The 57,671-nt window shown below is 52.4% G+C and carries 51 protein-coding genes and 1 pseudogene (1 of these 52 running past the window's edge); 5 read left to right on the top strand and 47 right to left on the bottom strand.

All coding sequences use genetic code 11. The annotated features are described in order from the left end of the window. From rlmD to surE, 5 genes are all read right to left on the bottom strand, one after another. Nucleotides 1-1,084, bottom strand: partial view of a 23S rRNA (uracil(1939)-C(5))-methyltransferase RlmD gene (gene rlmD / locus HAV38_RS02465; RefSeq protein ID WP_168052113.1) — the 5' portion only. 281 nt of this gene lie to the left of the window's left edge; 1,084 of the gene's 1,365 nt are visible here — the first part of the coding sequence; it begins with the start codon at nt 1,082-1,084; the stop codon falls past the left edge of the window. A gap of 248 nt (nt 1,085-1,332) precedes the next feature. Beyond that, nucleotides 1,333-2,403, bottom strand: a complete 1,071-nt coding sequence (gene rpoS / locus HAV38_RS02460) for an RNA polymerase sigma factor RpoS (protein ID WP_375791647.1) — start codon at nt 2,401-2,403, stop codon at nt 1,333-1,335. Between the two features lie 150 nt (nt 2,404-2,553). Continuing rightward, nucleotides 2,554-3,636, bottom strand: coding sequence for a peptidoglycan DD-metalloendopeptidase family protein (locus tag HAV38_RS02455; RefSeq protein ID WP_168052111.1), 1,083 nt, complete (start codon nt 3,634-3,636; stop codon nt 2,554-2,556). 155 nt (nt 3,637-3,791) lie between these two features. Further along, nucleotides 3,792-4,733: a protein-L-isoaspartate(D-aspartate) O-methyltransferase gene (locus tag HAV38_RS02450; RefSeq protein ID WP_168052109.1), complete on the bottom strand. Its 942-nt coding sequence runs from the start codon at nt 4,731-4,733 to the stop codon at nt 3,792-3,794. Beyond that, entirely contained in the window at nt 4,730-5,467 is a 738-nt protein-coding gene (gene surE / locus HAV38_RS02445; RefSeq protein WP_168052107.1) for a 5'/3'-nucleotidase SurE, read from the bottom strand. Before surE ends, HAV38_RS02450 begins: the two co-directional genes overlap by 4 nt. Nucleotides 5,468-5,771: 304 nt before the next feature. Here surE and HAV38_RS02440 point away from each other — a divergent pair, with 304 nt between their 5' ends. Beyond that, complete coding sequence (locus tag HAV38_RS02440) at nt 5,772-6,296, top strand: polyhydroxyalkanoate granule-associated phasin (protein WP_168052105.1); 525 nt, start codon at nt 5,772-5,774, stop codon at nt 6,294-6,296. Here HAV38_RS02440 and HAV38_RS02435 read toward each other — a convergent pair. From HAV38_RS02435 to HAV38_RS02230, 41 genes and pseudogenes are all read right to left on the bottom strand, one after another. Beyond that, on the bottom strand, nt 6,293-7,105 hold the full coding sequence (locus HAV38_RS02435; RefSeq protein WP_168052103.1) for a 4'-phosphopantetheinyl transferase family protein: 813 nt from the start codon (nt 7,103-7,105) through the stop codon (nt 6,293-6,295). The genes HAV38_RS02440 and HAV38_RS02435 overlap by 4 nt on opposite strands. Before the next feature lie 119 nt (nt 7,106-7,224). Then, nucleotides 7,225-8,454: a beta-ketoacyl-ACP synthase gene (locus HAV38_RS02430; protein WP_168052101.1), complete on the bottom strand. Its 1,230-nt coding sequence runs from the start codon at nt 8,452-8,454 to the stop codon at nt 7,225-7,227. Further along, complete coding sequence (fabG, locus tag HAV38_RS02425) at nt 8,451-9,236, bottom strand: 3-oxoacyl-ACP reductase FabG (protein WP_184013360.1); 786 nt, start codon at nt 9,234-9,236, stop codon at nt 8,451-8,453. The genes HAV38_RS02430 and fabG overlap by 4 nt, the downstream gene beginning before the upstream one ends. Continuing rightward, nucleotides 9,233-9,856, bottom strand: a complete 624-nt coding sequence (locus tag HAV38_RS21585) for a hotdog family protein (protein ID WP_184013359.1) — start codon at nt 9,854-9,856, stop codon at nt 9,233-9,235. The genes fabG and HAV38_RS21585 overlap by 4 nt, the downstream gene beginning before the upstream one ends. After that, nucleotides 9,856-11,157, bottom strand: a complete 1,302-nt coding sequence (locus HAV38_RS02415; protein WP_245182156.1) for a beta-ketoacyl synthase N-terminal-like domain-containing protein — start codon at nt 11,155-11,157, stop codon at nt 9,856-9,858. The genes HAV38_RS21585 and HAV38_RS02415 overlap by 1 nt, the downstream gene beginning before the upstream one ends. A 14-nt stretch (nt 11,158-11,171) precedes the next feature. Continuing rightward, nucleotides 11,172-11,798, bottom strand: a complete 627-nt coding sequence (locus HAV38_RS02410; RefSeq protein WP_168052099.1) for a DUF3261 domain-containing protein — start codon at nt 11,796-11,798, stop codon at nt 11,172-11,174. After that, nucleotides 11,780-13,021 carry an NAD(P)/FAD-dependent oxidoreductase gene (locus HAV38_RS02405; protein WP_168052097.1) on the bottom strand — a complete coding sequence of 414 codons (1,242 nt, stop codon included), beginning with the start codon at nt 13,019-13,021 and terminating at the stop codon, nt 11,780-11,782. Before HAV38_RS02405 ends, HAV38_RS02410 begins: the two co-directional genes overlap by 19 nt. Next, nucleotides 13,022-15,448 carry an MMPL family transporter gene (locus HAV38_RS02400; protein ID WP_168052095.1) on the bottom strand — a complete coding sequence of 809 codons (2,427 nt, stop codon included), beginning with the start codon at nt 15,446-15,448 and terminating at the stop codon, nt 13,022-13,024. Continuing rightward, the gene (locus HAV38_RS02395) at nt 15,441-16,094 is read right to left on the bottom strand and encodes an outer membrane lipoprotein carrier protein LolA (protein ID WP_168052093.1); all 654 of its coding nucleotides are present in this window, start codon (nt 16,092-16,094) and stop codon (nt 15,441-15,443) included. Before HAV38_RS02395 ends, HAV38_RS02400 begins: the two co-directional genes overlap by 8 nt. Continuing rightward, nucleotides 16,091-16,519, bottom strand: coding sequence for an acyl-CoA thioesterase (locus HAV38_RS02390; RefSeq protein ID WP_168052091.1), 429 nt, complete (start codon nt 16,517-16,519; stop codon nt 16,091-16,093). The genes HAV38_RS02395 and HAV38_RS02390 overlap by 4 nt, the downstream gene beginning before the upstream one ends. Then, nucleotides 16,512-18,092, bottom strand: coding sequence for an HAL/PAL/TAL family ammonia-lyase (locus HAV38_RS02385; protein ID WP_168053462.1), 1,581 nt, complete (start codon nt 18,090-18,092; stop codon nt 16,512-16,514). Before HAV38_RS02385 ends, HAV38_RS02390 begins: the two co-directional genes overlap by 8 nt. Beyond that, complete coding sequence (locus HAV38_RS02380) at nt 18,079-19,050, bottom strand: lysophospholipid acyltransferase family protein (RefSeq protein ID WP_168052089.1); 972 nt, start codon at nt 19,048-19,050, stop codon at nt 18,079-18,081. The genes HAV38_RS02385 and HAV38_RS02380 overlap by 14 nt, the downstream gene beginning before the upstream one ends. Beyond that, nucleotides 19,047-21,956, bottom strand: coding sequence for an ApeI family dehydratase (locus HAV38_RS22165; protein ID WP_311734775.1), 2,910 nt, complete (start codon nt 21,954-21,956; stop codon nt 19,047-19,049). The genes HAV38_RS02380 and HAV38_RS22165 overlap by 4 nt, the downstream gene beginning before the upstream one ends. Continuing rightward, on the bottom strand, nt 21,949-22,512 hold the full coding sequence (locus tag HAV38_RS02365) for a COG4648 family protein (protein ID WP_168052087.1): 564 nt from the start codon (nt 22,510-22,512) through the stop codon (nt 21,949-21,951). The genes HAV38_RS22165 and HAV38_RS02365 overlap by 8 nt, the downstream gene beginning before the upstream one ends. Nucleotides 22,513-22,580: 68 nt before the next feature. Continuing rightward, on the bottom strand, nt 22,581-22,865 hold the full coding sequence (locus HAV38_RS02360; RefSeq protein WP_209216594.1) for an acyl carrier protein: 285 nt from the start codon (nt 22,863-22,865) through the stop codon (nt 22,581-22,583). Between the two features lie 9 nt (nt 22,866-22,874). Then, nucleotides 22,875-23,135, bottom strand: a complete 261-nt coding sequence (locus tag HAV38_RS02355) for a phosphopantetheine-binding protein (protein WP_168052085.1) — start codon at nt 23,133-23,135, stop codon at nt 22,875-22,877. Next, nucleotides 23,122-23,916, bottom strand: coding sequence for a lysophospholipid acyltransferase family protein (locus HAV38_RS02350; protein ID WP_168052083.1), 795 nt, complete (start codon nt 23,914-23,916; stop codon nt 23,122-23,124). The genes HAV38_RS02355 and HAV38_RS02350 overlap by 14 nt, the downstream gene beginning before the upstream one ends. Continuing rightward, nucleotides 23,906-24,745, bottom strand: a complete 840-nt coding sequence (locus HAV38_RS02345; RefSeq protein ID WP_245182155.1) for a beta-ketoacyl synthase chain length factor — start codon at nt 24,743-24,745, stop codon at nt 23,906-23,908. Before HAV38_RS02345 ends, HAV38_RS02350 begins: the two co-directional genes overlap by 11 nt. 266 nt (nt 24,746-25,011) lie before the next feature. Continuing rightward, nucleotides 25,012-25,203: a DUF1289 domain-containing protein gene (locus HAV38_RS02340; RefSeq protein WP_168052081.1), complete on the bottom strand. Its 192-nt coding sequence runs from the start codon at nt 25,201-25,203 to the stop codon at nt 25,012-25,014. 301 nt (nt 25,204-25,504) lie between these two features. Beyond that, complete coding sequence (locus tag HAV38_RS02335) at nt 25,505-26,206, bottom strand: DUF2968 domain-containing protein (RefSeq protein ID WP_168052079.1); 702 nt, start codon at nt 26,204-26,206, stop codon at nt 25,505-25,507. A 378-nt stretch (nt 26,207-26,584) separates the two neighbouring features. After that, nucleotides 26,585-27,952, bottom strand: coding sequence for a sigma 54-interacting transcriptional regulator (locus HAV38_RS02330; protein ID WP_375791652.1), 1,368 nt, complete (start codon nt 27,950-27,952; stop codon nt 26,585-26,587). Nucleotides 27,953-27,973: 21 nt separating this feature from the next. Further along, nucleotides 27,974-28,300: a DUF4282 domain-containing protein gene (locus HAV38_RS02325; protein WP_168052075.1), complete on the bottom strand. Its 327-nt coding sequence runs from the start codon at nt 28,298-28,300 to the stop codon at nt 27,974-27,976. Nucleotides 28,301-28,327: 27 nt separating this feature from the next. After that, a complete protein-coding gene (locus HAV38_RS02320) occupies nt 28,328-30,058 on the bottom strand; it encodes a pilus assembly protein TadG-related protein (protein WP_168052073.1) in 1,731 nt (576 codons plus the stop codon). A 43-nt stretch (nt 30,059-30,101) separates the two neighbouring features. After that, complete coding sequence (locus HAV38_RS02315) at nt 30,102-30,566, bottom strand: DUF3613 domain-containing protein (RefSeq protein ID WP_168052071.1); 465 nt, start codon at nt 30,564-30,566, stop codon at nt 30,102-30,104. 86 nt (nt 30,567-30,652) lie between these two features. After that, nucleotides 30,653-31,759: a tetratricopeptide repeat protein gene (locus HAV38_RS21580; protein ID WP_184013358.1), complete on the bottom strand. Its 1,107-nt coding sequence runs from the start codon at nt 31,757-31,759 to the stop codon at nt 30,653-30,655. Then, entirely contained in the window at nt 31,756-32,712 is a 957-nt protein-coding gene (locus HAV38_RS02305; RefSeq protein ID WP_168052069.1) for a type II secretion system F family protein, read from the bottom strand. Before HAV38_RS02305 ends, HAV38_RS21580 begins: the two co-directional genes overlap by 4 nt. Before the next feature lie 19 nt (nt 32,713-32,731). Beyond that, entirely contained in the window at nt 32,732-33,658 is a 927-nt protein-coding gene (locus tag HAV38_RS02300; protein ID WP_168052067.1) for a type II secretion system F family protein, read from the bottom strand. Between the two features lie 2 nt (nt 33,659-33,660). After that, entirely contained in the window at nt 33,661-35,010 is a 1,350-nt protein-coding gene (locus HAV38_RS02295; protein ID WP_168052065.1) for a TadA family conjugal transfer-associated ATPase, read from the bottom strand. Between the two features lie 105 nt (nt 35,011-35,115). Beyond that, a complete protein-coding gene (locus HAV38_RS02290) occupies nt 35,116-36,417 on the bottom strand; it encodes a CpaE/TadZ family protein (RefSeq protein WP_168052063.1) in 1,302 nt (433 codons plus the stop codon). Nucleotides 36,418-36,445: 28 nt separating this feature from the next. Continuing rightward, complete coding sequence (locus tag HAV38_RS02285; protein ID WP_168052061.1) at nt 36,446-37,753, bottom strand: type II and III secretion system protein family protein; 1,308 nt, start codon at nt 37,751-37,753, stop codon at nt 36,446-36,448. A gap of 53 nt (nt 37,754-37,806) precedes the next feature. Further along, nucleotides 37,807-38,859, bottom strand: coding sequence for a Flp pilus assembly protein CpaB (cpaB, locus tag HAV38_RS02280; RefSeq protein WP_168052059.1), 1,053 nt, complete (start codon nt 38,857-38,859; stop codon nt 37,807-37,809). A 229-nt stretch (nt 38,860-39,088) separates the two neighbouring features. Then, nucleotides 39,089-39,586: a TadE/TadG family type IV pilus assembly protein gene (locus HAV38_RS02275; protein ID WP_168053454.1), complete on the bottom strand. Its 498-nt coding sequence runs from the start codon at nt 39,584-39,586 to the stop codon at nt 39,089-39,091. 108 nt (nt 39,587-39,694) lie between these two features. After that, nucleotides 39,695-40,225, bottom strand: a complete 531-nt coding sequence (locus HAV38_RS02270) for an A24 family peptidase (RefSeq protein ID WP_168052057.1) — start codon at nt 40,223-40,225, stop codon at nt 39,695-39,697. Between the two features lie 85 nt (nt 40,226-40,310). Continuing rightward, nucleotides 40,311-40,490, bottom strand: a complete 180-nt coding sequence (locus HAV38_RS02265; RefSeq protein WP_168052055.1) for a Flp family type IVb pilin — start codon at nt 40,488-40,490, stop codon at nt 40,311-40,313. A 313-nt stretch (nt 40,491-40,803) separates the two neighbouring features. Then, nucleotides 40,804-42,504, bottom strand: coding sequence for a ShlB/FhaC/HecB family hemolysin secretion/activation protein (locus HAV38_RS02260; protein ID WP_245182153.1), 1,701 nt, complete (start codon nt 42,502-42,504; stop codon nt 40,804-40,806). A 180-nt stretch (nt 42,505-42,684) separates the two neighbouring features. Continuing rightward, a complete protein-coding gene (locus HAV38_RS02255) occupies nt 42,685-43,986 on the bottom strand; it encodes a collagen-like triple helix repeat-containing protein (protein ID WP_168052053.1) in 1,302 nt (433 codons plus the stop codon). Between the two features lie 600 nt (nt 43,987-44,586). After that, the gene (locus tag HAV38_RS02250; protein ID WP_168052051.1) at nt 44,587-45,945 is read right to left on the bottom strand and encodes an MFS transporter; all 1,359 of its coding nucleotides are present in this window, start codon (nt 45,943-45,945) and stop codon (nt 44,587-44,589) included. 187 nt (nt 45,946-46,132) lie between these two features. After that, nucleotides 46,133-47,305: a 4-hydroxybenzoate 3-monooxygenase gene (locus HAV38_RS02245; RefSeq protein ID WP_168052049.1), complete on the bottom strand. Its 1,173-nt coding sequence runs from the start codon at nt 47,303-47,305 to the stop codon at nt 46,133-46,135. 364 nt (nt 47,306-47,669) lie between these two features. Further along, nucleotides 47,670-47,924: pseudogene (locus HAV38_RS02240) on the bottom strand (IS110 family transposase); the annotation flags it as partial. Nucleotides 47,925-48,003: 79 nt separating this feature from the next. Further along, nucleotides 48,004-49,584 (bottom strand): acyl-CoA synthetase, encoded by a 1,581-nt coding sequence (locus tag HAV38_RS02235; RefSeq protein WP_168052047.1) that lies wholly within the window; start codon nt 49,582-49,584, stop codon nt 48,004-48,006. Nucleotides 49,585-49,619: 35 nt separating this feature from the next. Continuing rightward, nucleotides 49,620-50,789, bottom strand: coding sequence for an acetyl-CoA acetyltransferase (locus HAV38_RS02230; protein WP_168052045.1), 1,170 nt, complete (start codon nt 50,787-50,789; stop codon nt 49,620-49,622). 423 nt (nt 50,790-51,212) lie between these two features. On the opposite strand from HAV38_RS02230, the gene HAV38_RS02225 reads away from it, so the two are divergent. Together HAV38_RS02225 and HAV38_RS02220 are read left to right on the top strand one after the other, a co-directional pair. Continuing rightward, nucleotides 51,213-52,235 carry a TRAP transporter substrate-binding protein gene (locus tag HAV38_RS02225; protein ID WP_168052043.1) on the top strand — a complete coding sequence of 341 codons (1,023 nt, stop codon included), beginning with the start codon at nt 51,213-51,215 and terminating at the stop codon, nt 52,233-52,235. A 3-nt stretch (nt 52,236-52,238) separates the two neighbouring features. Next, a complete protein-coding gene (locus HAV38_RS02220) occupies nt 52,239-54,122 on the top strand; it encodes a TRAP transporter large permease (RefSeq protein WP_168052041.1) in 1,884 nt (627 codons plus the stop codon). A gap of 132 nt (nt 54,123-54,254) precedes the next feature. Here the strand turns inward: HAV38_RS02220 and HAV38_RS02215 are convergent, their stop codons facing one another. Further along, nucleotides 54,255-55,094 carry an IclR family transcriptional regulator gene (locus tag HAV38_RS02215; protein WP_168052039.1) on the bottom strand — a complete coding sequence of 280 codons (840 nt, stop codon included), beginning with the start codon at nt 55,092-55,094 and terminating at the stop codon, nt 54,255-54,257. Nucleotides 55,095-55,525: 431 nt separating this feature from the next. Between HAV38_RS02215 and HAV38_RS02210 the strand changes: the two genes are divergently transcribed. Both HAV38_RS02210 and ilvC read left to right on the top strand, forming a co-directional pair. Beyond that, nucleotides 55,526-56,575, top strand: a complete 1,050-nt coding sequence (locus tag HAV38_RS02210; protein WP_375791651.1) for a sigma-54-dependent Fis family transcriptional regulator — start codon at nt 55,526-55,528, stop codon at nt 56,573-56,575. A 34-nt stretch (nt 56,576-56,609) separates the two neighbouring features. Continuing rightward, the gene (ilvC, locus tag HAV38_RS02205; protein WP_168052035.1) at nt 56,610-57,626 is read left to right on the top strand and encodes a ketol-acid reductoisomerase; all 1,017 of its coding nucleotides are present in this window, start codon (nt 56,610-56,612) and stop codon (nt 57,624-57,626) included. Nucleotides 57,627-57,671: the final 45 nt, after the last annotated feature.

Raw genomic sequence — 57,671 nt, 5'->3', positions numbered from 1 at the left:
AATCTGCAGTAGTCACCTCAAACAGATTGCGACTATAAAAAGTCGTTTTACCCTCTAACTGGTTGATGACGGCATTCTCTCTGGAGCGCACGACAAGCGCATCGCTACCCTCAATGCCCACGACTTCCCGCGCCAAGGTAGCGAGCGGTAACGTAAAATTACCTAACCCACAGAACAAATCGGCCACCCGGTCTTCGGATTGCACGCCAAGCAAACGTAACGCTTTAGCTACCAATACCCGATTAATTTGGTGATTTACCTGAGTGAAATCGGTTGGTTTAAATGGCATCCGGACATTGAATTCGGGCAATGTGTAATACAATTCGCTTTGAGCCGGATAATACGGTATGGCGGTTTCGGGCGGGCCGGTTTGCAACCACCATTGAACCTCATACGCGTCAGCGAAAGCCTTCAGCTTTACTTCATCCTCGGCGCTTAATGCTGCCATGATGCGCAACACCATTACCGTGACTTGGCCCTGCGCACTCTCGCCGACGGCCAGCTCAATCTGGGGTAAATGTTCAATAATCGTGAGCGAACCGATCAGCCCACGTAACGGCACAAGCATGGCCGATACCTTTGCAGGCAAAATGTCACAGCTAGTCATATCGGTGACATAGGGTGATTTTCGCTCGTGAAACCCAACCAGTACACCACCTTTCTTGGGCACATTGCGTACCGAAATACGGGCCCGATAGCGATACTCCCAAGTCGGGCCATAAATCGGCCGCAACACTAGGTCGGCTTTAATCTTGCTAATATGCCAAAGATTGTCTTCCAGCACCCGTTGCTTTACCGCAACTTGCGCGTTAGGCTCAAGATGTTGCATTGCGCAGCCCCCACACACTCCGTAAAACTGACATCGCGGTTTAATCCGCGACACCGACTCTCGGTGCAAGTCGGTCATGGTAGCAAATTCCCATTTCTTTTTCTTCCGAAACGAATGAAAACTTACATTTTCTCCGGGCAAAGCACCCTCGACAAAAATGACTTTTCCTTGACTTCCATCGTCATTTTGCAGATGGCCAATACCGCGCGCATCCATGTCGAGTGATTTGATATCAATGGTGTTATCTTGGTGCATAGGGTGAGGAGTACATTGCGCAATTTACCCGTCGCATCGTCTGTGCCGCGTCGCCCGATAAACCAAAGGCGTCCAATTAAATGGAAGACATTATTCGAACCTTGGAAGGCGGGAATATGTTGCGCTGTTGCAATACAAAGAAACGATTTGAAAGTGCAATGAAGAAGGTTAGGAAAGGACGGAATTATAACGACTATCTGTCCACTAGCCGCCACCTTTTATCCGTCCGTTGTCAATAAAGTTAAGGACTATAAAAAGGCATCCTTATCAACACCTTTTGCACCCAGCAAGCGTTTCAGCTTTACCAGCGCCTCTTGCTGAATCTGCCTCACCCGCTCGCGGGTAACGCCGATTTCGAGCGCCAACTCTTCCAGCGTTGAAGGATCGTCATTATCGAGACCAAAACGCCGCATGATCACGTTGCGTTGCTTATCGGTAAGTCGTTCCAGCCAGAACCGCACTAAAATTGAGGTTTCTTTTTGCTCGGCGCAAGAGTCGGGATTATCTTCGGTGGCACTCGGAAGTAAGTCCATCAGACTGGCCATTGGATCTTGGTCCAGAGGTGCGTCCAGCGAGGTTGCGTGCTCGGAAAGCGCTAACACCGTCTGGACCTCATCAACCGGGCGACCAACCAGATGGGCGATATCCTCGGCATTGGCGTCTTTACCGTCGTGATGCTGGGCCTCAAGATGATATTTTGCGCGCAGGATTTGATTTAGTTCGCGCACCATATGGACCGGTAAACGCACAGTGCGGGCCTGATTCATGATGGCGCGTTCGATACTTTGGCGTATCCACCAGGTGGCGTAGGTGGAAAAGCGAAAACCGCGTTCTGGCTCAAACTTATCGATGGCCCGCATCAGGCCCAGGTTTCCCTCCTCAATCAAATCAAGTAGGGTCACCCCGCGATTAATGTAATGTTTTGCGATCGAGACCACCAGACGCAAATTGTGCTCGATCATTTTTTGGCGTGCCGGAAAATCCCCCAGCTTGGCCAACGTCGCGAAATGTACTTCCTCGGGAACAGTCAGTAACGGGCGGGTACCAATCTGATTCAGGTAATGCTGGGTGGTATCGGTCGACAACTCCGCTGCCAGGACTTTTTTAAGTTCATCCACCCCGTCAACTACCACTACGACACCCTCAACACCCTCCGCTACATCGATGCCATCCTCAATATCACTGACCTCGGCATCATCGCCACACTCAATGGCATCTTTTTCAGCAGTTATATCGTGATCATTGAGAATGTCATCCGGCAAGTCTTCCGATGACATTTTTTCTTGATTGCTTAGTCGAGCAGGGAGGCGCTTGTTCATTAGTCGTTCGCTTGGTTGCGCTTGGTTAATTAGCCGTTGAAACCCTCATTGAACACATTCCGTTACCCTGCTCTGCTTCGTTCTGGTGCACTGTTCTACTTTCTGCCAGCTACCACTTATTCGCATCTATTCTATCGCGCCGCGCGAACATTAGCGACTAGGTAGAAATTTTGTTGGATCCACTGGCTTACCCTGTTGACGGATTTCAAAATGCAGTTTAGTGGATTCACTGTCCGAATTCCCCATCTCTGCGATCTTTTGCCCTTTGGTGACAGCTTGACCCTCTTTTACAAGAATAACCTTGTTATGCGCATAGGCGGACAATAAATTATTGGTATGTTTAACGATGACAAGATTGCCATAGCCCCGGATACCACTCCCTGCATACATGACTTTACCTGACGCTGCTGCCATTACCGGCTGACCGGATTTTCCGGCAATATCGATGCCCTTCTTGCCTTGATCGAAACCGCCTGACAATTTACCTTCTGAGGGCCACATCCAGTCAACGCGATCATCGCCGCCGCTGGCAACGCTTGGTGCAGGCACTGCCTTCTCGTTGTTCTTTGACGCTTCCGGCTTCGTATCCGTGCGTGATTCTGATCGTGATTCTGACCGTGATTCGGGCCGTGCATCCGGCCTCACCTCAGATCGCATTTCGTTGGTCGAAGGCGCATCCGGTCTTTGCAATTCGGCCAACGCGCTATCCGAATACGCACGCTTATCGCCACGGGGCATTGTCTTGTTACCGCCAGTGATTGCACCATTCGCACCATTCGCACCATTTGCACCATTTGCACCCGCAACCGCAGATGGCGAAGCATTCGAAGGGGTTGAACCCAGTTGCCTGACTTCAACGCCGGATTCGCTCGAAACGTTGCCCATCTGGGGAGCGCCTGCAAGCCCCCCGCCTGCCTCTGGAGGTTGCACCCGCAATACCTGATCAACCTTGATATCATTAGCGTTGTTGAGATTATTCCAGGTAACAATATCGCGATAACTTTGACCAAATTCCAGTGCAATCCGGTAAAGGGTATCGCCTTTTTTCACGGTGTAATAGCCAGGACCGCTAGCCTTAAGTGCGCCAGAAACGGCATTGGTGCTATTGGAGACGGAATTTACTGTCGGACCGCCGACTCTTCGTTCCACGACCGGCGCGGGGGTCCGGGTGGTCGTACATGCGGCGACTAAGCCGACTAATATTCCTAGCAATACAAGGCGTGTTTTCTTCATTCTCATTACAATTTTATTTGCGACGGGTCGCGGTTAAATTCAATTCTGTTCGACTACGACAGGTACGTAGGTCGGCCCACGTTGGTCGGGCCGAGTAAGTGGCCAGCAGACCCGGGCGCCGCTCGGATGACTTCGAAAGCCCTCGGTCACTGTAGTCATACAGTACCAGCCCGCAGCGGCACAAAATGACAATCTTCTAAGGTAGTACTGGTCCATTCGAATTTACTTATACGCTGGATCAACTGCAATACTTGCTGGCGCGAACCCACCGGTGCCACCAGACGACCGCCTATCGCCATCTGATCCAGCAATGCTTGGGGTACTTCCAGCCCGGCTGCAGCAAGAATAATTCCGTCAAAAGGCGCCGCTTGCGGCAGCCCAAGCATACCATCTCCGTAATGCAGGCGGATATTTGCTACGCGCAAGGGGCGCAAATTGGTCCTCGCCAATTCATGCAGTGGTTTGATACGCTCGATCGAATACACCTCCTTTGCCACCAACGACAACACCGCCGCCTGATAGCCACAACCGGTACCAATTTCTAACACACGGTTGAGCACCCCGCCGTGCTGGTTGTCACGCATTACCTCTATCATACGAGCGACAATATACGGTTGAGAGATCGTCTGGTGTTGGCCAATCGGTAACGAGGCATCAATATAAGCCTGACTAGCCAGACCCGGCTCCACAAACATATGGCGCGGCACCGCCTCCATCGCGGCCAGCACACTGACATCCCTGACGCCTTGTTTTGCTATCCGGGCGACCATAGCTTTGCGCACGCCTTCGGAAACCAGCGGTGTCGGTCGGTCCTCAGTCAGGTGCCGGGAACCAAGGTTTGTAACAGGTAGTGATTTTGCTGGCGATGACTTGCCAGCACTTACGGCAGAGGGAGCAGGATTAAAACCTTGTGGCTTTTTGGGCGCGGGAATATAAGGATTATTAGTTGAAGGCGATTTAGCGCTATCGGAAGCTGCGTTTCTGGTAGCGGTCTGCGGCGTTGCAACAATACGGGTGGTTCGTAGGCCCGAAGTCTTCGATTTGGCATCAACGAGGGCCGCCAGCGTCAAAGGGAAACGTTTGGGCGCTTCCGTCATAACAAATCCTTTGATAATGCAAGGAGTTGCGCGGCATGCGTGAGATCGATCTGCAATGGTGTGACAGAAACGTGGCCTTGGGCGATTGCACAAAAATCGGTCCCTTCGCTAGCATCTTTAGCTGCGCCAGCCGGACCGATCCAATAAATTTCACGACCGTGCGGATCTTTGGTCTTTATAACAGGTTCGGAAACGTGGCGCTTGCCCAAGCGCGTTGCGATGGGGGGTTTAATCTGATCGTAGGGTAGATTGGGGATGTTCACGTTCAAGAGAAACGGCTGCGGCAACGTGGCAAACTGGCGCTCGACGATCTCGCGGGCTACCTTTGCGGCGGCGTCCAGTTCCTCCCAACCTTTGCTTACCTGTGAAAACGCGATGGAAGGAATCCCGAACAGGAAACCCTCGGTAGCGGCCGCTACGGTTCCCGAATACAAGGTATCGTCACCCATATTCTGCCCCTGATTTATTCCGGACACGATCAAGTCGGGCCGAAAATTGAGCATGCCAGTCAGTGCGACATGGACGCAATCGGACGGCGTACCGTTAATAAAATAGAATCCATTCTCCGCCCGTTGCACCGTTAACGGTCGATCCAATGTCAGGGAATTAGACGATCCGGACCGATTACTGTCGGGCGCGACCACCACAATCTCTGCGATTGGCGCGAGCGCGTTTGCAAGGGCGATAATGCCGGGCGCGAGATAACCATCGTCGTTGCTGATGAGAATTTTCATAGCAGAATTTTACCTGAAGCCTGCAATGGGACTACGTACAAATTTGCGTATTTCAGGATTGATTGATCAATCCCCGCTAAATAAGGCATTTTTTGTATTATTCAAGCGTTTACGATAATGTCATCCGCGAATATTGCACCGCAACAAATATTCAACAAAAATTTATAAAAAAGAGTATTGTTAGCGTTAACAGCGCATGTTTTTCATATTTTTTCACCAACAGAGGACTTCTGAAGTTTGAATCCGCCAAGGTTTTTTCTGCGTCCTCGCGGTATTCACTTATCCCCCAAAAAAAGGAACCACAATGAAAACCAAGCCTATGCCTTTAACGAAAGCAAGCATGGTAGATGCTCAAGAAAACCCATACGCTGTCTGGAACGACGTTGCGGCCCAAACTTCTGAAATGATGACTGCCTCGGCGCAGGTCATCAGTCACCGCACAACGCGCATGGCACTCGCCGGACCTATGCCTAACCAAAGGGATAAGGACGAATTTAGCTTGATGGGTCAGGAAAAAATCGACGCACTGACCGAATCGACGTATGCCATAACCATGCGCCTGATGGGGCTGCAGCAGCAGGTCGCGAAACTTGCATTACAAGAACTTTTAAACGGCACCAAAGGCCTCCTGGCATTGGCAGCAGGAACATTTCTTAAGCCCATTTCGTCGGGGCGGAACCAAATGATTTATCGACAAATAACGCGCTCTGCCAAGGCATTGTCGCAGATCAATGCGTCGCTTGCTGACGTCGCGCAAACCGGCTTACACCCATTGCACTCCAGAGCGACGGCAAATGCCAAACGGTTGGGCAAGCTAAAACCGGCCTAGAGTGCGCTCGGCATGCCGTCCGGTAAGTGCCTGTCGGCATATTGCGACCATGCATACGGTGAGTCGCCAGCCAATTCGATCAGCGACGGCGCTGCTAGTGGATGGGTACTACACAAACAAGCAAAAAGTTGTTGATGTGGTATTGCGTAAAGATGTCCCTCCTGATCGGATGTTTCTTTTGAGCCGTCATTAACGGGTTCGCTCATGCGTTCACTCATGCGTTCACTCATGCCTTCATTAATGCCTTCATTAATGCCTTCATTATTGCGTTCAAACTGCGTCAGCTGACTGTTGACGTTGGAGGATAATTTAAACAACGCTTCTTTGGCGCACCACAATTTATAAAATTCGGCTGTTCTCACCGCTTCCGGTTGCCGGGAAAGCCATTTACTCTCGCTGACACCGAACGCAACGGCGGCCAACGCTGGAAAGTCACGATCAGGATCGGGTAGTTCAATGTCGAGACCGATCGTTGTGTCGGCGCTCACCGCGCAAGCGACCCATCCACGACTGTGAGATAAACTAATATGTGGCCGGTCGCCCTTGGTAGCTGGCCAGCGCGGCACGATCGCAACCGGTGCACCAGTTTCCGCGGTAGCAATACTGACATCACTGAACGCGACGCTACCGAGTCTGGCAATCGCAAAGCGCAAAAGAACGCGGCCTATCAAAAACTCTCGTTGACGCAGAGGTCGGATAAAACGTGTATAACGCAGCTGTTCCTCGACCGTTAGACAAGCGAGCCAGGGAGATAACATTTGATTGGACCAGCCGCTTCCATCAACGAGCCAGATTACGGCAGAGTACATGGACATCTCTCGCTTTGCGAAACCATTGGAAATCTCTTTAACAATGCAAATAATTGCAGCCTCAGATTAATATCACTCTGCTGCAGGTTGTGGAAAACATTACCATGCCGCACTTTCGATCAGATTTTTTTGAAAATTAAAGACGTATTAATTCCGCCGAACGCAAAATTATTCGACATAAAATAGTCGCATTCGAGCCGCCGCCCTGTATTAACGATGTAATCCAGATCTGCGCAACGCGGGTCTACATTTGTCAAATTAATTGTCGGCGCGAACCACCCTTCCTGCATCATATGAATGCCGGTCCAGGCCTCAAGAGCGCCGCACGCGCCCAGGGTGTGGCCGGTATAACTTTTGAGCGAACTCACCGGGACCGCATTACCAAATAACTGATGGGTAGCGTGCGACTCAGCGATATCGCCCTGTTCCGTACCGGTTCCATGTGCACTGACATAACCGATGGCAGATGGTGGTAAGTTCGCATCTTTCAGCGCTAATTCCATCGCGATACGCATCGTATCGGTATTGGGATGCGTTACGTGACAACCATCGCTATTGGTACCAAATCCCACCACTTCGGCATAAATTTTGGCGCCGCGTGCCAACGCGTGGTTCATCTCTTCCAAAATTAACGTTCCCGCGCCCTCGCCGATGACCAGACCGTCGCGGTTAAGGTCAAACGGTCTTGGCGTCAACTGCGCAGTGTCGTTGCGAATACTGGTAGCAAATAGCGTGTCAAAAACGGCTGCTTCGGTTGCGCATAGTTCTTCAGCACCCCCCGCGATCATGATATTTTGATGACCACTGGATATGGCTTCATAGGCGTAGCCGATCCCCTGGCTGCCGGAAGTACAGGCGCTGGAGGTCGTTATAACGCGGCCGGTGATCCCAAAGAACACGCCGATATTAACCGGTGCAGTATGCGCCATCATCTTGATATAAGTGGTAGCGTTAATGCCTTTGGTGGATCGCTCTTCCATCATTTTGCCGAAATCGCCGATAGCCTTTGGCGTACCCGCCGACGAGCCGTACGCGATGCCACAACTGCCGTTTTTAATGACAGGATCATTGATCAAACCCGCGTCGGTCAGCGCCAGTTCAGTGGCCCGGGTTGCCATCAGTGCGATCCGGCCCATACTGCGCGTGCTGCGGCGTGTATAAAGTTCGGAAAGCGCAAATTCTGCCGCTGGCGCGCCTAACTGGGTGTTCAGGCCATCATAATCCGCCCACTCCTCCATCCGCACGATCGCGTTACGATAACTGCCAAGATGCGCGCGAACACTGGTCCAGTCGCACCCTATCGGACTGATACCTGCCATGCCGGTGACTGCCACGCGTCGCGGCGTCATGCCATGCCTCCATTGACCGAAATAACCTGACGCGTAATATACGCAGCGTCCGCCCCCATCAAGAAACTGACCGTCGCAGCGACTTCTTCCGGCTTTCCGACGCGCCTTGCAGGGATCATCTTTAACGCTTCTTCTAGCGGCACGTCTGCGATCATGTCGGTCTCAATCAAGCCGGGTGCAACACAGTTCACGGTAATGTGACGTTTGGCCAGCTCAATCGCCAGCGCTTTGGTGGCACCGATAATGCCAGCTTTGGCTGCACTATAATTCACCTGCCCGCGGTTTCCAATCAAACCCGACACCGACGCCAACGTCACGATCCGGCCGGGAGCACGACGATGCACCATCGGCATGATCAATGGATTAAGAACATTGTAAAACCCGTCCAGATTGGTCTTCAACACGATATCCCAGTCTTCACCGGACATAGCGGGAAAAGCATTATCGCGGGCGACGCCTGCATTACAAACGATGCCGTAGTAGCAATCATGCAATGCGATGTCCGCCAATAAAATATCTGCACTTAACTGTCGATCACTGATATCAAACTGTACAACACGCACCTGCCGTCCCATCGACTGGATTGTTTCTGCCACCGCATCTGCTGCCTGACGCTGCTGATGGCAGTGCAGAATGATGTCATAACCATCACGTGCTAAACGCAACGCGATGGCTTTTCCGATGCCGCGGCTCGAGCCCGTTACCAGTACCGACTTATTTAAGCTGTCTGCGATACCGACCACCTTGGTGCCAGCCGCGTTATTGTTCGTTACCACCTTCATTCCGCCATTCCTTCTAGAAAACTTGTCACATCGCTGGGCTGAAACACAGTGATGGTCGCATGCGCCAAAGGCAGCATTCTACTAAAGGACACGCGGTCCGTAGCATGTTGCGCACGAACATAAGGATTAAACTCATCTGTATTAGCTATCCCACAACTGACCGCATTAATCTCGTCCGCTGAACTGGCTGCATCACTGACATTACCCGAATTTGTAACACTACTATCATTGATCACTTGATAAATCTGGCACCCAAACGATCCGAGGCCATTATCCGCTTGCAAAATCCGCTGAACCGCCACGTGCAGAACAGCGTCAGGCGCGAAAAAAGAGCAATCAGTTGTGTAACGCCGTGCGCCCAAAAGAAATCCTACTTTGGCTGCTTTGCCCGCGGAATGTGCCGTGCAACCAGCAAACGCGGCAATAGCCTGCGCCATGTATTCGAGACCGATCCAGCTACCGACGCCATCAATCCCAGTGAATAAACTGTCAGGTCGAATGGTCACCTCGGCCAGCAGGCGGTCACCCTGAACTGATAGTATCCGGTCTAGCAATACCATAGCGCCAGAATGGGGCAATACGCTGCGAATATCGGGTAGCATTGTAGTAGGTTTAGTCACTATTCTCGTCCCATCACCAACGCAGCATTAGCCCCGCCAAAGGCAAATGAATTACTCAACGCCCAGCGCAAGGGGCGACCGAGTCGATATCCCGCCGGGACCAGATTCAAAGCTGGCAAATCGTTATCGACAACGCCATCCCACAAATGCACCGGTAACCGGCCCGCCGGATTGTCATCCTGCATTGCTAGCCAACACAAAGCTGCTTCGATAGCGCCCGCCGCACCTAACGTATGGCCGGTGTAACCTTTAGTTGAACCGGCAGGCATATCAGCACCAAAAAGTTGATTGACCACCAGACTTTCCATTGCGTCATTTTGTGGCGTCGCTGTACCGTGCAAATTAATGTAGTCGATTTGGGTAGCACCAATGCCAGCGCGCCTAAGTGCCTGGCCGATAGCGCTGCGGGCGCCGTCGCCGCTAGGGTCGGGCGCAGAAATATGATGGCCGTCGGAAGACTCTCCCCATCCGCGCAACGCGACCGTCCCCGGTTGCGCGCTCATCAAAAACAGGGCGGCTCCCTCACCGATGTTAATGCCGTTACGATTGGCGCTGAATGGATTGCAAGGGGTGTTGCTGACCGATGCCAGTGCGCCAAAACCGGCAATAGTAAACGCGCACAATGAATCGACGCCTCCCGTAATGACCACGTCAGCAAGGCCCATCTGAATCAAGCGCGCAGCACTCGCCATGGCCTTGGCGCTGGATGCGCATGCGCTCGAATGCACATATGCGGGGCCGGTCACCCCTAATGCCCAAGCCAGCATCACTGCGGCAGAACCCATTTCTTGCTGGCTATAAGTAAATTCGGGTGGAAAAGTTATCCTGTTGCCAGCGCTTGATGCCCGATTAATTGCGTCAAGTTCTTGACCGCTGACAGGTGAGTCTTTAAGCGTGGCCGTATTTCCTGCTGTATTTCCGGCTGTATTCGCGGCTTTATTCCCAGCTCTGTACGCGGCTTTAAACGCAGCCTCGCTCTCCGCAATTCCGGAAGTGCTGGTGCCCAGCACAATAGCGATTCGGTGAGAACCATAGCGCGCGATCGCCGCGTCCACCGCTGGTCGAATTTGCGTTAACGCAGTGAGTAACAACTGATTATTCCGACTACGATGGGCCAACGGAAATTTATCAGGATCCATCTCCGCCAATACACCCCTGACCGCGCCCACTGGCAGCGCGCCGGAGGACGAATAGCGATCAGACATAACCAGACCGCTCCGCCCTGAGAACAGGTTGTCGCGGATCGCGGCATGGGTGTCACCCAGCGCACAAACAAGTCCGAGTTCATTTAAATAAAACATATCGTATTACCAAATTAAGGTGCGGCAGCACCAGAGGTGCTGGTAGCAATCTCGCCGCCGACCGACTCAATGGTTAATCGGTAGTGAAAGCGCAGATTAGTTAATTCTATCTTTCCACCCCATGGGGATGGATTGCTATAAATTATCACTTCCACAGGCACCTCGTCCCAAAATAACGTGCGCCGCAAACCTTCCTGCTGAATCTTCCATCCGGCGGGCAGCGCCTTCCGGATCGCTTCCAACGGCCATAAGGTGAGCTGAGTATCCTCCAGCACGTCCTCGGCCTTCACTTGCGATGGCAGCATCGGATGACGCCACGACTGCAGCGTCACCCCATCATAATGCAACGTCAGGACGCGCTGCCCTAATGCCAGCCCTACCATATTCAGCTGTTGCGCATCAATCTCTACGGCAGCGTCAAGTTGATCGGTGCGACCGTTGCGTTCTACCGTCAGATGCTGTTGCAGGCTAATACTGGCCCCCAATGAAGCCGGCGACAGCTTCAAACTCAAACTTTCTGGTGGCGCTACTGACGACGCTGACGGTGCTGGCGAAAGACTGCTGCAACCCGCCATCACCAGTAGCGCCAACGTCATCGCCAGCCGCCGCGTGCTGGCTCTGCCTATTCCATTCGTGAGCATATTTCCTCCAGTACGGTCAGGCGACGCTTACTTTCGCGCACGTATGGATTGGCCTCATCCCAGGCGTAACCGGCTAGAATCGCGGCGATCATCCGGCGGATCTCCGGTTGCTGATCCTCGTGAAAGATAACATTCTGAAATCCGCCCGCGTACCAGGACTCAACAAACGTACGGAAGGTATCGACGCCTTTTTTGAGCGGAACAGCGTAGTCGTTTTCCCAATCTACCTCTGCACCGGCAAAATGACGTTGTAATACCGCGGCAGCCAGACTCGCGGACTTTAACGCAATAGTCACACCCGATGAAAACACCGGGTCCAAAAATTCGCCCGCGTTACCCAACAGCGCGTAACCCCTTCCCCACAACGATTTCACATTTGCCGAGTAACCAGTAATTGCGCGGGCCGGCGTATCCCAGCGGGCATTTTGCAGCAGTTTACGCGAAGCCGGGTCCTCATTTACCAACGCTTGCAGGCGTTCGGTATCGGTCCCTTTATATTGTTCAAGAAACGCTGTTTCTGCTACCACGCCGATGGAGCAACGCCCGCCAGAAAATGGAATTAACCAATACCAGACATCGCAATGGTCAGGATGCACGGTGACGCGAATTTTGTTACGGTCAAAGTCCGGCGCAGAAATGCCATCTTCGATGTGGGTAAAAATTGCACCGCGTACCGGAAAGTCGGAGGGCGTCTCAAGTGCCAGCAGGCGTGGCAGAATACGCCCGAAGCCACTGGCATCCAGAATAAACTCAGCTTCTACCTGATAGGCCACGCCATCCGGCCCGTGTGCTGTAACCAGCGGTGTGGCCGCATCAAGATCGACGCCGGTGACACAATGCTGAAAACGTATCTCCGCGCCTTGGCGCTCTGCTTCTTTAGCCAGGACATGATCGAACTGGGCGCGCTGTACCTGATAAGTTGTACCCCACCCGGTTGAAAATTTATCGCGGAAATCAAACGCCGTAGAGCGCTCGCCTCGCACGAAAGCAGCACCGTTTTTATATTGAAATCCAGCCTCTACCACTGCCTGCAACATACCCGCCTGTTCCAGATAGGCCATGCTTTGCGGCAATAAACTTTCACCGATACTAAACCGCGGGAACTGTTCACGCTCTAGTACCAATACCCGGCGCCCCTGCTGCCGCAAAAGGGCTGCGGCAACCGATCCGGCGGGACCGGCACCAATCACGACAACGTCGTACTTCTCAATATTGCGGTCCATTTATTGGCCTTTCTTTAGCGTGGGGTTTTGATCAATTTGACTGAAACATGGTGCTATCAACCACACGATTGCGATGCCGACCAACATCGTAAATCCAAAAGCGTGCAACGGCGGCGTGCCGGACAACGCCAACAAGCCGAATGACAATAAGGCGCTCACCGCCGACAGGCAGACGGCCAGCCAGGCAAAGCGCCCAGCGGGGTCTTTCTGGTCGGTTTTCTCCAGCAAGAAAATGCCGTAATCAACACCCAGTCCGAGTATCAGCATTAACGCCAGCATATGGAACATTTGCAGTGGCTGACCGGTCAATCCGAGCACCGCAAGTGTTGCAACGCTAGCCAATGCGGGCGGCAATATTACGCGCCATCCGGCGTATCGATAGCGCATGAACAACAGCAAATAAATGGCAACATACGCGCCGATCAACACACTGCTCATATATCGCCGATAATCGCCAAGCACGGTGGAAACCTCGCTGACCTTATCGACCCATTGAACACCTTCGACGAGTCCGGCAATATTTTTAAGTAGCGGTAAGTTGGCATAATTATTCACACCGCGCAATGCTACGATGCTGGCATACGTATCCCCGTTTGTATCCGGAATTTTACCCAGCCAGAGATAGCGTGACGGTTCACTGGTCGCTGTTTTCAAGAAAGCCTCTGGCGTCAAAGTGTTGGCACCAGATTCTGCTACTGCAGGCAGGGCCAGCGCCCTTGCTTTGATTTGGGTCACCCAGTGGTGGTCTTCGCCAATTTGCGCTGCCAATCCTTGCAGCGGCCCATCGGTGCCGAACAACCCCCGCTCGATTAATGCGCGATTGGCTTTTTGCAGGCGGATTGACGGTGTCCAGTTTGACATGGCTTGATAGCCACTAATGACCCGTTGTTCGATTAGCGGATCAAGCTTTTGCCTTAATGTCTCCTCGCGCTGTAACACTTGCTCTGTACTGGCACCGCGTACCAGATAAAACTGCACCGGCGTCGGAGCATCCAATATTTTGGACAGTTTGATTTGATCTTGCAACAACACTTTTGGTGGCGTCTGCAATGAGCGTATATCATCATTGACCCGCAACCGAGCCAGTCCGGCGACTACGACGATACCGTACACGACTGCTACCAGCATAGTGCCGCGATTGAGACGCAGCTGCGGCCAATAGCGACGGCTCGCCCCGCACCAGTCCGCAAAACGCGTACCCTTGAGCGTGGATGCCTGCACGAGGGTGGGAAACCAGCAAATTACTGTCAGCCATGCAAACACTAATCCTGTTACGGAAAACATTGCCATCTGGCGCAACCCAGGAAACGGTGTCAATGCCAGACCGATATACCCAATTACTGCGGCCGTGAGTGTCAACATTAATCCAGGCAACAGACGCCGCAACAACTGCCACGACGTCATGGTTTTATCGCTGCCTGCACGGCTGCAAAGAAAGTAAATACCATAATCCTGCGCAACGCCGATCAGGCTTGCGCCAAATACCAGTGTCAATAAATGTACATGCCCAAAGATCAACCAGCAAATGGAGAATGCACCCAGACACCCGATCGTAATAGATAAAACGATCAACCCGACCGGTCGTAAAGCGCCAAAAGTCAGCCACATTAACAGTACGACGCCGAGTAATGAGCCAACGCCAATGGTCGACATCTCCCCGCTGGCTTGCGCGCTGGCAGCCCCCGCGTGCAATATCACCCCGGCGCTAATCAATTCGACCCCGGGCACCTTACTCCGGGCGACACCGGCCGCAGCATCCATCAATGGCAACACGGCTTGCTGGGTCGCCATCGAATATGCCGATTGACGCAAGGTGAGCAGTAACATGATGTATTGACGACCGTTGGCCTCAACGAACAAATATCCGTCGCGCGGTCGGACCGGGGTTTCCTGCGCACGCGCCTGGACCCAGCCAGAAAAAAGACCAAATGGATCATCCTGCCATGCGCCCAGTTTAGGACCAGCGAACGGACTATACAATTGCCGCAACGCGGTATCCATCCAAAAAGTCGGTGGCTTTTCTTGTAATAATTTTTGCTGTTCCGGCGTCAACAAATTGAGTCGGTTTTGCTTTAACGGACCTAGCCAGTCATTTTGCGTTTGTTCTGAAATCGGCGACTTCGCCGCGAACAATGCCGGGTGTTTGGCGATCACCGCAGAATAAGCATCCGCCGCCGCACGCGCCTGCCCCCAATCGTCGGCACCCACCAGCACAATGACGCGTTGCTGCGCCGAGTCCACCATATGCGTGAAGGCCCGCTGTAAAACCGGATCGCGCTGCTCGACCGGTAATAGCGCCAAAATATCGGTGTCCGGAACAATTTTTTGTACCAGCCACAGGTAGCCGTTATGGCCTAATATCAAAGCCACCACCAGCAACCAGCCTAGCGCGAGACGCCGCGGCCATTTGCCGACACTGCTAGTCAAGTGCCGCCCCTTCTTCGACGGTCATAGCGTTGGCACCGCTTTGCAAAGCGGAGAAAATAATTTCCGTGTGATCCCCACTGGCTTCATTAATATTTACGCTCTTCACATACATACCGCCGGTTAAAGCCAAGTTACCTATCGCTTTGGCCAGCGCAGGTTGACGTGCTGTAAGGCCGACCTTCCAGCTTTTTCCCTGAATACTGCCATCAATTTCAAATAACGAATCTAGCTGGGTCAGATCGCCCGCCAGCAACGAGAACATCACGCTATTAATCATCCGTACTACCGGCTCCTGTTTTGCGTCCAGGCGCATTGCCACCCGATCACCCTGCATTTGTACAATCTCGTCACGCTTTAGGCGCAATGTATTGGGAAACGGTTGCAAGGTCTTCCAAAGAACGCCTTTGCCACTGACGACACAAAAACGACCGTTAGAGAGCAATGGCTTTTTCATGCCCATCAGTTGTTTGGTCTGATCAAAGAGACCGCATAATACCGGCGGTTTAGAAAGCATCTCCTGAATTTTTGCGATCGGGGCAGCTGCTTGCGCTGCCCCACACGCCAACGCAGTAAGCCCCACCGTTAATACTGCGGTGATGCGTTTTTTAAGGAGCGTTACGACGGGAAGATTTAGCAAGCTGTTCATGGTGCGGGTATCCCCAATTTTTCAAATAAGATGGCGGGCGAAGTGAAACACAGTTCACGCGTGGCGATTGCCACGGCAACTTGCGTAGTGCTGCCTTTGGTGAGGCGTCGCCCGCTAACGCTATCGGATATTAAATAATCGATCTTAAGACTGTTCTCCCACGCGACAATGCTGGCCTGCACGCGGATATGCTGACCGAACGTCGCCGACTGAACGTAGCGCAGATGTAAATCTATCACCGGCCATGCATAACCGGATTCCTTCATCTCCACGTAGTTGTAACCTATCGAATCAAGTAGCGTACAGCGCGCCTGTTCCATGTACTTGACGTAATTGCCGTGCCAGACAATCTCCATCGGATCAAGATCGTAGAATTGTATTTGTAGCGTGACTTCGGCCGCCCATCGGCTTTCTTTTTTATGCATACAAGGTCCAGGCCTGTGCATTAATGCGCTCTAACAACAGACGTAAATCCGGCTCCAGCATGCGGTCTTCATTAATCACCGCGATGTCCTCGGCCAGCATCCCAAGCATCGCCTGAAGATTCTGCTGTGGCTGCGCCGAAGCGTCCATCCTGCAGCGCAACCAAACACCCTGACGCACACTGATTAACAGCGCTGCGATAACCTGCTCAGTCAATTGCAACACGCGCAGACAATCGCGTGCGGCGATCGTACCCATGCTGACCTTATCCTGGTTGTGGCATTCGGTAGAGCGAGAAAACACTGAGGCGGGCATGGTCAGTTTCAAGGCTTCAGCGGTCCATGCGGACGCGCTAATCTGTAACGCTTTCAGGCCATGGTTAATACTGGCACGCGGTCCTTCTGCGCCGGATAGATTCGGTGGCAGACCGTGGTTGTAACGACTATCAACCAGCAATGCCATTTGACGGTCTAGCAGGTCGGCCACGTTTGCCACTGCATTTTTCATGCTATCCATCGCAAACGCAATATGACCACCATAAAAGTGGCCACCGTGCAGAACGCGTTGATTGTCAGCGTCAATAATCGGATTATCGTTGGCACTGTTAAGTTCATTTTCAATCGATTGCCGCATCCACGTTAATGCATCGGCTAATACACCAATGACATGTGGGGCGCAGCGAATCGAATAACGATCCTGCAAACGCTGTTGATTACGTGGCGCGTCCGGCGTCGGCAAATCCTGGCGTAGCCAGGCGGCAACCTGTTGTTGCCCTGCGTGCGGTTTGACGGCAAATAACGCTTCGTCAAAGTGATGCGCATTGCCGTCCAGCGCAAAGCTGGACATCGCAGTAATGCGCGTGGCCAGTCGTACCAGATACTCGGCGCGGTCGTATGCAAGACAGGCCAGCGCGGTCATCACCGCCGTGCCGTTCATGATCGCCAGGCCTTCTTTTGGGCGTAAGCGCAATGGCGTGATGCCGACCGCCGCCAGCGCCTCGGCAGCAGACACTTTTACGCCATCTCGCCATACTTCGCGCTCACCGCATAATACGGCAGCAAGATACGACAGAGGCGTCAGGTCTCCGCTGGCACCGACCGATCCTTCGGCGGGAATTAACGGCAACAGGTCCTCTTTTAATAAGCGGGCAATTTGCTCTAAAAGACCAACACTGACGCCAGAATAACCTTTGCAAAGAGATGTCAGTCGCACCGCGAGAATCGCCCGCGTCTGTACCGGCGTGAAATGTTCGCCGAGTCCGCAGCCGTGATAAGTGTAAAGATGATGTGGCAATTCCGGTATCAGTTCCGCTGGCACATTGACCGTGCAAGAGTCACCGTAGCCCGTGGTCACGCCATAAATTGTGCCATCTTCACGCAGTAACAGGTCCAGAAAATCAGCGCCCCGCTGGATCGCTGCACGAAACTCCGGAGCATCGGAGAGCGTGGCGTGGGCTGAACCGGAGGCAATGGCAACTATGTCTTCTATCGTCAATCGCTCCCGATCAAAGCAAACCGTTCGCGGTAGTTTAACGGCAGTGGCGGCGGCTCTTGCTTTCAGTTCAGTGGGGGGCATCGTCATAGGTGGACAGGTTCCAAAAATCAAAAAAATTAAACCACTGCAATGGTGCTCTTAAACAGTAGTGCTCTAGTCGTCTTGCGTAGGCGACCGCTAGTTCATTGAGGACCCGCTCACGATTTTTGCGAGGCAAAATAACGGCATCCCGAAACGATTCAAAATGGCATTCGGAGTGGCCCCCGATGGTCAATGCGAACAGCAGGTAGACCGGGCATTGAAGCACGCTGGCCAGTACATAAGGGCCGATGGGAAAAGGTGCCGAAGCACCTAAAAAAGGGGCAAGTGCAACGCGAGGGTGCGGCGACACAGGAATGCGGTCTCCGGCAATGGCCACAAATTCACCCTGTGCAACCTTCTCCGCCAATATCATTACTATGACCGGCGTAAGCTCAGTCACCTGAATCAGGTTTAACTGACTATCTGGGTCCAGTTGTGCCAACAAACGGTTAAAAGCCTTGGCATGTTTGGTATGAACCAGTACGGTAATGCGTAGTTCTTTGCGCTGGCGCGACAGCACCCGGCACAACTCAAGATTGCCAAGATGCGCGCAGATCAACACGCCGCCGCGCTTTGCCAGTAAGTTGGCGCGGATCACCTCTTGCCCGGTGGTGATAACATCCTGCGTCTTGAACAAGCCACCCCACAGAAGCATTTTGTCCAGAATACTTTCGGCGAACGCACCAAAATGCTGAAACGCTCCAGACCAGCCGGAAGGCGGCAAGCCACCCCTTCCGCTACCGTTGCCGATATCAGCAACTTTGCGGACCCGTGCCAGATACATTTTGGAGGCCTGACGTGCGCGTGAATTTGTGACCAGATACCAGGCTAAAATCGGATGAAGCGCTAACCGAAATGGCAGACGCCCGCCGATACGGTAAACCATGAAAAGCAGGCGCATGCCAAGTACAAAACTATTTTCGTTGATTTGCGCCCAATGAGGATGCCGCGCTGTCATTTGGCGCTCCTGCTATCGCTGAATTTTCGGGTCAGCAACTTTGGCAGTCTTAGCACCATGCCAAAAAACAATGTCGCGTGCATACGGGAGATCAGCAGATTATCCAGCACCATGCGAAAGTGAGAAACGCCGTCGCTCGGATAACCTACTTTGGTCGGAACGTTGATCACCTGATGCCCATCCCAATATAGCCGCACGATGACATCGGTATCAAAATCCATGTGCTGTCCAAGGATTCTGCGCTCCGCTAAGGCAACAAACGCGGACAACGGATAGATACGAAAGCCGCACATCGAATCTTTAATGTCCAGCGATAACGTATTGATCCAGACCCAGACGTGGGTCAGATAGCGTCCGTAAAACCGGATTTTTGGCACGCTCTCGTCATATTGCGGATATCCCGCAATCACCGATTCTGGATGGGCGGCAGATAGTGCTAAAAAGCGTGGAATATCGGCGGTGCAGTGCTGGCCGTCTGCATCGATTTGCAGCGCGTGCGTATACCCCGCTTTTGCCGCGGCGCGAACGCCGGTGACGACCGCTGCCCCTTTGCCACGATTGACAGTATGACGCAACAAAATAATCTGATTTGGATGCGCCACGGCCAGCGCGTCTAATACCGCAGCACATGCCACAGAACTTCCATCATCGACCAGTATGCACAGCAATTTATGCTGGAGTATGGCGCTGACTACCTTGCTTATCGCATGCGCATGATTAAACACGGGTATGACCGCGCAGGGATTGAAGGACTTGATCGGCTCGCTCTGCATAGCTTCCGATAGTGGCATCACTCCGGCAAAATCCGGATGGTGGGTCGCCATGTTGATAGAAATTTTTTGATCCACATTTATCTCCTTGATAGGGGTTGCAGCGGAGATGGCGTGCAATACCCGATCCGTAGTTTGCATCGCATACTGATCGATATTTTGGTCGGGATGGACAGGCGCGACGATGCCAAAAGTGACCCGACCGCCAGCGTGCTGGCCTGCATCGGAGGTAAGGCGAAACGTCAAAGCAGATTTTGCGCTGTCGTATTGAAGCATCAGCGTCAGCACTGCTTTAGGTAAAATCACGCGTTGGAATTTGAGTGCATGCATACTCAGAAAATGCGGTGGTAACGGCAGATATTCTCGCCCGTAGGCTATCGCCCAATCGACTTGCACTACCCCGGGCAAAACCGGCGAACCGTCAAAATGACCGTTGAAGTACAATAAATCGTCCGGAACCGTCAGCTCTAACACTATCAGTGATCGGGCGGCGTCGTTTTCCAGGACGCGCACCTGTGGCCGGGTGACCGGGAGCGCAAAACTTGCGCCATTCATTAATGGATTGTTAAATATTGTTGCAGAATTTAGCAAATCTGCGCGTGTCGTTTTTCCTTGCGCATTGATCGGAATCTTGCTGAGATAACGCCAGCTGCGCGGCAGCGCAATTGGTTCTACGGCACGGGCGATACAGTCGCGTAGCTGTCTGTTTAATGACAGCTTGCCATACTTCTCAAAAAATATCCGCCCCTTGTCGGCTAGCACGATGAATGCAGCGATTTGCTGTCGGCGCTGATCGGGTCCTTCCTCCAACAATAAGACCCGGGCGTCTTCCACCAGATCAGACGTCTTCAACATGGTCTCTATCGTATCCAGCGAGATGCGTTTCTCTTCTACTTTCACAATGCGATCGATCCGGCCTTTTAGTAAAAACCGTGTTTTATCAATCGCCTCAGCCCGATCCGATAGATGGAACCACTTAGCGTCGGGCAAATGCGGCGAACGAATTTCTAGCACCGAATCAACGGGCGCGATGCGCCAGCTAATCGTCGGCATCACGCTCCAGCTTTGATCATCATGCCCCGTTGCGGCGGAACGCTGACGCCATCCCACGCCACCTGTTTCAGTACTGCCATAGACTTCGATCGGCATGCGCCCAAGTAACCGTCCCGTATCTTGCGCGATCTCCTGCGACAACGCCCCACCCGAAGAAAAGATGGCCCGTAACGTACTTAAAGCGCTTACCGCATCTGCACCATCTGATCCATCTTGGGTGTGCAACGCGCCACCCTGAATAGAGGCCGGAATTCTTTTTAAATGTGCGGGACTCGAAACAAGAATGGCGGATCGCCCGTCGCCTTGCAACAAAGGTATCAACTCTTCTAAAAATATAACTTGGCGCGCGTGAATAATGCGTCCGGTTGTTAAAGGCCATAGAACCTTGAATAACAATCCATAAATATGCTGATGCGAGACTGTGGCAAATACTGTGGTAAATCCCGTAGCAATTCCGGCGGCAGTCCCCGCGCCATGCACTGCATCGTCGATACCAGCACCGAACAGGATTTCCAGCGTGGCGACTTCGCTTGACAATTGGGATAATTTTTTCACTACGGCCTGTGGCTTGCCAGTACTACCTGACGTATAAATAACCAGTCCCGAAAAGTCTGGCGAAAGTGTTTTGAAAACATATCCGGCACTGTCTTGCGTGTCTGTGCGCCGATCATTAAGAGATTTCGGCATTCCTTCCTGGTCTTCCACTTCCCGCGACGGCAACCTCAACTGCAATATCAACGGCTTATACTGCTCCGGAAACTCGCCAATAAAACCGTCTACCACATTCGCTAAATTAGCACACGTCGTTGGCAACACGTCACCGGGTAGGTAGATCACTTTATCGGCCTGCCAAGCCCCCAATAATGCGCAAGAAAATTCTGCGCAGTCCGCCAGATACAATGCAAACGCGGTGCCGGATTGACTTGCTAATGCAACGCGCCAAGCGTCAACACGCGCTAGAAAATACGCTTGATCGAGAACTTCTCCATTACGCAGGGCGAATGGGCGCGAATGATCAGGTGCGTATAAATTGGAGGCTGATGTTCCGCTGAGTAATGACAACAAGTCGGCTAAGTCAGACATTTTTGGGCCTCGATGGCAGCGCTCGATGACGCCGTTTAACCACGATTCGGACCATGTATTCGCCCGCGAACAAAACACCCATGGCAACGTAAGCGACGACGCCGTTATAAATTGTCCACACTGCTTGCGATGCCCATAGTGTGGTGATCATGGCGAGCGATCCGTTCACCACAAAGAAGCCGCACCATACCTGGGTCACCCGGCGCGTATAGGCCATAGCATAATCAGGAAGATCCGGCTCGGTCAGTCGGGCGAGCCGCTCAATGATGGTTGGGGGCGCAAACAGGCTATATGAAAAGGCGCACAGCATGCTAACGTTGACCAGCACTGGGTACAACTTCAGGGGCAACAATGCGTTGTTCCAGATTGCGGTAGCCGCCAGCACCAACGCCGATAACAATAACCAGCGGCTTGTCTTATTGACCGCAAGCATGGGCAATCGGGTAGCGGCCGCCAGAATAAGTATCAATGCGAGCAATCGCGGCGACACCCTTCCGTGCGCCAGCCAGATCGCAAGCGGATACAACAACGTGATAAGCACTGTCAGCACAGTCATGACTGTAGGCGACAGGCAAAGCAAGAAACGCGAAACAAAGCGAGACAAAAACGGAGCCCGGAAACGTTTTATTTTGTATCCTCGGTTAGCAATGTGGACACTGCACTGACTACATCCTGTACGGTACGGACCGCCTTGAAGACATCCGGCTCCAACCGTTTTCCCGTGAATTGCTTAAGTTTTACCACTAAATCAACCGCATCAATACTGTCGATATCAAGATCGGTGTACAGGTTAGCCGTCGGCGTCACGCTAGCCTTGTCAATGTCGAACATATCATGCAACACGTCTGTGACCCATGCGTAGATTTCATCGTTCGTCATTGCGGTCGTTGGCTTTATCAATGCCGTCATGTCACACCTTTATTTTTTTCTGTTGCTGGCAATCATCGCAGCAAGCGTGCGCACCGAAGCAAAATGGTTACGCGTTTCCGCCGAATCTGCGGACATTGAAATTCCGTATCGCTTCTGCATCGCTACGCCAAGTTCAAGTGCATCGATGGAGTCTAAACCGAGCCCTTCCAGAAACAGCGGCGCATCCGTAACGATGTCTGCCGTCGTCATATCCTCAAGCTGCAAGACGTCGATGATGACTTGCTTGACTTCGTTCTCAAGTTGCTCCATTGGGTTCACTTTCCTTTCTAAAATATTCTTGCAAATAGACGGTTAAGTGTCTTGCTGCCAACGTGTTACTACCGGCTGCCAATACAAAGTCCTGCACTACAATATCTTCTTTTACCTCGATACTAAAATGTGCGATTGCGGGCGGTACGTGCCACCATTTTTCGCCCTTACTAAGGGTCGGTGGCGAACATCTTATGATCACTGGTGTCACGTTTGAGAGACACCGCACTGCGATATTCGCAGCGCCGCGCTTCAAATTAATCTGCCCCTGTGTGCGCGTACCTTCAGGAAAAATGATCAGGTTACCGCCACGTCTCAAAGTGTCAATGCCCTCACCTACCAGATCGGTGCCGGAATCATTGCGTATATAGTCCGCAGTCCGAACCGCTCCTTTGGTGAACGGATTTATCCACAGACTGCTTTTAACTACGCAGTCTGCGTTCTTTACGAACGCCATTAAAAAAACTGTGTCCATCAGCGTCGGATGATTGGCCAGTATCATCATCCCGCGTCGTTGTAGTCGCTCCAGCCCTTTGATTTCATAGCGCAAAACGCCCGAAGCGCTCATAAAATTAATAAATAGGCGAAACATTATGCGGATGATCTCTCGCGCGCGCGAAGCCCGCTCTTCGCGTTCTGTTACCAATAGCCTAAGTATGGGGAAAATGACAAACCCGAACAACAGTCCACCCGCGCCAAAGACCAGAAAACTGAATCCGGTTGCGGCCATGCGCCAATACCGGTTCGATCGCCTGGCGATATTACCAATACTACTGGTCATTATGACGCCATCGCCACATGCGATTATCGACCAATCGGATTAACTCACGATCCTGTCGCAATTCAAATGCCAGCACCTGCAGGCCACCCGGCTGAGGCAATTTTCCAGTCGCATGATTTGATATAGGGGGCATCAAATTAGCGCCATCGCTGGCATCAGGTTTAACCAGCGGGTCCCAGCTCAACGACACCGTTTTCATCGCGCCATCGCGCGCCGGTTGCATTAACCAGGCCCATGCAAACGGCTGATTTTTACAATCATCGAATTCTTTGAACTGATCGGGCAGCAGTCCATCGTAGACCACCAATAAAACTTCCGTCGCGCCATCTGCCAGCAATCCGCAGGCCTCAATCACCGCATGCTCGACCCCACTGTCGCCTGCTGATAACGCGCTGTGGCTTACCTGCTCCTGCCGGGCAATGGACAGGAGGCCTGCGGTCGCGTTGTGCACAGAAAGACTAAATGACGTGGGCGATAACGGCGTGTTTTGCACCAAATCTTGCAGCAGCTCCGCCGAGCGGGCGCATTCACCGTGGCGTGAACTAAATATTGTCGGTACCTGCTCCCGCTTATTCAGGCAATCATAAGCCACTTCCAGCGCCATCTTTCCGACAAGTCCGGCGCGGCGGCGTAACATCGCGGGCATCATGGCGACACGCGGTTCCGTTTTGCCCTCAATCAAAAAAGGACTTTGGGCCCACGCCAGCCATTCGTCGTGGGTTTCTAATCCAGGTGCCCAGGCGGCTTGCGCCGCAACAGAAAATTGCACTCCCTCAATAGCGCGGTCTGAACTTATATCACCACTCCCAAGGCCCATTGAATCGTTCATTTCCAGCGCCAATCAGTCCGGGAGGTAAATTAAAGCAACGGTCTAGTAACGGTCGCTACCGCAAATTTCGCAAAATTATATCCTATAAAAACAGAGATATTCACGTAGAAAGTCTCCACGGTGCAATATTTTCAAAATCTAAGGAAAATACTTAAGTGACGATTTATGGCGATATCACCGTTCATTGCTTTACAGAAATTTACAATTTCATGCAAAAAATTGGTTAAACTCAACTATGGAAGCCGCCTAAACTTTCTTCCAAAAGTTTATCCTCTTCGTTTTGGGTAACCTTCTGCCGTGATACGCTCCCAGACAATTGTTTTTTCTTCATCGGTCATAAAAACCCAATGCGCCACTTCGTTAACAGTACGACCACAACCCCGACAAACATCATCAAAAGTAGTGGAGCAAACCGCCACACAGGGTGTATCGGGACGTACTCTGGGTAAATCGGACATAAGGACCTTATTTATCACGCACTTCTACATGGATTAATTGTGGAGACTGACCACCAACATCATGCGCATGCTGTGCCAAAACCGTCGCCTTCGACCTTAATTCTATATCAGTCAGCCGCTGATGACCGGCAACACCGGATCGAACAGATTAAAAAATGTAACAAATTAAAACCAGGCGCGTATCAAGGGGCGATAAAAAAGTCAGCCCGTGTTCGCAGTTGAACTGCAAATAGAGCTGACTTCATAGGCTAGGGTCATTTAAGGGCGATGAGTGGATACCCGTCTTGAATCACGTTATAGGTTATTTCTTTTTTGCCTTATCATCGGTAAGGCTGGATCCGTCAATGTTGACTTGCTGGGCTTCTAGCGCCCGGATACTATTTCGCAAAACCATTAACTGATTACGTGCAGTTTGCTGCCTGTTGGCCAAAGTTTGCGCTTGCTGACGAGACTGATCCTGCTGTACTGAAACTTTTTGCTCTTGCTGGCGCTGAACTGCCAGATCATTTTGAAGTGCCGATAAACGGGCCTCCTGAGTCGAGATCAACTGCTCGGTATATTGCTTGTCTGCCTCAAGCTTTATCCGCCGAATATCCACTTCTGCCAGCTTCTCAGTCTGCGACACGAAATTTTTGTAGGTCTGTTCGGCCTGCGTTTCAGACGTGGTTTTCACTACCCGCCAAAAGCTCTTTTGTTGGAATAATGCTACATAGTAAGTCCGGCTATCTGCCTTGAATAACAAACTGGCACCATAATTACCGTTATAGGTGGTCCGCAACTCACTGATAGCCTGGCTTTGCATCAACTGCTGCAATTCGCCGATGGTGCTATTGGTGGCATCAATCGCAGGAGAGAGGCTTTGCTGCGCGTTGCCAGGTGATGCAGAAGGAACGCCTGCGACTGAAGTCCGAGTAGCGCTTTGCGCCATTACATTGGCAGATAAAGTGCCTATCAGCAGTCCCGCGCCAATGGTTCCGATTGCTTTGCCTATTTTTCTGTTCATAACTTTTAGCTGATTCCGGCACAATAAACTGCGCGCATATTCGTTCATCCCTGATTCCTATCATTATTGTATTTGTCGCGCACATGTCGCGAGCTTGCTGCCTTGCGGCGTTTGACTTTATTAATTTTAGCGTGAATCTTCGTGCCCATAGCCATTGTTTCTGGGAAATAAGCACCTTATTGCAATAAGCCGATTTAATGCCGCGTAGATGCAAAAATTAGACTTCATTTAGAGCCGAGCGAGCGCTGTGAAGACCCAAGGAGCAAGCTCCATGGAGCACTGAAACGGGAACGTGATTTCAATGAGCATAGCGATCAGCGCGTACTTGCGGTTAGCGCGGTATCCGTGGCACCCGGCAGGTCAAGAAGAAACCTACTATCATTCAACTTCACCAACGGCCTCGGTATCGGCAATCTGAAATTTCCGCATTTTTTCCCATAACACTTTGCGACTAATTCCAATGGCATGCGCTGTATCCTGCCGGCGCCAGCCATTGGCGTCCAACGCTGCAACAATCCGGTTACGCTCCGTCAACTCGCCTTTTTTGCGCACCAATAGTAAATCCGACCCCTCTGAAGACCGGGCCAGCGTTCCCAACCCGGCAAATACACGGTCAATCCGGGAACGATCCCAATTTCCCAGTTGTCGATAGATGATCCCTATCCGCTCAGCAACGTTGCGTAATTCGCGCACGTTACCGGCAAACCGTGAGGTTGAGACCATATCTAGTAACCAGTCAGGGGCTGCAGGAATCTCGTCATAGGTCTGACCTAACAACGCCGTGAATATCGCAATCTTATCGACACTTCCTCGCTCTTCCAGATTTGGCACACGCAATTCAATAACCGCAAGCCGGTAATACAAATCGGCGCGAAACATATCCTGCTGCACTTGTTCGCGCAGGTTACGGTTGGTAGCTGCGACTAGCCTGAAATCGAGCTTGATTTCGCTCTGCGAACCAAGTCTGGTGACAGTGCTTTGCTCCAGTACCCGCAATAGTTTAACCTGCTGATACAGCGGTAAATCGCCGATTTCATCGAGGAACAACGTACCGCCGTCGGCTTGTTCAAAATACCCTTTGTGCGCTAATAAGGCGCCGGTAAATGCACCTTTGGCGTGACCGAAGAATAGCGACTCGAACAGCCCATCCGGAATCGCGCCGCAATTCACCGCAACAAAAGGGCCTTGCCGAAAACGACCATGACGCTGATGCAGCAACTGCGCTATCCGTTCTTTACCGACACCGGTCTCACCCATGATAAGAACGCTGGACCCGCAATCGGCAAAGGCCTCGGCCTCGGCAACCAGTTCTTGCATGCACTCAGACTGCGCAATCAACGGTGGCAGCTTACGATCAGACTGGCTCATGGCCTGCATTTCTGCGGCCAGGCGAAACACCAGCATACGCAACTCGGCGCAGGTAAAGTCACGCATTAAAATGTGCGAATACTCCGTTGGATAGATGCGCGGATTAGCGGTTCGCACGACGTCGGCTACCCATATGACAGGCATGCAATGCGCCTTCTGCCAGGCTTCTGCAGAAACCTCGCCGCGGTCGATTACCGTCACCGACATCACTGCAATGGATGGGCGCAGCGCAACCTGATCGCGCGTAACCGTCATGCCATCTGCTCGAATGACCTGCACATCAAAACTGCTTAAACAATGCGAAATCCGGTCAGCAATATCTGATGTACCCTCCCAGACATAGATATCCAGGCTTTCTGGTAATAGCTTGTTTTCCATTTTCATATAGGCTCAATCACTTTACTCTTCACGACTTTTCATAGATGCGCTGTTTTGAAGTGTCAGCAAGTCCTTAATTTCACCCAGCCGCTGGAAAATCTTAAATGCCAATATCCATAATTCGCTCACGACACGCCATAACAACAGCGACAACAACGTACCGCCAAATGCCAGGAGTACGCGTCCGATACTACCGCCGACCCCGGCGCTATTGATGCAACTCAACACACCGCCGCCAAGGATGATCAAAATACCGATCCGATAAATCAGTTTAATCAGATACGGTGCAATCAGATCTTCGAAATCAATTAGGTTGGAAAACCTGAGATAAATTTTCTTTGCGATCACAGTCGTCCCATTTTCAAAATAGCGTTCTCAATAAACGAGTTGTAAAGTACCGCAACTAACGGAAGATAATCTCAGTGTGTTTTGGCCCGCGCCAAGACCTAAAAACGAGAACGCAGTGTCCAGCAGGCCGCCCACTGCAGACAGAATCGGATTTAACGCAACGCCCAGACCGGTCAGCACGCCGTTGAGAAGAGGGCTCAGCAATCCGAGTGGATCAAGAATATCGAGACCAGCTTGAAAGCTGCCGGGCTGGATGATATTTCCTAATAGGCCACTCAAGGAAGAGCCCACGGTCACACTACTCGGAAACGGCGTATTCAAGGTGACTATTGTCGGCGACGGACTAGCTACCTGAGCGTTTATACCAAGATTTAGCAGTCCCGGCATAACATCCACCCGGTTCGCCTGAGTCGTTATATTCGGGCACGAATTTGGTAAGCTGGCATCAGTCTGACCCTTTGCCATACACGCTTGCGCCACCCCGGGCTGAACCGAGAATGTCGCGCTTTGCGGGGCTTTACATTGCATACTGGTCAGGGTTGCCGTCCCGTAGGCAAGATCAACATACAGCGGAAGATTAACGGCGGGCTTTCCTGGAATAATGGTTAGCGCCTGCACGTTTATCGCAAGCCGTAACTGCGCTGACGTCGCGCTTGTGCCGACGCCACCAACCGCCATTTGGGGCGGCTGAATCAACGCTAGCTTAATCCCGACTTTGCCTAGCGGCCCAAGATCAATACTGGACCCAAGGTTGGCCAGATTATGGCTGTTGGCGACCTGCAAAGTTCCAACATTCAGCAGGTCGAGCACGTTAATCTGGGTATCGAGTGCGGATACGCCATCGGCTACGTTCATATTCAAAATCTTTCCGATGGTTAGTAACGATCCACCCAGCGTGCCCGTGGTCAGGGCTGCCAGATCGTTGACTGCGATACTGGCGGCTTGCGCCGGAGAAAGCGCCTGCACCGAAGCATTGACCAATTGCGCAAGCGTCACCTGCGCGTTCACCACGTCACTTACGCTACCGACATTCAGATTGAGATTTTTTAGCACCTTTAACAACGATACCTGCGCGCCGACTAGTCCGTTATAGGTCAGCGCACTCAGACAAACATTGCTGCCCAGCAGTCCATTGACTACCTGCGCTGTCAGGGAACTGGCACCGCTACATAAGGACAGCAAACCGGTACCAAGAGAAAATGCCGAGTACGGTGACGATTGGGTTGCGACCGCTTGCGCAACCACGCCCTGCGTGCCCAAACCGAAGAATCCCTTGACGTTGGATGACACCCTTACTTCGACCGCATTGAGACCGCTGCCGGGTTTAGGCGTACCAAAATTTTTAGACAACGGCGCTTCATAAACCAATACCGTTGACGTTGCAGTTGCCGTTTGCGGATCCCATCGCCCACATGTTGTCGTAAGTGTGTTGGAAGTAGCGTTGGGCGACGTGACGGAAAAGTTGTTCGATTGCGCGTTGGCGTTGACCGCCAAAAGTGCAGCGTTACAATTAAGCGGCGCAACTGAGAGGGCCTGCGCACCTGCCAGCGCCGCCAGATCTGCCACTTTTTGCAAATCGCGCTTCTGAAAAAACAGATATCCGATATCCAGCGACGACAGCAGAACCACTATGATCGACAAGAAAATCGTCGCCATGATGGCGATGCCCCCGTGCTGGCGACGCAACACTCCAGACCGCGGTGCGTAAGCAGCGGGATTCAATACGAGGCCAATCGCAGTGTCAGAATGTGGATACATAAATGGTCGCGTCGCGCTTAAAGTTGTCTGCTGGGCCGGAAAATCAATTTGCTGCGTTCTTCGCTACCTTGGTTTCAAAAAACTCTGGTAACGGATGCGTAAAGCTATTTAAATATCGGTCATAACTTGCGTCAGCAGTTGCGCCCAGCATTGGTAAGCGTGGGGCCGCAACGCGGCCATCCACTTGCGCCTGCAATAGCGAACGGGTGACATCGCCGACGCGAATTCTCGCAATCGGCTGCTCTTGTACCGCAGTCGGGGCCGTTGCTGCAACCGTCGCCGGACTACTCGGAGCCTGCAGAGCTGAGACGGTTGACGGCGTAACCGCAGGTACCGATCTGGTCGGTGCCGCGGTTGGCGTAACCGGTTTGACCTGCGTCATCCCGCCTGTCACCGGAGCGTTGTTCTGTGCGTGCAATGCAGGCAGGAAGGCCAAAGCCAATGCAATAAATAATGTTGCATTGCGCGTCAAACCGTCCGCGAAGAAAAGATGTTGGGGCGTTTTCATTTTCTGCCTTTTTGTTAATTTTTGGTGCCGATGATTAAATCGCATTTTGGTTAAAATATTTTGTGCCCTCGTACCCAGTCGCAGCACTAACCGCCAGCGCCAAAACGATCCAGCATGGATTCAAATCGGTTAGTCCGTAAGTCTGTCGCATTAGCGGGCAATGGCCGTATTGTTCTTGCTTGTGTCTGGGAGGCTTGCGCCCGAGACCGGGAGTTTTGAACAGTTTCAGAAGGCTGCGTAACCTTCACAGATTGCGCCGCCCCAGCCGCTGGCGCAAGGCTGGTCTTGATACTGTCAGCAAGGCGATAAATCGCTGCCCTCGCCTCGGGCGTTAGTTTCGCCTTATCCATGACAGCCGAAGCCTTGACGCCCTCACCTGTGACAACTAATAGCAGGGTCAGGTTGGAAATGATTTTGCGATTGTCCGGCGCTAGTTCTGCGGCCTGTGCCAATGGCACCCGTGCGCCATTGGTATCCCCGCTACGCAAGAGTGCATAACCAAGATCGCTCAACATCACCGGATTGATCGGCTCACGTTTGCTCGCTGCCACAAACGATGGAACGGCTGCAATATAATTTCCGCTTTGAGCTGCGAGCAAACCCAGACCGTGCCATGCGGCAGCCGCTTCTGACGTGCTTAATAATTTACGATAGGTAGCATCCGCAGCATCGGCCTGACGCGTCTCACGGAATGCGTCCGCGCGTAGCCGTTGTTCATCCGGCGCGATACCATATTGCTGCTCATAGGCGTCTAAATGCGCTAACGATGCAAAGTACAAACCCTGCAATTGCATTTTTCGGATCAGGCCAAGATACACCCCCTTGCTATCCGGCTTGGCAGACTGCACCTCAGCCTCCTGCCGTGCCTGCGCTGCGTCATTCTGCTGCGCGTAAAGGCGGGCAGCAGAATCAACAGCGCAACCGGACAAGCCGAGAGACAATGCAAGTAGCGGATACGCCAGAAAGCGGGCATTGTAATTACGTACCAACCGGCTGGCTGATTTTGGCAAAACGAACACCACCGGAGACCGGGCAGCGCAAGCGGCAAGGAAACCAAAACGCACCAGCAGCGATCCCATTACCGCAGGACTTACGCAAAACCGTCCCAGCAAGGCGTACCGACGCAGACAGTACGAAAGTACGGCCAGGAAAGCACAACGCCGCTGGGGCGATTTTGCGTAAGTCCTGATCATAAGTTTCCTGACATTTTGGTTAATGCCCTGATAACGGCAAGAAAACCAACACCGCCGGTAATGACAAGCAAGCCCGGCAGCAACGTTAATACCATCACGCCTGTCATCTTGACGGTGGTTTTGCCGACCCGTTCTTTCATATCCAGTTTGCGTTGCTCCCGGATACGTTCACTGAATAATTTCAGAGGCTCCTGTACCGCACCGCCGTGATGCTCTACCTGAACAATCAAACGCCCTACGGACTGCAAATCCGGGTTGTCAAATACCGTGGAAAATCGGCGCATCGATTGCTCCCGCGTCCGTCCGGCACGATACTGGCGGGCCGCAATTGTCATTTCTTCGCCCAGAATTTTCAGTACATTGGTGAACTCGCTTTCGATCACGTACAGACTCTGGTCAACCGACAAGCCCACGCCTTGCAACAAACGCAACAGATCGATCAATAAAGGTAATTCTTCTGCGGCTTTGCGGCGGCGTTCGGACGCGACCTTCTGCATCACCCACTTCGGCAACATGTATCCGGTTGCCAGCCCAAAAAAGATAATCAGCAAAGTACGCGTCCAGCTGCCGTTTTCAAGCAACAATAATCCTATCAGCGGCAACCCGATTGCAAGGACCGCCCGCGCGGCAAAAAACAGCGCCTGACCTTCTTTATCGTTGACACCACATTGGTCCAGCAAGTGACGGTCTTCATCTGCCACCAGGTGCCGTCCAAATGGCGTGTCTACCCATGCCGCCGCAAGCATTATTATGCGGTCGTGCCAGCGCGAGGTTCCTGGTTCAGGCGCGATGCCGCCCGTCACCCGATCCTGTGCGGCGATCTTTTCATCAATAGTGGTCAGATTCTGCTTAAGCCGCCATATGCGTCCCAGCATCGCGCCACCAACAAGGAACAGTGCCAGCGCAATCAATAAGATCGCGAGCATGATCAATGTGTGTTGAGTCGTGTCCACAGCTATCCCCTTATTCCATTTACATGGATTTGGCTAATTTATATAGCCAAAATCCGCCTACAATCTGAAGCACCACGGCACCGAGCAACATCTGTTTACCCACTGGGTCATGCCACATCCCGGTAAACATACTGTTATTAAAAATTATTAAAAAAATACCAATACCCACTGGCATTAAGCCCATGATCCAGGCGGACAGCCGGATCTCGGTAGACAGTGCCGACAACTCGTTTTGCGCATGTTCCAGATCGCGCATAAATGCCGCCATCCGATCCAGAACCTGATCAGAGCGGCCACCAAAACGCGCGGCAACACCGATGACCGCGGCCATCAGATCCAACTCTTTGAAACGGAAAAGCTGGGCTTCTTTACGCAAGGCAAGCTCTAGATCAACGCCCGCCTGAACTTGCCAGTTTGCGCGATCCAAAACTACCCGAATCGGTCCATCTGCACCGACAATTGCCGTCTGGAATGCTGCGCCTATACTGTTACCAATCGTGACCAGGCGCACTAACGCGTCAATAAATCCGGGTAATTGCCTGACCATTCTTTGCTGCAGCCGCGAAGTCCTGCGCCAAAAACCAAAACGTACCAGTAAAACATAAAGTACTACCGTGCCCAGTCCAGATAGCACCCCACCGAACAGGAACGCAATGGCACTCAACAACAATCCCGGTACGATAAGTTGAATGCACAGTTTTTTGGTACCGGTCTGTATCCCTGCACGTAACAAAAAATGGCGCAACGCGTCGGTTTGCACGTCACGTGGTGTCGCGTCCTGCGTCAGCGGCACCGTTGCAGTGATCCTGTTTCTTCCCTGGATTTGCTGATTCACAAAAACTGCGCTCACGTCCTGTCGCGAACGTCCCGTTGCTTGCTGCCATAACCATACGGCAGCGCCTGCAAACAACAAGGCAACAGTGATCAGCCAGAGCGTGATGTGCATAGTTATCGCCTCACCGGCAAGCTCTGGCCGCTGCTACCGGAACCAGAATTACCCTTACCGCTTTGCTGGCCGAGTTGCCGTTGGCGCTGCAGTTTAGGAGAATGTGGAAAAATACCTAGTGAGACCCAACGATCTGCCTCGTCCCCATCCGGCGCGATAAAACTTTCATGGCGGTATAGCTCTTGCAGCGTAATCATGTTGTCGCCTACACCGGTGACTTCGGTTATAGAGACGATACGGCGGCGGCCATTCGATAAGCGACCAATCTGTACGATAAAATCCAGCGCACCAGCGATTTGACGACGCAAGCTGGTTTCACTTCCCTGAAAGCCCGCAAAACCAGCCAGCATCTCAATCCGGTACAGGCATTCACGCGGAGAATTGGCGTGAATGGTAGCCATTGAACCGTCATGCCCGGTATTCATCGCTTGCAGCATTTCCAATACCTCGGCACCGCGCACCTCCCCTACAATAATGCGGTCAGGCCGCATCCGCAAACTGTTACGGATCAGGTCGCGGATACTGACCTGACCGCTGCCTTCAAAACCACCTAACCGGGATTCAAGACGCACGACGTGCGGATGGTTAAGACATAATTCCGCAGTGTCTTCCACCGTGACCACGCGCTCGTTCTCAGGGATAAAAAATGCCAGCGCATTCAGCAGTGACGTTTTACCCGAACTGGTGCCACCGGATACCAAAATATTGCAGCGCGCCTTTACCGCGTTTTCCAGCAGCGTATAAATCTCATCATTCATGCTACCCAGATTAAGCAGATCGCTTGGCTTTAATGGCTCTTTGCGAAACTTGCGTATCGATACCATCGGACCGTCAACCGATAGCGGTTCGATCACCACATTGAGCCGTCCACCATCTGGCAGGCGGGCATCGACCATCGGATTCGATTCATCAAGGCGGCGCCCGAGCGGTGCCAGTATGCGGCGCACGATCCGCAGCAAATGCGCGTTATCAGTAAAGCGTAAGGTCTCGCGCTGCAATATTCCGTTGCGCGACACGAACACATCGTTAAAGCCGTTGATCAGAATATCCTCAACGGTGACGTCAGCCAGCAGATCCTCTAACGGCCCCAGCCCCGCCAGTTCCTTGGTCAGTGCATCGGAAATTTGCCGGACTTCACTTTCATTGAGAGGAATTCGCTGCAAGCGCACAAACCCATCAACATCCAGATTGACGAACTGTTGAATGGCGCTGCGTGACCAACGACCAAATTCAGCACCCAGTTCTTCTATCCGCGTTAGCAAATGGTCATAAGCCGCGGTTTTGATATCTTGAAATTCCTGGGTATTGGAAAAAGCCTGGTCGTCGTCCGCAAATTCAATCTGATTGCTCACGTATTTCTCTCCCGACTGTTATTTGGGACCAATGTTAGGACGCTGCTCATAGTTTTTTTCATTTATTTCATTCATCAGACAGAGGTTGATGGCCGTCCGGCGCGCTTATTTGCGCTGTAATAAAGTCATTATCCAGCGCTTTATTCCCTGACGCCGGGGTGGTGCGGCATGAGGTGTGATTAAGTGATCAATCAGGCCCTCGACAGTGCGAACATAGCCATCCTGCGGCGCAACCTCATGCAGCAGTTTTCCCAGATTGGCGCTCGCAAAAAGTTTACGCGTCCGCTCCGGCAGTACTGCCAGCAACGGCAATCCAAAGCGCTCCGCAATCTGCTGGGCACTCATCCCAAAACGCTCGTCGTACCGATTAACCACCAGCTGTCTTTTGCGCTCTCCTGCAGGGACTTCGCCCAGCACTTTTACCGTATCCGCCAGCGACACCAACGCACCTACACTTTGGTCAGTGAGGAGCCAGACGTGGTCAGAAGCGCCGGTAATATTGGTGATAAATTCCTGATTGGAAAAACCGCCCAGGTCTGCAATTAGTACATCGAAATAAGTTCGCAGCTGGTCGAGCAATGCCAAGGCATCGTGATGCGAGACCGTACGCATTTCGCTCAAATTAAACGGCAGTGAAATCACCGTAACGCCGCCGGGGCTGCGCGATAGTGCGGTATGGACCAGGGTTTCATCGAGACGGCGCAAGTTGCGTACCGCTTCAGCAAAATCAAAATTACCGTTAGTCGTCAGATACAACTTGCCGTCGCCCGCTGGCAGGCCCAAATCGAGTAACGCAACCCGACTTGAAATGGCCGCTGATTTATCACCGCTGCGATTCTGCACGCGACGTTGAAAAAGGTCTGCAAGGTGCGCAGACAGGGTACTAGCACCAACACCCGGGCGTGCACCTACCAGCGTGACGAGTTGTCCGCGTTTGAGTACAACAGGGGATGGCACGATTGCCTTGGACAATACGCGTTGAATTACTTCATGCGCTTCTTCGGAGGGCGCGCTGATATCGACGAAATCGCTGAGCCCGGCCCGCCATGCAGCGATGGCACCTTCAGGGAAAGCCATGGACCCGATCGCCACTAACGGCAAATCAGGTGCGGCTGATTTCAGTGCGTGCGCCAATTCCACGGCGCGCGCAATGGCCGCAATACATTCATCTGAATGCGGTATTACGGACCTTTCCGCGGAACCAAAACCGGAAAAATCCAGCAACACAAGTAGTGGCTTGCGGTCAATTATCCGCGGCAGGAGCGTCGCCACATCGGAATGCTCTTGCCATAGCGTTCCCCATTTCTCTAAGGCGTGACCGAGCCATTCTGCCTGCTGATTATTTTCCGAGCAGAGAACAAAACGACTTAATGTCGTAATCTCATTTAGGGCGATCGGCGCATTCATTTTAAAGTCCAAAAAAATATCCCCGTTCCTACTTAGAAAATCCGGGTACTTCGTCAGCCACAAGGTCGCCCAGCAAATAGCTACCCCACGCGGTGCTAGCCTTATTACGCTGTTCCTGCTCTTCGCCGGGCAATGGCAACGGCACATTTTTAGCAATAGCCTGTACCAGATGCGGTGTGACAATAATCACCAGCTCTTTATCATCCTGGCTATAACTCAAATTACGGAAAAAGCTGCCGATGATCGGCAAGTCACCTATTAACGGGATTTTTTTGACGCTTGATTTGGTCGTGCGCGACACCAGGCCACCGATGATGAAACTTTCTCCGTCGCCGAGTTCTACTGTCGTGTCGGCGCGCCGTGTAGTAATCGCCGGGATCGACACGCCTGACAAAATTATCGCGTTGCTGTAGTCGATCTCGCTGGCCTCCGGCGCGACTTTCAGGGCAATCCGGCCTTTAGAAAGGATGGTTGGCGATACCGTCAATCCGATTCCGAATGGCTTATACACGATGGTCGTCGTTCCAAGCCCGCCCGATTGTGGTATCGGCAATTCGCCACCAGCCAGGAAACTGGCGCTTTGACCTGATAAGGCCGTGAGCGATGGCTCGGCCAGCACCCGTGCAAGTCCATTGCCTTCGATCAAACGTAAATTATTGGCCAGGCTATAACTGCCCCGTGAAAAAGTGTTGACCAGGCTGAAGGCCGATGACACCGTCGACAGACCACCGTTGGTGGCGAGATTACTGTCCAACTGAAAATTAAAATTGCCGCGCTTCAAACTTGCGCCAAAATCGAACCCGACTTCTTTTAGTACCGATTTGCTGAACTCGACGATTTTGACGTCAATCTGTACCACACCGGGACTGTCTATCGTTGACATATCCACCGTCTTACCTTTGCCAATCGCATCGGATACCGCCGCGCTGGTCCCTGCATGGACGATCACCGAGGAGGCCTGCCCGCGCAGCACCGCGGTCTTGCCACGCACACTCAGGTCAGGACCGCCCTGCCCTGCGAGCGCGTCTTGCAGGTCGCCCAGTACGGTCACGCGCCAGATTGCTGGCGCAAGGCCTTTTGACCAGACCGTGACCGTGGTGCTACCAGGGGTTTTACCGACCAAAATAACGCTCCCGCTCTTGCCATCGGAACCGCGCACCATTAACACATCCGCGACTTCAGGATCGGCGACCGCAATCCGCTCCAGTGTTCCCGCCACGTTCATGCTCTGCTGTTCGCGCATACCCAAAGAAATCTCGTTAGGCGCGGCCATTGAGATGACCGGCACCGCCATTGCGCTGAGCGCAAGCGGAAAAATTGTGTCGTATATTTTCATAACTCGCGTTTATTCTGTAATCGATCTGGGGCCAAACATCACGTAGGGGCTACTCAAAAAACTACTGCCTCTCGCTTAAGGCCACGGATTACCTCAACCGTATTTCCAGAATCGACTTTACGAGGAGATGGGTTAGTTGACCTCGACGTTGTTACGGGTGCCATTGGCGATCGTCGCGCAGTTGATTTGCTATCACCCGCCAGTGCAGTTAACTCGACCCCAGCGTAAGCCTGGTTAGGCGGACTGTTAAGATCCTCCGTCTGATCTTTTGTCAGTCCGCTTTTGCCGTTAAGTACAAAAGGTACCGGTGGGAATAAAGCCACATCCGGTACTTGATCATCCGCCGGGTTACGTAATGCCAGCATCAATTTGCCGCTTTGGATCGCCAGCGATAACCGATTAACGTCTGCCACCGGGGTTGCCAGTACCGCGCTATGTGCTGGCTGCGCGGCCTGAGCGGCTTGCGCTGCTTGTGCCGTCTGCGCTGCTGCCGCCTGCTGACTGGCTGACGGCGGCGCTACAGTGTCATTGGCTCCGTTGGCTCCGTTAGTACCATTAGCGCTGGCGTCGGCTGGCGCGCTCCCGATAACCGCGGTCCCATATGACAGAACGCGTACGCGCGACAATAGCAAGCGCGACTGACTTTTATCAAGTTCCTGCCCTTGTTTTAATGTGACGAACACATCCACAAAATCACCTGGCTGAACCCGATTGCCGGCACCGGCGACTTCATCAACCGGAATAGCCACTGCACGCTCGCCGACGCTTAATTTTAAGGCAAGACCACTGGCTAGAAGCGATTCTGTTATGAGGTTGCCCGCGCCAATGGCGACCATCGGGACCTTCCCAACAACTGCATTGGTCTGTGTGTAGACACCGCTTGGATTGATTGGCAATGTCACCAACTCGATATCACCGGTCGCGATGGCTTTGCCCGCATCCAAGTTATGCAATGCCACCACCACCGGGTAGGAAATCGTTGCGGCAAGGGGAGTACCGGACGCCGCTGGTGTCACCGCGGGGCGGCTACCGAGCCACCATGCAACCGACGCGAGCACAAGCGCGCCCAGCACCAGTATCGCTGCAAAAATTTTGGTCAGATTCATAGAAAAAGCGCTTTGTATAAGAAAAAATGGCCGGAATGCCAGCGAAGCTAAAACGCGAAGGACAATAAAAATTTTTCGGACCCTGCGGCACCTCGTAAATCTTACATTGTGGCGCTCACAATCTTCCTGTAAAAAGGAGCATATCCATTGCTTAGTTGTTGCGCCCGGTGGGTCTTATCTTCGCTACGTCGCTACGGAAAGAAGTCTAATAAACACCCTGTCTGCTGAGTCAATCAATTTGTACTGTGGCGCTGCTCCCTAGGGTGGAGGGCACTGCCACGTTCATTAGCGAACCTAATAATAGGGGTACTAAAGGCTGCGCTGCGTAGGGGTAACTGACCGTCACTTTGATAGGATAGGTCGATCCCGCAGGTGAACACGGTGCGGCCGAGGCACTTGAGCAAGGCGGTGTGATGGCAGTCGTACAGGCGACATTGCCAGTACCGAGCCAGCTAACCGACTGCTTCGCGACGATACAGGCATTTGATCCCCGGGCAGCAGGTGTCGCGGCATAACGCAACGCAGCGCGCGCCCCCTCTTCCGCAGCAAGGGTAAGCGCCTGCTGCGCAACAAAAATCAGGGAATAAGTAATGATGCCGTACAGGAGAACAAAAAATATTGGAAACACCAGCGCAAATTCAATCGCAGCAACGCCACGCTGCTTTTTCGGAATAACGATACTTTTAACGCTCTTGCCGGTAAGCGTATTGCCGGTATAGTCACTCATCATTCCCTCTCCCAATATCAGCCCGGCAAACAGTTCGACTCTTAGTCAAACCGCATCATTTTGTTGGGCGCTCGTAAAATACATTATCTGTAATTTATATGTAAATTACTAAACACTTATTCGGGAAAAGATACTAATTGTTATGGCACCGACGGCGAGATAGGCAGCATAAGGTATTCCTGCACGGTTACCGCGCGCACTGATTAAGCGCTGATAAAACATCCAGCAATCTAATCGCGTCGCAGCACTTTGAAAAGCGAGTACCAGACCTGATTTTGACGCAGTAAACACCAACGCATGCATACCCGCCAACACCGATCCCATTAAAAAAACCGGCAGCAACGCTACTGGCCCGAGCAACAAACCCACTACTGCAAAAAACTTCACATCTCCTGCGCCCATCGCGCGCAGCGCGTATAGCGGTAGCAAAAATGCGAGACCGATTGCGAAGCCGGTAATGGCCCTTAGCGGACTTATGCCAGTGAATCCTTGGCCAGTCAGCGCAAAACACCCAATTTGCAGAATGATCGCTAATATCAATAACTTATTGGGTACACGGCGCACCAACATGTCGTATACGAAATGTACGCTGCACCATGTTACAAACAAGATCAATAATCCAAGATTAATTCTAGACATGTCGATCTTTAGCATTGGTGTGTTGAAGAATGCCACATCGGAAAGACACGAGTGCGGCCTCTTTTTAGGTTTTATTGCTAGTGTTTTACGGCCCTACTGCGGTAGACACTTTTCCCGCAATTTTCGAAAGTGCAAGTCCCAAATCGGTACCGAGTAAACCCGCGCCCGCGATAATGGCAACAGCAACCAACCCTGCAAGCAGACCATACTCAATTGCCGTAACACCATCTTCCTCGCGAAGAAACTTTAATAATTTAGTTTTCATTTGATTCCTTAAAAAATTAACTGCAGTAAAAGACCATTTATTTCTCATAAGCCGCGATTTTTTTAACGAAAAACTAATCAGACAGAAAGCGTTACAAGTTGTAGTGGGAATAACTATAGGTTACCCCAAAAAACAATTTCATCCACGACATTTTCACAAAAGTAACACTATTTTTTAAATGCAAAGCTTTAAGCCATTTCCATAGGGCAACATAAGAAAAAATATCTAACAAAAATTGCATAAATGTAATTATCTAACATACGAATATCATTTAGATTTTCATAGCAAAAAGAAAAATAAAATTAGTAACTAATTACTCTAATTGGTATGAATACATGGCATTTAGTCTAGGTGACCGAGAGTTGGCATCTAGTGGTTTATCTGCAACAGGCTGAGCAACCGATAAATCCAAAGTATAATATTTCCCCCCGGCAAAACGGGTCCCCATCGCGAGCGATCCTAGCGAGTGATGGGTCAACGGTCCGGCATTTGAATAAATTCGGGCATGATCTACCAGAATGTAAGGTTGCACCGTCTTCACATAATCGTTGTCCAACGCATAGGTACGATTAATTTCTGCAGATACACCCCAGCCTTTGTCACCCGCCAGCTCACCAACTGGATACGCCAGACCGAACAATTTACCGCCGAATCCGATTTGCTCTGATGTAGGCAAGATATTGCGGCTGTACTGAACTCCGGTAGAAAATGCTACGCCAAATCCACCCGGCAACTGGTTTGATTGCGAGGCCTGAAGCGTAACTCTGGTAAAGCCCAGGTCAACATTGCTGTTCTCGCGCGATGCGCCAAGAGCGTTTATTCCTTGGTAGAGACCGCCAGCGATTAACCGCGTCTGCTGCAACTTATCGGTATTGAGAGAAACGGTAGTCCAGGAGCCCTCTGCGCTTAACACCCGCACTTGCGATGATATTTGAACCGACATGGGTGTTGCAGGTACCGATCGGGTAAAAGTTTCTACATTTTCGGCCGCGTACATTCCGCCTGTAACGGTCAGGTTATGTGTGTTATCGAGAATGACCGGATAACTTACGGCAGCGCCGACACGTACAGTTCTGGTTTGATAGCGCGGTTGAAACTGCACGTTGGACAGGCTCTGACTTTCAGGCTCGGAGCGATAATCAGACCAGTTTACTTTGGCTAACATGCCATTGATGCCGATCGGTTGTACGTAGTTGATAGCATAAAATTTCTCATGTAAGGAACCACCTGGCTGTAATGTGCTGACCGTCACTTGCTCGCCAAAAGGTGTCAACCCATTGGCGCTGGCCGTCAACAATCCGCGAATACCCGGTTGACGAAAATCCGCGCCAACTCCCGCCGTCACTGGTTTGCGCTTGACCGTTAACACCATGTCGGTGCCACCATCAGTGGTAGTGGGCGGCGGCACATTAGCGACAATCTGCACGCCCGGCTGCAGACTCAGAATGCCGGACACCCGCTCGAAGGTCTCCTGACGCAAAGGGCGTCCTTCTTTAAGTTGTTCCGCAATTAGCTTCAGCCGCTCTTCACCGTAGCCCGGGTTGCCCTCAACCTTAACGCTCCTGACGTATCCCTCTACGACGGAAACGATGACAATATTATTTTCAAATGTCTGCGCGGGAATAAATGCAAACGACAACGGATAGCCACGCTCACGATACATCGCAGTTACTTTATTAGCAGCCGTCAACAGTTCTGCGACGGTGGTATCACGATTGGCTAAGGGTGCGAATTCCGCAGCGACCTGATCAAACGGTATGGTCTTGACGCCCGCGATCTGAAACCGTGATGGCACTAAATGGCTGTTCAGTAATTTTTCCAAGGCCGGGTCAACGGCTTGCGGCTGAATATTAATCGTCATCGGCGCGCTGGGCGCAATTTCTGGCTTAGGTAGCGAATCAAGCGGATTGCCCTGTACCGGACTACGATTATCTGCGCTGGCCGGTGTCATGTGCAACGCCGCCGAAAGGCTAACGCAACCCATCACTATCACGCCAATGTTCCTTATTGTCATGCTCTCATCTCTATGTTAATTTCTGGTTTTTTTTATTAGTGGACGGAGGCGAACTTCCGAAATCGTCGCCACTATGCAATGCCACATTTAATTAACCAGTATTACCGCTACCAACGCAAGGCGTGCAAGTTACAGGAAAAAACCTTTAGACAGCCAAGATTTTTCCGTATATGACTGTCATTACTTACCAGTTGCGGGTTTTGTAAAAGGGATCAACAATCCGGTGAGGAAGCCTGAAGATCCCGTCCCCGTCACACTCAATGAACCACCCACCGGACTTGTCATGCCGCGAATCACACCTGTTAATGGCGCCAAAGGACTCGCCCCTGCTGTAGGGGCAGCACCACTCAAAGTGGTAGTCAAGGTACTGAGCAAACCTGTCAATGGTGTCAACGGACTGGCACCCGCTGTGGCCGTAATGCCACTCAATGTAGTGGCAGGACCGCCCAGCAAGCCGGTTGCAGGCGACAATGAACCACTACTACCGATTGCGCCACCGAGGAGGCCGGATAGTGTGACAAGTGGCTGTAACAGTCCGCCAGACTGGTTACCCAGCAAAGGTTGCCCACTATTCGTCAGACTGTTCGCACCAAGCGCGATCGTCGTATTGCCAACAGTTGTGATCACACCGCCCATTTGGCTTGCAATCGGCGTGTTGGAAACAGTCAGTTGATTACCCGATGACACCACATTATTCCCCACCACCATCAGCAAGGTTTTCACAGGCTGGTTCAGCGCAGTTGTATTTCCAACTGTTTGGGTCAGCGTGTTGACCGTGCTGGTCAATGGCGTAATAGCAGCGTCTGCCGCCAGCGCGATCTGCTGGACCGGCCCGCTAGTCAACGCTGTAGTTAATGGCGCGGCCCCCTGACTGACAGTTGCACCCGTCGTGCTCACCAAGCTACCCACCGTTGCCGTGACCGGCGCCAATGGCGCAAGTTGACCCGTGCCCAATCCTGTCACTAGTTGCCCGGCGCTCTGGACAATACTCCCAACATTACCAACTGCGCCACCTGCACTGCCCACCGTTGCTCCCAATGGATCGGGTGCGGTACCAATTTGACCGAGGCCGGACGTAACGCCAGTGCCTAGAGTGGTCAGTACCGCGGCACCATTACTGAGCATGCCATTCAATCCACTATTTGAACCGATCAATGGCAGTTGGCTGGTTACCGTTGGTACGGCGCCGTTGATCGCCGTACTAACGCTGGCAATCACTGATCCTGTGTTCGAAATTAAATTAGACGAGGAGACGCCACCATTATTAGTGCCGGTGCCGGTGCCGGTGCCTGTTCCAGTGCCGGTTCCCTTATCTGGGCTGGTTCCTGTGCCAGTGCCGGCGCTGTCCGAACTAGCTGAACCACTATTTCCGGACCCGCTATCTCCCGCCGTTCCTAATGTGCCATTACCAGCACAACCTGATAACAATCCTGCGAATAATAGTGATACCGCGATCAAACCCGCTTTCCGTGACGTATTCATGACAAATCTTCCTATTTTGATCATCGCATCAAGATGCTTATGCAACCTTATAAGCAATTAATATGCCTGCAAGAAATATATCATTAAAACAATATTTTATGCATCATGAAGCACCGAATTTGACAAGAAGTTCTTTAAAATCAACCACTAAGACACGGCTCGAATTGAAAATTGCATTTATCAAATAATGTTAAATATAAATGCTACGTTACATGTCACGTAACATCTCCACACACAGCAAAGCCGTCGAAAGCTGCCGACATTATTCATACAAAATTTATTTACACTGAAATAACGCCAACTAAACGCGGCGATTAGCGAACTGTTTTAGGCACAATTTTGCGAACAATCCGTGCACATTAGGACGCGGAATTTTCTAGGAGAATAACCAGACAAACGGCGTTATTTTTGGTCTTGCACAGAAGAAAGAGCAAATAACGTGCCATTGATTTCGGAAGTATCACACGATCCCCTACCGGGGACATATGCATCAAACTGGGTATGGATGGGTGTCACTTTAGTAAATTCATGGCGCAAGCCTCAGCAGCACGCGGATACCCTTAAGGATGAACCACGCCCAAAGGATAGCCGCAAACTAAGTTAATCGCGCCCCTGCGTCGCTTGTTTGATCAACAATGCCGCTGCCGCAATCAATCCTGCCACCGCCAAAACGGAAAAAATACCGCCGAAACCAAACTGGCGACGCGTCAGTTCCGCAACCAGAAACGAACCGGCGATGCCGCCAAAACGGCCCAGCCCCAACATCCATGCGACACCGGTGGCGCGCCCTTGGGTCGGATAAAAGGCGGCCGCAAGCGCTGGCATGGACGATTGCGCCGTGTTCATCAAGGTACCTCCGATGAACACGACCAGCATCAGCAGGCCGACATTATCAGCGACTTGCCCGATGGCGTAAATGCAGACGGCGGTCAACGCATAGCATATGGCAATGACCAAATTGGCATTAAAACGATCCATCAGCCAGCCGCAGAGTACAGCGCCCACGCCGCCGAGAGGGAACAAGGCGGCGACTAGCGACGCAGTCTTGGGGGCCAGTCCGGCGTCCTTCAGCAACAGCGGCATCCAGTTAATTAACGCATAGAAAATAACTAGCCCCATGAAATAGGTCAGCCACAACATGACCGAGCCGGTTAAGTAAGCGCGAGAAAGCACCACCCCAACGCCGCTGGCTGCCTTGCCTGTCGCCATCTTTTCAGTCATCACGAAAGACCGCATGCTGGGCCGGACTGCCTGTGCGGAAATACGGTTTAGGACCGCACGGATGCGCTCCGCAGATTGGGCCCTGGCGACCATGTAGCGCACCGATTCAGGTAATAACAAAAGCATTAGCACAGCCAGCAACAAGGGCGCGATTCCACCGGCCAGCAACACGCTACGCCAACCCCACTGAGGAATCATCCACGCTGCCAGAAAGCCACCACAGGCAGCGCCCAGCGGAAAACCGCAGAACATGGCATTGGTAAGGGTGGAGCGGCGCTGGTCCGGGCAGTATTCGCTCATCAAAGTGACCGCACTGGGCATGGCAGCACCGAGACCCAGTCCAGTTATAAAGCGCAATGCTGTCAATTGCGCGAGATTGGGCGCAAACGATGACCACGTACACGCCACGCCGAACAATAATACCGCCAGGCTCAACACGCGCTTGCGCCCGATGCGGTCTGCCATCGGTCCAGCAATCAGAGCGCCCGCCGCCAGACCGAATAATGCCGCGCTTAATACCGGTGCCAGATCGGGTCGCGCAAGGCCCCACTCTTTCAGAAGCGACGGCGCGATGAAGCCAATCGCGGCAGTATCAAAGCCATCCAATAAAACGACCAAAAAACACAAGGCAAAGATCAGCCACTGAAACGTTGAAAAGGGGTGGTCGTTAAGAAAGTGCTGAACGTTGACGGTTTGCGTCGGCGCACTGTCGCCGGCGATATTTTTTGCCTGCTGCATGAAGCGTCTCCTTTAAATTCTTATTTTATGTGTTTGTTACGAATACTCATGATGCCACAACGTTGTACAAACACTATCGAAGAAACCAACTTTAAAAATGAGCGAGTTCAGCGGTTCGTGCCTGTACCTTCCGATGTTGGTCGCCATAACATTGCTGCGAGATTCAGCCCTCGCTGCCTTCACAATCTCAGGCAAACGGCAGTCCAACATAATTTTCAGCGAGGACGGTTGCCGCGGCTCGGGAACTGACGACATACTCCAATTCTGCGCGCTGAAGCGCTTGCTGAAAAGGTGTTGCATCCTCAAAGCGATGCAACAGGCTCGTCATCCACCAGGAAAAATGTTCTGCGCGCCACACCCGTTTCAATGCGGTTTCGGTATATTTTTCCAGCCCCCCTTGCTTTCCATCTTTATAAAATTCGTCCAGTGCAAGCGACAGCAAACGCACATCGGCGACCGCCAGATTCATACCTTTAGCACCCGTGGGCGGCACAATGTGCGCTGCGTCCCCCGCAAGAAACAGGCGACCCTGTTGCATCGGGGTGGAAACAAAGCTGCGCATACCAATTATATTTTTCTGAAAAATCTTCCCCTCCTTCAACTTCCAGCCATCACTGCTTTCCAGCCGCGTGTGGAGCTCCGACCAAATCCGGTCGTCTGACCAATTGTCGACGTCGTCTTTCGGGTCGCACTGAAAATAGTGCCGCTGCACCGTCGGGGAACGCGTACTAATCAATGCAAAACCACGCTCGTGCTGCGCGTAAATCAACTCTTCCGACGACGGCTCCGATTCAACCAGAATCCCAAACCAGCCGAACGGATAAATGCGCTGGTAGTCGCGCCGCAATGTATCCGGGATGCACGGGCGCGCGATGCCGTGAAAGCCGTCGCAGCCAATCACAAAGTCGGCAATTAACTGCTGCGGCTGGCCTTCATGCGTAAAGTGCACCGAGGGTTGCTCGCTATCGATTCCATGCACGCTGACATCGCTGACTTCAAATAGAATTTGTCCATCGGCAGCCAGGCGCGCAGCAACCAAATCCTTAATCACTTCATGTTGGGCATAAACAGTGATGGCGCGCCCGGTAAGTTCGCTCAGATCAATGCGGTGGCGCTTGCCGCCGAACGCCAGTTCAATGCCGTGATGGAGCGCGCCTTCACTGCGCATTCTTGCGCCCACCCCCGCCGCCTCCAAAATATCCATTGTGCCCTGTTCAAGCACGCCAGCGCGGATGGTCGACTCGATATCCTCGCGCGTGCGCGTCTCCAGCACAACCGAATCAATCCCTTTTAAATATAATAAATGTGACAGCAATAAGCCCGCGGGGCCGGCACCGATGATAGCGACCAGAGTGTTCATGTGTGATCTCCTTATTTGTAATAATTTTTTCTTATCTAGGACATGTTGACATTTAAATATATGAATTGGATTTTTTATTTGGTATTACGAATGTGATTTGATTGGGTGGTAAATGAAACGGTTTGTGCTTCGAGGACGCGGGTCGGGGGCGGCCCGACAGCCAGTGACTTTTATATGGACGCCGCCTTTTTGCCAGGATCATTTATGTACTTTCAAACAGATTAAGATGCAGTTTTATATTCAGCCTTGTCGCACACTAAATTCTGCTGGCCTTAATGGAATCCGCTGACCCACGCCTCATTTCTTTTCGAGCTCATGGTTCTAAATGACTTCAGGTTTGGTGAGTCCCGGACTGACCTGTTTGCCATTCGGCGAGCAGACCCCGCAATCCATTAATCTGCATCGTGCGGAATTTGAACAGCTGTTGCCGCATCCCGTGTAAAGCCAGCACCGCCTGCGGGGCTTCGGCCTTCACCGCCACCGCGCGCATCCCCGGTTGCTGCACCGCAGTCCAGATCGCCTGTGCATCGCTGGCATCACTCTTTTTGCCACAGACAAATGCCTTGCCTGCCTTGCCTGACAGCAGTCCGACCTGATGTCCCATCTCGATTAACCGGCGTGGAGCCGCCAGTTTGTGAGCCGCCTTCTCCGGCCAGGCTGAATCAGCATGGGTGGACGATCAAGCTGCGACGAAGACTTCATAAGTGATAATCTTCGTCCTCCTCAAGCAAGGATTTTATCTGCTTCTTGACGATTTTTCCGTAGCCCGATTTAGGCATGGTTTTCCAGAACACAAAACGCCGTGGCCACTTGTATTTGGCGATGCGGGCTTCAAGATGCGCCTGCAGTTGGGCGGCGCTCACTGTTGCATCACTCTTGGTGACGATTACCGCGATCCCGCTTTCGCCCCATTTCGGATCAGGCACGCCCAGTACCGCGACTTCGGACACCGCCGGATGGTTTAGCAGGGCTTCTTCGATCTCACGGGGATAGACGTTGGAGCCGCCTGAAATGTACATATCGGATGAGCGTCCGGTGATGTACAAATACCCCTCTTTATCCACATGGCCGAGGTCGCCGGTATGGAACCAGTCATGCTTGAAGGATTTCGCGTTGGCTTCCGGATTATTGTGATAGCCCGAAAAAACCGCAAGCCCGCGTACGCAAATCTCACCGGTTTCGAACGGCGCAAGCTTGCTGCCCTGGTCGTCCAGAATGCCGATTTGCATACCCGTCCGCGGATAACCACACGTACCGATCCGCGCGTTCAGGTCATCGTCGTTTTCATAATGCATCTCCGGTGGCAGAACGGTAATGTTGCCGGTCACCTCGCCCAGTCCGTAATATTGGACCAGTACTTTACCAAGCTTTTTCAGCGCATGCTGTTGGTCTGCACGGTACATCGGGGCACCGGCATAGATGACATGCTTCAATGAACTGTGATCGTAAAGGTCAACCGCCGGATCTTCGGTCAATATCTTGACGATGGTCGGTACCGTGAACATGTTGTCGATCTTATGTTCCTCAACCGTGCGCCAGATTTCATCTGGATCCAGACGGTCCGAGGCTGGTAGCACGGAGGCCGCACCGCGTGCGGTCACCACCAGTGCATGGATACCGGCGCCGTGCGACAGCGGTGCCACCACCAGACTGCGGGATTTGTGGGTCAGCCCGGGCATCAGGTCGGCCAGATGGTTAGTGATGACGAAGGCCATTTGTCCGTGTGTCAGCACACCAGCCTTGGGATGGCCGGTGGTACCAGAGGTATAGAAGAACCAGAGCGGATCGTCATACCCAACTTCGACTTCCTCAAACGGTGTATCGTCGTCAGCAGCGCGAGCTAGCGTCTCGTAATCTAATTCGCCTGCGCGTGGATCTTGCAATGCGATCACATGCGTAAGCGTTGGGGATGCTGCGCGCACTGCATCGACGTAATTGGCGAATCCATGGTCGTAGATCATCAATGTCGCGCCGCTCGACTGGCCCAGGTAGGCGGCCTCAGGCGGCGTGATGCGCACGTTCGTGGGTACCCAAACAAGGCCGAGTTTGAAGGCGACCCATGCGCTTTCGAAGATCGGCTGGTTATTGCGCGAATGCACCAGAATTCTGTCACCCTTTTTTACACCGATTGCTGTCAGCGCTTTTGCCACTGCGTTAACACGCGTATCGATCTGACGCCAGGTGGCTATATGATCGCCCATGATCAGGCCCGGCTCGTCCGGAAAACGCCGCGCCACATCGGACAGGAGACGTCCGAGGTTCATTACTTTCTTAAGCATTTCTAGCTTTCTAAATATCGTCAGCGTTTACACGCTTAAACGAGTCGCTTCAGGATGCTCACGTAGTTAGCCACCGCCGCTCCGCCCATATTGAAAACCCCGGCATGCTCAACGTTCGGAATCTGCATATCGCCAGCGTCGTTGCATACCTGCATCGCTGCCATGACGTGCATCGAGACGCCGGTCGCGCCGATCGGATGACCTTTGGACTTCAAGCCGCCGGACGGGTTAATCGGAAGTCGCCCGTCTTTGGCGGTTACGCCGTCCAGAATCATGCGCGCACCCTGCCCCGGTTCGGCCAGTCCCATTGCCTCGTACTCAAGTAGTTCGGCGATAGTGAAACAATCGTGCGTTTCAACCAACGACAGGTCATTCAGTGTCAGGCCCCCGTCCGTCAGCGCCTTTTGCCATGCGCGACGACCGCCTTCAAATACGGTCGGATCGCGTCGGCTAAGCGGCAGATAGTCGTTCATGTGCACCGCAGCACGAAATTGCACAGCGCGTGTCATCGTGCGGGCAACGTCCGCAGCGCTAATGATCATCGCGACCGCGCCATCAGAGATCAACGAGCAATCAGAGCGCTTGAGCGGACCTGCGACGAACGGATTGCGCTCGGACGGCGTACGGCAAAAATCGAAACCGAGATCCTTGCGCATGTGCGCATACGGATTAGAGACGCCGTTAAAATGATTTTTGGCAGAGATGGCAGCCAATGCGTCGGATTGATCACCGTAACGTTCGAAGTAAGCACTGGCAATTTTGCCGAACACACCGGCAAAACCACCCGGCGTGCCTGCTTCTTCTCTTGCATAGGAGCATTTGAGTAGTACATCGCCGACATCGCCGGTCGATAATTCACTCATTTTTTCGTAACCGATCACCAACGCGTGTGTCGATTGCCCCGACATCACGGCCTGGAGCGCCGAATATATTGCGGCGGAACCAGTAGCGCAGGCATTCTCGACGCGGGTCGCGGGCAAAAAACGCAGCTCCGGCAAAGCATGGAACACTAGTGATGATGGAAAATCCTGATATAAAAATCCCGCGTTAAAGTTGCCGATGTGAATAGAACTGATCGCATCGGGCGCAAGTCCGGCGTGCTCAATTGCAGCACGCGCGACATCGCCGATCATATTCTCAGGATCGATGCCGCTGAGCTTGCCAAATTGGGAGTGGTTCCAGCCGGTAATACAAGGCGTATTCATTTGATTTTCTCCATTAATTAGCGGTGGTTCTAGCAATAAAGGTGCCACACGCTGGCGTAGGAATAGGAAAAACCGCCACAACCTGCGACCAAAGCGTCTGTGTAGTGCGCAATGATCTTTCCGGAGGCCTGTACCTAAGTTAATATAACTGGTCGAAAGGATTCCCGCTAATAAAACCAGCTGCGACACTTTTCGACATTTATGTCAGCGATGCGACACCTGTATCACGTTCAGATGCGACACCTTGCCGATACCAAACAGGGTATAAGACCACTCTGCATAGCACGCGAACCGGGATGCTCTGCGGCAAATCGCAGGTTGGCCAGAGATGGCATGCAACTTGCGGCAAGTGAACGGGATGCGAGGGGTTGCGAACCTGCAAACCAAAACTATATTAACTAAAAAAGTATGGAGACAAATCAAATGCAAAAGTTAAATCGCCGCAATTTCCTCAAAACCGTCTCAGCCGCCTCGGCTGTTGCTGCGACCGGCCTGTATTCGGGACCCGCAAGCGCCGCTGCGGAATTCAAATTGAAATATGCAAACAATCTACCGTTGACGCATCCAATGAATATTCGCGCTCGCGAAATGGCTGAGAAAATCGCCGCGGAGTCCAAGGGCCGAATTGAACTCCAGATTTTTCCGAATAATCAATTAGGTGGCGATACCGACATGCTGGCGCAAGTCCGGTCCGGTTCTATCGATTTCTTTACCTTATCTTCGCTCACGCTGGGCACGCTGGTACCGGTCACACAAATTAGCGGCATGGGTTTTGCATTTAAGGATTACCCAACGATATGGGCCGCCATGGATGGGGATCTCGGCGTCTATATGCGCAAGCAGATCGAAACCAGCTCCCTGTTTGCATTTGAAAAAATCTGGGATAACGGCTATCGTCAAATCACTAACAACGTCCGTCCGATCTTCACACCTGACGACCTGAAGGGAATGAAGCTACGCGTACCACCGTCGCCCGTGTGGACGTCGATGTTCCGTGCATTGGGTGTCTCGCCTACCAGCATCAACTTCTCGGAAGTGTACTCCTCGTTACAAACTAAAATTGTCGAGGGACAAGAAAATCCGCTGGCCATCATCTACACCGCCAAGCTCTACGAAGTGCAGAAATACATTTCTATCACCAATCATATGTGGGACGGCTTCTGGTTTCTGGGCAACAAAAAATCATTTGAAAAGCTGCCTAAAGACCTGCAAGAGATCGTTCGTCGCAACGTCAACGAGGCTGGCATGAAACAGCGCGAGGACGTCAAGATTCTGAATGACTCATTAATCGGTGAAATCAAGGCCAAGGGTCTGCAGGTCAATCAAGCAGAGCAAGGTGCATTCCGCGCCAAGCTGCAAAATGCGGGGTTCTACGAGGAATGGCACAAAAAATTCGGTAATGAAGCGTGGTCGTTACTGGAGAAGTACACCGGGAAACTTGGTTAAAACATGGAGATTACCGCAAAGTATCTGGCCGAACCGACCAATCACCTAGGACGTCTGCTTGGCGCCATCAACCGCGTCGCGATGCGTGCCACGGCTGTAGTCGCAGCGCTGCTCGTAGTGGCGGAGGCGATCATCCTGTTCGCGGGTGTCACCTCGCGCTACGCGCTAGGGAATCCATTGACCTGGACCGACGAGCTGGCGTCGACGTTGTTTATCTGGTTGGCGATGCTCGGCGCGGTATTGGCGCTCGAACGCGGGGAGCACATGCGGCTGACCGCGGTCGTGAGTTATGTGCCGGAACGCTGGCGCGCGTGGCTGGAAGCGATTTCTGCGATGTTGGTGTTCGTGTTTGTCGCGGTGATCATTGCACCAGCGATTGAACATGCTCACGACCAGATGGCGATCACCACCCCGGCATTGGAAATCCCGGACGGCTTGCGCGCAGCCGCAGTGCCGGTCGGCATGATCCTGATGCTGCTTAGCGCAGTGGCCAAGATGGCCGTCCGTACTTCCCTTAAGCAATTCGCTTCTGCGTTGGCAACGGTGGGAGCGGTCGCACTGGTCCTGTGGTTAAGTCGTGGAGTGCTGGTGAGCATGGGCAACTACAACCTGATCGTGTTCTTCGTGCTGCTGGTTGGTGCGTGCGTCGCAGGCGGAATACCGATTGCCTTCGCGTTCGGGGTTTCCACGGTGGCATTTCTCGGACTGGTGTCGGACGCCCCGATGTCGATTGTGGTGAGTCGGCTGGACGAAGGCATGTCCCATCTGATCCTGTTGTCGGTCCCGCTGTTTGTGCTTCTTGGGGCGCTGATCGAAATGAGCGGACTGGCGCGCACGCTCATCGATTTCATGGCGTCTTTGCTTGGTCATGTGCGGGGCGGTCTGCAATATGTGCTTCTGGGTGCCATGTTCCTCGTTTCAGGTATTTCAGGATCGAAGGTAGCCGACATGGCCGCAGTTGCGCCTGCTCTTTTTCCGGAAATGAAAAAGCGGGGTTCCAAGCCCGAAGAACTGGTGGCGCTGCTGTCATCCACCGGGGCAATGACTGAGACCATACCGCCGAGTATCGTGCTGATCACCATCGGCGCGGTATGCGGCGTATCGATCACCGCTTTGTTCATAGGCGGCTTGATGCCAGCGGTGATTGCCACTATCGCCATCGGTATAGTCTGCTGGTTCCGTGCGCGACGAGAGGCGATTCCGGATGTCAAACGCGCATCATTGGCGATGGTCGGTAAAACATTGATTGTGGCCCTACCCGCACTGGCGTTGCCGATGTTGATTCGCGTAGCAGTGATCGAAGGCGTAGCCACCGCTACCGAAGTGGCGACCATAGGCGTGGGCTACACCGTCATCGTTGGCCTGATCATGCACGTGTTCATGCGCCATCTTAACTTCAAGCGGATCTATCCGATGCTAGTTGAGACCGCGACGTTATCAGGAGCCATTCTGCTGGTGATCGGCATGGCAACAGCAATGGCCTGGGCATTGACGCAATCGGGGTTCTCTGCATCGTTGGTGCAAATGATGCAGCGCATTCCGGGTGGGACGACCGGGTTCATGATTATTTCGATCATCACGTTTATCATCCTTGGTAGTGTGCTGGAAGGGATACCAGCGATTGTGCTGTTTGGGCCGTTGTTATTTCCGGTGGCGCGTTCGCTGGGGATTCATGACGTTCACTATGCGATGGTGGTGATCTTGGCGATGGGGATTGGTTTGTTTGCGCCACCGTTTGGCGTTGGGTTTTATGCTTCTTGCGCCATTGGCAAGGTATCGCCGGATGCAGTTTTTAGACGGGTTTGGGGGTATCTTGGGGTGTTGGTGTTGGCATTGCTTCTGGTGGCGTTTATTCCGTGGATATCTATCGGGTTTTTGCCTAAATAGAGAGAGAGTAGAGAGAGTTCTGCGGCGTTAAGGCGCTGCAGTAGTTTAGTGACGAGGCTGCCATGCTTGCGTTTTGCGAGGATGGTGGCCTTGTTTAATTTGGGGACGAATTTAAATTCGATCGTGGATAATTTAAACGGTTGGCCCTCCGTGGGTGTTGAAGCGGCCTTTAGTATCTACATGGTCCGCGCGGACTGTTTCCAGTTGTTTTAAATGCGTTTCCAGTAGACGGGCTTCTGCTATCACGTACGGCGCCAATTCCTCCTGGCGCGCTGGTTGTAAATGCGCCTCGACGGCTGCGATGCTAAATGCCCCTACTACTTCGCCTTGGGGTGAATATACTGCCGCCCCTAGCCCCCATGAGCCTGCTGCTACCAGCCCTTCGTTGACCGAGTAGCCACGCGCTCTTGTAACGTTTACCAGTTCACGCAACATTGCCGCCGACCACTTTGGATACTTGACTGCCAGCACCTCGGCGTTGGCATCCAGACAGCGTTCTATTTCCGCGTCCCTCAGCGCCGCTAATATGGCCAGACTGCCCGCGCCTACACCTAGCGGATGGCGGGTGCCAGGTTGCAGGACGTGGGTCTTTAGCGGGTAATCGCCGTCTTCACGTAAAACACACGCCGCGAACACATCACTGCGAATTGAGAAAAAAGCCGAATCACCGGATAGTTGCGCAAGGCGGGCAACCCCATCGGAGGCGGTCCTCCCGTAACCAAAACGTTCGTTGGCGACGCCGCCCAATGCGTAGCACTCGTGGCCAACGAAATATCGCAGCGAATCCTGATCCTGCTCGACCATACCTTCGGCAATCAGCGCCAGCAACAACCGATGCGCGGTCGGCTTATTGAGCTTGGTTTCGCGCACTAACTGGGCCAGAGTTATACCGATTACACGGGTCCGCGCCACGGCTCTGAGCACGTGCAACGCACGGGTGACGGCCTGCGCACCTTGAACGGGAACGATCATATTTACCTGCCTTATGGTCCATTATATGGAATGATATTTCAATATGAATCTCGGGTATGCGCTTGTATTGGCTTTATTCTTGGCGTAGCATCCACTTCAACGCAAAAAATGTATCTTTTAATGGTCCATATTATGGACTATTAAATAAAAAATCATTAAATAAGTTCGGCAATTGCGCAAACCCTGGAGGGCTGGAGCTCGCCGCCAGTCAAACGTTTAGGTGCCAAGCGCAAAATGTATTATTTTATGTCAGTCATCCACATGACTGGACTGAACACCCAAGCCGGGCTAACAGCCGCCAGTAAAGGTTCCGACACAAAGCTATTAAAAATAGCGAGGAGAAGATCATGTCGATAAAAGTCGCAGAAATCCAGAGACGTAACAATTTTGTCGATTATCCTAGCCTTCATGAATTAGGCGATGATGCAAAAATGTGCGATGCAATCGAAAAAGGCAAGCGCCTGATCGATCGCTCAATCCCGATTTTGATTCTTGGAGAGACCGGTACCGGCAAAGAATATTTGTCGCGCGCATTACATGCCTATAGTGCACGCCGGACCGCAACCTGCGTGACGGTAAACTGCGCATCAATTCCAGACAGTCTTGCCGAGAGCGAATTGTTTGGCTATTGCCGGGGCGCATTTTCGGGCGCGTTGCCGGGCGGCATGAAAGGCAAGGTCCAACAAGCTGACGGCGGCACATTATTTCTCGATGAAATCGGCGACATGCCGTTTGCTTTGCAAACCCGATTGCTGCGCGTATTGTCGGAACGCGAAGTCATACCGCTGGGTGCCGCGCAGCCGGTGCCCGTGGATCTGCACCTGATTTCGGCCACGCATCAAAATTTACATGAGCTGGTCGCAGCGGGACGGTTTCGAGAGGATCTCTATTACCGGATCGCTGGCGGTGTATTGCGGTTGCCAGCGCTACGAGAACGTACTGATCTGCGCCCTTTGATTATGCAGATGTTACGGGACGAATTGCCACCGCACCGCACGCCTGAGCAGTCAATCTCTGCGCAAGCGCTGGATTTACTTCTTCGTTACCGATGGCCGGGTAATCTGCGGCAAATGCACGCGGTGATTCGCTTCGCGTGCGCGGTGATGAATGGCCTGCAGATACAGGTAAATGATCTTCCCGAAGAATTAATTCCTGTCGTCACTAGCGATCAATCGGTGGGCCTAAGAGGATTGGCTCAAAGTACTTTTAGCCCAAGTGCGAAACAACCAGATAGCGTTAATGCGCAAACTGGCTCTCTTCGCTACGACGAGCGCGCGCGTGTACTTGACGCGCTGAACAACAGCCGCTGGAACATCTCGGCTGCATCGCGTCAATTAGGCATGTGCCGCGCGTCGTTGTATCGAAAATTACGACAACTTGAAATACCCCATGTGCGTGACCAGACGAAGTTCGTTCAAGGTCAGGCAGTTATATTCCCGCTCGGATGTATTGCTTCTAATCAGCCCGAATACGCTACTTGAATTCGGACGCCATCACAATTTTTTTGGAAAATAAATGAAAGTTTTTTACGACAAAGACGCTGACCTTTCGCTCATCAAAGGTAAAAATGTCACGATCATCGGTTACGGCTCCCAAGGCCATGCGCACGCGCAAAATCTGAACGACTCTGGCGTTAAGGTCACGGTCGGTCTGCGCAAGGGTGGCGCATCGTGGGACAAAGCAGTCAACGCTGGCCTGAAAGTGGCTGAAGTCAACGCCGCTGTTAAAGCTGCCGACATCATCATGATTTTGCTGCCCGATGAAAACATCGCCCAGGTCTACGCAGAAAATGTTGCACCATTTGCCAAGCAAGGCGCGACGCTGGCATTTGCCCACGGCTTCAATGTCCATTACGGTCAAGTCACGCCGCGTGCCGATCTGGATGTCATCATGATCGCCCCAAAAGCACCCGGCCACACTGTGCGCGCAACCTACACGCAAGGCGGCGGCGTGCCTCACCTGATCGCGATCTATCAAGACAAATCCGGCAATGCCCGTGACGTCGCATTGTCGTACGCGACTGCCAACGGTGGCGGCCGTGCCGGTATCATCGAAACCAACTTCCGCGAAGAAACTGAAACCGACCTGTTCGGCGAACAAGCGGTGTTGTGCGGTGGTGCCGTTGAACTGATCAAGGCCGGTTTTGAAACGTTGGTGGAAGCCGGTTATGCGCCGGAAATGGCGTATTTCGAATGTCTGCACGAGTTGAAACTGATCGTTGATCTGATCTATGAAGGCGGTATCGCCAACATGAACTACTCGATCTCGAACAACGCGGAATACGGCGAATATGTATCGGGCCCGCGGATCGTCAACGCAGAAACCAAAGATGCGATGCGCGCGATTCTGAAAGACATTCAGACTGGCGAATACGCAAAGAGCTTCATCCTGGAAAACAAGGCTGGCGCACCAACCCTGATCTCCCGTCGTCGTTTGAACGCAGAACACCAAATTGAAGTTGTGGGTGAAAAACTGCGTGGCATGATGCCATGGATCAAGCAGAACGCAATGGTCGACCAATCTAAGAACTAAGACCGTATTTAGTTATTGGAAAAGTCAGGCATCATTGCTGTAATC

This window comes from Glaciimonas immobilis, assembly GCF_011947285.1.
GTDB lineage: Bacteria > Pseudomonadota > Gammaproteobacteria > Burkholderiales > Burkholderiaceae_D > Glaciimonas > Glaciimonas immobilis.
Note: the sequence above shows the minus strand (reverse complement) of the source record. Positions and strands in the feature narration are given on the sequence as shown.

Excerpts from the sequence above, each read along its gene's own strand:
- HAV38_RS22165 (WP_311734775.1), bottom strand. The coding sequence starts at position 21,956 with ATGTCTGACTTAGCCGACTTGTTGTCATTACTCAGCGGAACATCAGCC.
- HAV38_RS02320 (WP_168052073.1), bottom strand. The coding sequence starts at position 30,058 with ATGTATCCACATTCTGACACTGCGATTGGCCTCGTATTGAATCCCGCT.
- HAV38_RS02385 (WP_168053462.1), bottom strand. The coding sequence starts at position 18,092 with ATGCCCCCCACTGAACTGAAAGCAAGAGCCGCCGCCACTGCCGTTAAA.
- HAV38_RS02265 (WP_168052055.1), bottom strand. The coding sequence starts at position 40,490 with ATGAAAACTAAATTATTAAAGTTTCTTCGCGAGGAAGATGGTGTTACG.
- HAV38_RS02430 (WP_168052101.1), bottom strand. The coding sequence starts at position 8,454 with ATGACGCCGCGACGCGTGGCAGTCACCGGCATGGCAGGTATCAGTCCG.
- fabG (WP_184013360.1), bottom strand. The coding sequence starts at position 9,236 with ATGAAGGTGGTAACGAACAATAACGCGGCTGGCACCAAGGTGGTCGGT.
- HAV38_RS02220 (WP_168052041.1), top strand. The coding sequence starts at position 52,239 with ATGGAGATTACCGCAAAGTATCTGGCCGAACCGACCAATCACCTAGGA.
- HAV38_RS02455 (WP_168052111.1), bottom strand. The coding sequence starts at position 3,636 with ATGAAGAAAACACGCCTTGTATTGCTAGGAATATTAGTCGGCTTAGTC.
- surE (WP_168052107.1), bottom strand. The coding sequence starts at position 5,467 with ATGAAAATTCTCATCAGCAACGACGATGGTTATCTCGCGCCCGGCATT.
- ilvC (WP_168052035.1), top strand. The coding sequence starts at position 56,610 with ATGAAAGTTTTTTACGACAAAGACGCTGACCTTTCGCTCATCAAAGGT.
- HAV38_RS02395 (WP_168052093.1), bottom strand. The coding sequence starts at position 16,094 with ATGAACAGCTTGCTAAATCTTCCCGTCGTAACGCTCCTTAAAAAACGC.
- cpaB (WP_168052059.1), bottom strand. The coding sequence starts at position 38,859 with ATGAATCTGACCAAAATTTTTGCAGCGATACTGGTGCTGGGCGCGCTT.
- HAV38_RS02355 (WP_168052085.1), bottom strand. The coding sequence starts at position 23,135 with ATGGAGCAACTTGAGAACGAAGTCAAGCAAGTCATCATCGACGTCTTG.
- HAV38_RS21580 (WP_184013358.1), bottom strand. The coding sequence starts at position 31,759 with ATGATCAGGACTTACGCAAAATCGCCCCAGCGGCGTTGTGCTTTCCTG.
- HAV38_RS02210 (WP_375791651.1), top strand. The coding sequence starts at position 55,526 with ATGTGCGATGCAATCGAAAAAGGCAAGCGCCTGATCGATCGCTCAATC.
- HAV38_RS02285 (WP_168052061.1), bottom strand. The coding sequence starts at position 37,753 with ATGAAAATATACGACACAATTTTTCCGCTTGCGCTCAGCGCAATGGCG.
- HAV38_RS02215 (WP_168052039.1), bottom strand. The coding sequence starts at position 55,094 with ATGATCGTTCCCGTTCAAGGTGCGCAGGCCGTCACCCGTGCGTTGCAC.
- HAV38_RS02440 (WP_168052105.1), top strand. The coding sequence starts at position 5,772 with ATGAAAACCAAGCCTATGCCTTTAACGAAAGCAAGCATGGTAGATGCT.
- HAV38_RS02405 (WP_168052097.1), bottom strand. The coding sequence starts at position 13,021 with ATGGACCGCAATATTGAGAAGTACGACGTTGTCGTGATTGGTGCCGGT.
- HAV38_RS02225 (WP_168052043.1), top strand. The coding sequence starts at position 51,213 with ATGCAAAAGTTAAATCGCCGCAATTTCCTCAAAACCGTCTCAGCCGCC.
- HAV38_RS02290 (WP_168052063.1), bottom strand. The coding sequence starts at position 36,417 with ATGAATGCGCCGATCGCCCTAAATGAGATTACGACATTAAGTCGTTTT.
- HAV38_RS02350 (WP_168052083.1), bottom strand. The coding sequence starts at position 23,916 with ATGACCAGTAGTATTGGTAATATCGCCAGGCGATCGAACCGGTATTGG.
- HAV38_RS02255 (WP_168052053.1), bottom strand. The coding sequence starts at position 43,986 with ATGAATACGTCACGGAAAGCGGGTTTGATCGCGGTATCACTATTATTC.
- HAV38_RS02335 (WP_168052079.1), bottom strand. The coding sequence starts at position 26,206 with ATGAACAGAAAAATAGGCAAAGCAATCGGAACCATTGGCGCGGGACTG.
- HAV38_RS02230 (WP_168052045.1), bottom strand. The coding sequence starts at position 50,789 with ATGAATACGCCTTGTATTACCGGCTGGAACCACTCCCAATTTGGCAAG.
- HAV38_RS02340 (WP_168052081.1), bottom strand. The coding sequence starts at position 25,203 with ATGTCCGATTTACCCAGAGTACGTCCCGATACACCCTGTGTGGCGGTT.
- HAV38_RS02315 (WP_168052071.1), bottom strand. The coding sequence starts at position 30,566 with ATGAAAACGCCCCAACATCTTTTCTTCGCGGACGGTTTGACGCGCAAT.
- HAV38_RS02345 (WP_245182155.1), bottom strand. The coding sequence starts at position 24,745 with ATGAACGATTCAATGGGCCTTGGGAGTGGTGATATAAGTTCAGACCGC.
- HAV38_RS02365 (WP_168052087.1), bottom strand. The coding sequence starts at position 22,512 with ATGACTGTGCTGACAGTGCTTATCACGTTGTTGTATCCGCTTGCGATC.
- HAV38_RS02390 (WP_168052091.1), bottom strand. The coding sequence starts at position 16,519 with ATGCATAAAAAAGAAAGCCGATGGGCGGCCGAAGTCACGCTACAAATA.
- HAV38_RS02415 (WP_245182156.1), bottom strand. The coding sequence starts at position 11,157 with ATGTTTTATTTAAATGAACTCGGACTTGTTTGTGCGCTGGGTGACACC.
- HAV38_RS02245 (WP_168052049.1), bottom strand. The coding sequence starts at position 47,305 with ATGAACACTCTGGTCGCTATCATCGGTGCCGGCCCCGCGGGCTTATTG.
- HAV38_RS02410 (WP_168052099.1), bottom strand. The coding sequence starts at position 11,798 with ATGCTCACGAATGGAATAGGCAGAGCCAGCACGCGGCGGCTGGCGATG.
- HAV38_RS02275 (WP_168053454.1), bottom strand. The coding sequence starts at position 39,586 with ATGAGTGACTATACCGGCAATACGCTTACCGGCAAGAGCGTTAAAAGT.
- HAV38_RS02235 (WP_168052047.1), bottom strand. The coding sequence starts at position 49,584 with ATGCTTAAGAAAGTAATGAACCTCGGACGTCTCCTGTCCGATGTGGCG.
- HAV38_RS02450 (WP_168052109.1), bottom strand. The coding sequence starts at position 4,733 with ATGACGGAAGCGCCCAAACGTTTCCCTTTGACGCTGGCGGCCCTCGTT.
- HAV38_RS02330 (WP_375791652.1), bottom strand. The coding sequence starts at position 27,952 with ATGGAAAACAAGCTATTACCAGAAAGCCTGGATATCTATGTCTGGGAG.
- HAV38_RS02380 (WP_168052089.1), bottom strand. The coding sequence starts at position 19,050 with ATGACAGCGCGGCATCCTCATTGGGCGCAAATCAACGAAAATAGTTTT.
- HAV38_RS02260 (WP_245182153.1), bottom strand. The coding sequence starts at position 42,504 with ATGACAATAAGGAACATTGGCGTGATAGTGATGGGTTGCGTTAGCCTT.
- HAV38_RS02300 (WP_168052067.1), bottom strand. The coding sequence starts at position 33,658 with ATGCACATCACGCTCTGGCTGATCACTGTTGCCTTGTTGTTTGCAGGC.
- HAV38_RS02250 (WP_168052051.1), bottom strand. The coding sequence starts at position 45,945 with ATGCAGCAGGCAAAAAATATCGCCGGCGACAGTGCGCCGACGCAAACC.
- HAV38_RS02360 (WP_209216594.1), bottom strand. The coding sequence starts at position 22,865 with ATGACGGCATTGATAAAGCCAACGACCGCAATGACGAACGATGAAATC.
- HAV38_RS02270 (WP_168052057.1), bottom strand. The coding sequence starts at position 40,225 with ATGTCTAGAATTAATCTTGGATTATTGATCTTGTTTGTAACATGGTGC.
- rpoS (WP_375791647.1), bottom strand. The coding sequence starts at position 2,403 with ATGAACAAGCGCCTCCCTGCTCGACTAAGCAATCAAGAAAAAATGTCA.
- HAV38_RS02435 (WP_168052103.1), bottom strand. The coding sequence starts at position 7,105 with ATGTACTCTGCCGTAATCTGGCTCGTTGATGGAAGCGGCTGGTCCAAT.